This window comes from Nitratireductor sp. PBL-C9 (genome assembly GCF_050877045.1).
Classification (GTDB): Bacteria; Pseudomonadota; Alphaproteobacteria; order Rhizobiales; family Rhizobiaceae; genus Nitratireductor; species Nitratireductor aquimarinus.
In genome coordinates, this window is the sequence record NZ_JBPAXW010000011.1 from 168,010 (window position 1) to 209,610 (window position 41,601).

The 41,601-nt window shown below is 59.4% G+C and carries 58 protein-coding genes and 1 tRNA gene; 39 read left to right on the top strand and 20 right to left on the bottom strand.

Annotated features, from left to right (window positions below; all coding sequences use genetic code 11):
- Window positions 1–136 precede the first annotated feature (136 nt).
- From ACRTG1_RS21705 to ACRTG1_RS21745, 9 genes are all read right to left on the bottom strand, one after another.
- Complete coding sequence (locus ACRTG1_RS21705; RefSeq protein WP_297557639.1) at window positions 137–526, bottom strand: hypothetical protein; 390 nt, start codon at window positions 524–526, stop codon at window positions 137–139.
- Window positions 527–692: 166 nt separating this feature from the next.
- Window positions 693–1,160: a hypothetical protein gene (locus ACRTG1_RS21710; protein ID WP_432517149.1), complete on the bottom strand. Its 468-nt coding sequence runs from the start codon at window positions 1,158–1,160 to the stop codon at window positions 693–695.
- Window positions 1,160–1,348: a hypothetical protein gene (locus tag ACRTG1_RS21715; RefSeq protein ID WP_206549095.1), complete on the bottom strand. Its 189-nt coding sequence runs from the start codon at window positions 1,346–1,348 to the stop codon at window positions 1,160–1,162. The genes ACRTG1_RS21710 and ACRTG1_RS21715 overlap by 1 nt, the downstream gene beginning before the upstream one ends.
- Window positions 1,345–2,463, bottom strand: a complete 1,119-nt coding sequence (locus ACRTG1_RS21720; protein ID WP_432517150.1) for a hypothetical protein — start codon at window positions 2,461–2,463, stop codon at window positions 1,345–1,347. Before ACRTG1_RS21720 ends, ACRTG1_RS21715 begins: the two co-directional genes overlap by 4 nt.
- Entirely contained in the window at window positions 2,463–3,512 is a 1,050-nt protein-coding gene (locus ACRTG1_RS21725) for a PD-(D/E)XK nuclease-like domain-containing protein (RefSeq protein WP_432517152.1), read from the bottom strand. The genes ACRTG1_RS21720 and ACRTG1_RS21725 overlap by 1 nt, the downstream gene beginning before the upstream one ends.
- Before the next feature lie 107 nt (window positions 3,513–3,619).
- Window positions 3,620–3,829, bottom strand: coding sequence for a hypothetical protein (locus ACRTG1_RS21730; protein ID WP_432517153.1), 210 nt, complete (start codon window positions 3,827–3,829; stop codon window positions 3,620–3,622).
- On the bottom strand, window positions 3,829–4,110 hold the full coding sequence (locus ACRTG1_RS21735) for a hypothetical protein (RefSeq protein ID WP_432517154.1): 282 nt from the start codon (window positions 4,108–4,110) through the stop codon (window positions 3,829–3,831). The genes ACRTG1_RS21730 and ACRTG1_RS21735 overlap by 1 nt, the downstream gene beginning before the upstream one ends.
- Complete coding sequence (locus ACRTG1_RS21740; RefSeq protein ID WP_299941153.1) at window positions 4,110–4,460, bottom strand: hypothetical protein; 351 nt, start codon at window positions 4,458–4,460, stop codon at window positions 4,110–4,112. The genes ACRTG1_RS21735 and ACRTG1_RS21740 overlap by 1 nt, the downstream gene beginning before the upstream one ends.
- Before the next feature lie 32 nt (window positions 4,461–4,492).
- Window positions 4,493–5,059 carry a hypothetical protein gene (locus ACRTG1_RS21745; RefSeq protein WP_432517155.1) on the bottom strand — a complete coding sequence of 189 codons (567 nt, stop codon included), beginning with the start codon at window positions 5,057–5,059 and terminating at the stop codon, window positions 4,493–4,495.
- A 195-nt stretch (window positions 5,060–5,254) separates the two neighbouring features.
- Here ACRTG1_RS21745 and ACRTG1_RS21750 point away from each other — a divergent pair, with 195 nt between their 5' ends.
- Entirely contained in the window at window positions 5,255–5,581 is a 327-nt protein-coding gene (locus tag ACRTG1_RS21750) for a helix-turn-helix transcriptional regulator (protein ID WP_432517156.1), read from the top strand.
- Window positions 5,582–6,076: 495 nt separating this feature from the next.
- On the opposite strand, the gene ACRTG1_RS21755 is transcribed toward ACRTG1_RS21750, so the two are convergent.
- From ACRTG1_RS21755 to ACRTG1_RS21770, 4 genes are all read right to left on the bottom strand, one after another.
- Window positions 6,077–6,361, bottom strand: coding sequence for a hypothetical protein (locus ACRTG1_RS21755; protein WP_432517157.1), 285 nt, complete (start codon window positions 6,359–6,361; stop codon window positions 6,077–6,079).
- A gap of 18 nt (window positions 6,362–6,379) precedes the next feature.
- Window positions 6,380–6,709 (bottom strand): hypothetical protein, encoded by a 330-nt coding sequence (locus ACRTG1_RS21760; protein WP_432517159.1) that lies wholly within the window; start codon window positions 6,707–6,709, stop codon window positions 6,380–6,382.
- A 43-nt stretch (window positions 6,710–6,752) separates the two neighbouring features.
- Window positions 6,753–7,241 (bottom strand): hypothetical protein, encoded by a 489-nt coding sequence (locus ACRTG1_RS21765; protein ID WP_432517160.1) that lies wholly within the window; start codon window positions 7,239–7,241, stop codon window positions 6,753–6,755.
- 547 nt (window positions 7,242–7,788) lie between these two features.
- On the bottom strand, window positions 7,789–8,628 hold the full coding sequence (locus tag ACRTG1_RS21770) for a S24 family peptidase (protein ID WP_432517161.1): 840 nt from the start codon (window positions 8,626–8,628) through the stop codon (window positions 7,789–7,791).
- Between the two features lie 81 nt (window positions 8,629–8,709).
- On the opposite strand from ACRTG1_RS21770, the gene ACRTG1_RS21775 reads away from it, so the two are divergent.
- The 16 genes from ACRTG1_RS21775 (at window position 8,710) to ACRTG1_RS21850 (ending at window position 18,400) form a co-directional block, all read left to right on the top strand.
- The gene (locus tag ACRTG1_RS21775) at window positions 8,710–9,276 is read left to right on the top strand and encodes an HNH endonuclease (protein WP_432517162.1); all 567 of its coding nucleotides are present in this window, start codon (window positions 8,710–8,712) and stop codon (window positions 9,274–9,276) included.
- Window positions 9,273–9,911, top strand: a complete 639-nt coding sequence (locus ACRTG1_RS21780) for a hypothetical protein (RefSeq protein ID WP_432517163.1) — start codon at window positions 9,273–9,275, stop codon at window positions 9,909–9,911. The genes ACRTG1_RS21775 and ACRTG1_RS21780 overlap by 4 nt, the downstream gene beginning before the upstream one ends.
- Window positions 9,908–10,075, top strand: coding sequence for a hypothetical protein (locus ACRTG1_RS21785; RefSeq protein ID WP_432517165.1), 168 nt, complete (start codon window positions 9,908–9,910; stop codon window positions 10,073–10,075). Before ACRTG1_RS21780 ends, ACRTG1_RS21785 begins: the two co-directional genes overlap by 4 nt.
- Before the next feature lie 199 nt (window positions 10,076–10,274).
- Entirely contained in the window at window positions 10,275–10,652 is a 378-nt protein-coding gene (locus tag ACRTG1_RS21790) for a hypothetical protein (RefSeq protein WP_287959750.1), read from the top strand.
- On the top strand, window positions 10,649–11,188 hold the full coding sequence (locus ACRTG1_RS21795; protein ID WP_432517167.1) for a hypothetical protein: 540 nt from the start codon (window positions 10,649–10,651) through the stop codon (window positions 11,186–11,188). Before ACRTG1_RS21790 ends, ACRTG1_RS21795 begins: the two co-directional genes overlap by 4 nt.
- A 71-nt stretch (window positions 11,189–11,259) precedes the next feature.
- Window positions 11,260–13,023: a DNA cytosine methyltransferase gene (locus ACRTG1_RS21800; RefSeq protein ID WP_432517169.1), complete on the top strand. Its 1,764-nt coding sequence runs from the start codon at window positions 11,260–11,262 to the stop codon at window positions 13,021–13,023.
- A gap of 88 nt (window positions 13,024–13,111) precedes the next feature.
- The gene (locus ACRTG1_RS21805; protein ID WP_432517171.1) at window positions 13,112–13,684 is read left to right on the top strand and encodes an MT-A70 family methyltransferase; all 573 of its coding nucleotides are present in this window, start codon (window positions 13,112–13,114) and stop codon (window positions 13,682–13,684) included.
- Window positions 13,684–14,256, top strand: a complete 573-nt coding sequence (locus tag ACRTG1_RS21810) for a hypothetical protein (RefSeq protein WP_432517173.1) — start codon at window positions 13,684–13,686, stop codon at window positions 14,254–14,256. The genes ACRTG1_RS21805 and ACRTG1_RS21810 overlap by 1 nt, the downstream gene beginning before the upstream one ends.
- A complete protein-coding gene (locus ACRTG1_RS21815; RefSeq protein WP_432517175.1) occupies window positions 14,253–15,689 on the top strand; it encodes a replicative DNA helicase in 1,437 nt (478 codons plus the stop codon). Before ACRTG1_RS21810 ends, ACRTG1_RS21815 begins: the two co-directional genes overlap by 4 nt.
- Window positions 15,686–15,958, top strand: a complete 273-nt coding sequence (locus ACRTG1_RS21820) for a hypothetical protein (RefSeq protein WP_206549020.1) — start codon at window positions 15,686–15,688, stop codon at window positions 15,956–15,958. The genes ACRTG1_RS21815 and ACRTG1_RS21820 overlap by 4 nt, the downstream gene beginning before the upstream one ends.
- Window positions 15,955–16,284, top strand: a complete 330-nt coding sequence (locus ACRTG1_RS21825) for a hypothetical protein (RefSeq protein ID WP_432517177.1) — start codon at window positions 15,955–15,957, stop codon at window positions 16,282–16,284. The genes ACRTG1_RS21820 and ACRTG1_RS21825 overlap by 4 nt, the downstream gene beginning before the upstream one ends.
- On the top strand, window positions 16,281–16,733 hold the full coding sequence (locus tag ACRTG1_RS21830; RefSeq protein ID WP_432517179.1) for a hypothetical protein: 453 nt from the start codon (window positions 16,281–16,283) through the stop codon (window positions 16,731–16,733). Before ACRTG1_RS21825 ends, ACRTG1_RS21830 begins: the two co-directional genes overlap by 4 nt.
- Window positions 16,730–17,446 carry a hypothetical protein gene (locus tag ACRTG1_RS21835; protein ID WP_432517181.1) on the top strand — a complete coding sequence of 239 codons (717 nt, stop codon included), beginning with the start codon at window positions 16,730–16,732 and terminating at the stop codon, window positions 17,444–17,446. The genes ACRTG1_RS21830 and ACRTG1_RS21835 overlap by 4 nt, the downstream gene beginning before the upstream one ends.
- A 68-nt stretch (window positions 17,447–17,514) precedes the next feature.
- Complete coding sequence (locus ACRTG1_RS21840; RefSeq protein WP_432517182.1) at window positions 17,515–18,030, top strand: DUF305 domain-containing protein; 516 nt, start codon at window positions 17,515–17,517, stop codon at window positions 18,028–18,030.
- Window positions 18,021–18,095, top strand: a tRNA-Met gene (locus ACRTG1_RS21845). The genes ACRTG1_RS21840 and ACRTG1_RS21845 overlap by 10 nt, the downstream gene beginning before the upstream one ends.
- Before the next feature lie 74 nt (window positions 18,096–18,169).
- Complete coding sequence (locus ACRTG1_RS21850) at window positions 18,170–18,400, top strand: hypothetical protein (RefSeq protein ID WP_432517183.1); 231 nt, start codon at window positions 18,170–18,172, stop codon at window positions 18,398–18,400.
- 29 nt (window positions 18,401–18,429) lie between these two features.
- On the opposite strand, the gene ACRTG1_RS21855 is transcribed toward ACRTG1_RS21850, so the two are convergent.
- Both ACRTG1_RS21855 and ACRTG1_RS21860 read right to left on the bottom strand, forming a co-directional pair.
- Window positions 18,430–18,645 (bottom strand): hypothetical protein, encoded by a 216-nt coding sequence (locus ACRTG1_RS21855; protein ID WP_297557579.1) that lies wholly within the window; start codon window positions 18,643–18,645, stop codon window positions 18,430–18,432.
- A gap of 171 nt (window positions 18,646–18,816) precedes the next feature.
- The gene (locus ACRTG1_RS21860) at window positions 18,817–19,056 is read right to left on the bottom strand and encodes a hypothetical protein (RefSeq protein WP_432517185.1); all 240 of its coding nucleotides are present in this window, start codon (window positions 19,054–19,056) and stop codon (window positions 18,817–18,819) included.
- On the opposite strand from ACRTG1_RS21860, the gene ACRTG1_RS21865 reads away from it, so the two are divergent.
- The 16 genes from ACRTG1_RS21865 to ACRTG1_RS21940 all read left to right on the top strand — a co-directional run bounded on the left by ACRTG1_RS21865 (window position 19,049) and on the right by ACRTG1_RS21940 (window position 29,230).
- Window positions 19,049–19,516: a DUF2280 domain-containing protein gene (locus tag ACRTG1_RS21865; protein WP_432517187.1), complete on the top strand. Its 468-nt coding sequence runs from the start codon at window positions 19,049–19,051 to the stop codon at window positions 19,514–19,516. The genes ACRTG1_RS21860 and ACRTG1_RS21865 overlap by 8 nt on opposite strands.
- Window positions 19,513–20,934 carry a PBSX family phage terminase large subunit gene (locus ACRTG1_RS21870; protein ID WP_432517188.1) on the top strand — a complete coding sequence of 474 codons (1,422 nt, stop codon included), beginning with the start codon at window positions 19,513–19,515 and terminating at the stop codon, window positions 20,932–20,934. Before ACRTG1_RS21865 ends, ACRTG1_RS21870 begins: the two co-directional genes overlap by 4 nt.
- Window positions 20,931–22,316 carry a DUF1073 domain-containing protein gene (locus ACRTG1_RS21875; protein WP_432517190.1) on the top strand — a complete coding sequence of 462 codons (1,386 nt, stop codon included), beginning with the start codon at window positions 20,931–20,933 and terminating at the stop codon, window positions 22,314–22,316. Before ACRTG1_RS21870 ends, ACRTG1_RS21875 begins: the two co-directional genes overlap by 4 nt.
- A complete protein-coding gene (locus ACRTG1_RS21880; protein WP_432517225.1) occupies window positions 22,316–23,134 on the top strand; it encodes a phage minor head protein in 819 nt (272 codons plus the stop codon). Before ACRTG1_RS21875 ends, ACRTG1_RS21880 begins: the two co-directional genes overlap by 1 nt.
- 1 nt (window position 23,135) lies before the next feature.
- Window positions 23,136–23,546, top strand: a complete 411-nt coding sequence (locus ACRTG1_RS21885; protein WP_432517191.1) for an HK97-gp10 family putative phage morphogenesis protein — start codon at window positions 23,136–23,138, stop codon at window positions 23,544–23,546.
- Between the two features lie 5 nt (window positions 23,547–23,551).
- Window positions 23,552–24,676, top strand: coding sequence for a DUF2213 domain-containing protein (locus ACRTG1_RS21890; RefSeq protein ID WP_432517192.1), 1,125 nt, complete (start codon window positions 23,552–23,554; stop codon window positions 24,674–24,676).
- Window positions 24,677–24,703: 27 nt separating this feature from the next.
- The gene (locus tag ACRTG1_RS21895) at window positions 24,704–25,207 is read left to right on the top strand and encodes a structural cement protein Gp24 (protein ID WP_432517193.1); all 504 of its coding nucleotides are present in this window, start codon (window positions 24,704–24,706) and stop codon (window positions 25,205–25,207) included.
- Window positions 25,208–25,234: 27 nt separating this feature from the next.
- A complete protein-coding gene (locus ACRTG1_RS21900; RefSeq protein WP_432517195.1) occupies window positions 25,235–26,239 on the top strand; it encodes a major capsid family protein in 1,005 nt (334 codons plus the stop codon).
- A 63-nt stretch (window positions 26,240–26,302) separates the two neighbouring features.
- Window positions 26,303–26,629 carry a hypothetical protein gene (locus ACRTG1_RS21905; RefSeq protein ID WP_432517197.1) on the top strand — a complete coding sequence of 109 codons (327 nt, stop codon included), beginning with the start codon at window positions 26,303–26,305 and terminating at the stop codon, window positions 26,627–26,629.
- A 3-nt stretch (window positions 26,630–26,632) separates the two neighbouring features.
- Entirely contained in the window at window positions 26,633–27,103 is a 471-nt protein-coding gene (locus ACRTG1_RS21910; RefSeq protein ID WP_432517198.1) for a DUF4054 domain-containing protein, read from the top strand.
- On the top strand, window positions 27,100–27,471 hold the full coding sequence (locus tag ACRTG1_RS21915) for a hypothetical protein (protein ID WP_432517199.1): 372 nt from the start codon (window positions 27,100–27,102) through the stop codon (window positions 27,469–27,471). The genes ACRTG1_RS21910 and ACRTG1_RS21915 overlap by 4 nt, the downstream gene beginning before the upstream one ends.
- Window positions 27,461–27,700 carry a hypothetical protein gene (locus tag ACRTG1_RS21920; protein ID WP_206554467.1) on the top strand — a complete coding sequence of 80 codons (240 nt, stop codon included), beginning with the start codon at window positions 27,461–27,463 and terminating at the stop codon, window positions 27,698–27,700. Before ACRTG1_RS21915 ends, ACRTG1_RS21920 begins: the two co-directional genes overlap by 11 nt.
- A complete protein-coding gene (locus ACRTG1_RS21925) occupies window positions 27,690–28,109 on the top strand; it encodes a DUF3168 domain-containing protein (protein WP_432517201.1) in 420 nt (139 codons plus the stop codon). Before ACRTG1_RS21920 ends, ACRTG1_RS21925 begins: the two co-directional genes overlap by 11 nt.
- 70 nt (window positions 28,110–28,179) lie before the next feature.
- Window positions 28,180–28,629 (top strand): phage tail tube protein, encoded by a 450-nt coding sequence (locus tag ACRTG1_RS21930; protein WP_432517203.1) that lies wholly within the window; start codon window positions 28,180–28,182, stop codon window positions 28,627–28,629.
- Window positions 28,629–29,018 carry a gene transfer agent family protein gene (locus ACRTG1_RS21935; RefSeq protein ID WP_432517204.1) on the top strand — a complete coding sequence of 130 codons (390 nt, stop codon included), beginning with the start codon at window positions 28,629–28,631 and terminating at the stop codon, window positions 29,016–29,018. Before ACRTG1_RS21930 ends, ACRTG1_RS21935 begins: the two co-directional genes overlap by 1 nt.
- A 62-nt stretch (window positions 29,019–29,080) precedes the next feature.
- Window positions 29,081–29,230: a hypothetical protein gene (locus tag ACRTG1_RS21940; protein WP_432517206.1), complete on the top strand. Its 150-nt coding sequence runs from the start codon at window positions 29,081–29,083 to the stop codon at window positions 29,228–29,230.
- A 167-nt stretch (window positions 29,231–29,397) separates the two neighbouring features.
- Here the strand turns inward: ACRTG1_RS21940 and ACRTG1_RS21945 are convergent, their stop codons facing one another.
- On the bottom strand, window positions 29,398–29,805 hold the full coding sequence (locus tag ACRTG1_RS21945; protein WP_432517207.1) for a hypothetical protein: 408 nt from the start codon (window positions 29,803–29,805) through the stop codon (window positions 29,398–29,400).
- A gap of 105 nt (window positions 29,806–29,910) precedes the next feature.
- A complete protein-coding gene (locus ACRTG1_RS21950) occupies window positions 29,911–30,186 on the bottom strand; it encodes a hypothetical protein (RefSeq protein ID WP_206554472.1) in 276 nt (91 codons plus the stop codon).
- Between the two features lie 13 nt (window positions 30,187–30,199).
- Here ACRTG1_RS21950 and ACRTG1_RS21955 point away from each other — a divergent pair, with 13 nt between their 5' ends.
- From ACRTG1_RS21955 to ACRTG1_RS21980, 6 genes are all read left to right on the top strand, one after another.
- Window positions 30,200–32,440 (top strand): phage tail length tape measure family protein, encoded by a 2,241-nt coding sequence (locus ACRTG1_RS21955; RefSeq protein ID WP_432517208.1) that lies wholly within the window; start codon window positions 30,200–30,202, stop codon window positions 32,438–32,440.
- Window positions 32,440–33,165 (top strand): hypothetical protein, encoded by a 726-nt coding sequence (locus ACRTG1_RS21960; protein ID WP_432517209.1) that lies wholly within the window; start codon window positions 32,440–32,442, stop codon window positions 33,163–33,165. The genes ACRTG1_RS21955 and ACRTG1_RS21960 overlap by 1 nt, the downstream gene beginning before the upstream one ends.
- A gap of 3 nt (window positions 33,166–33,168) precedes the next feature.
- The gene (locus tag ACRTG1_RS21965) at window positions 33,169–33,738 is read left to right on the top strand and encodes a transcriptional regulator (protein ID WP_432517211.1); all 570 of its coding nucleotides are present in this window, start codon (window positions 33,169–33,171) and stop codon (window positions 33,736–33,738) included.
- 2 nt (window positions 33,739–33,740) lie between these two features.
- Window positions 33,741–34,145: a DUF6950 family protein gene (locus ACRTG1_RS21970; RefSeq protein ID WP_432517212.1), complete on the top strand. Its 405-nt coding sequence runs from the start codon at window positions 33,741–33,743 to the stop codon at window positions 34,143–34,145.
- On the top strand, window positions 34,142–36,325 hold the full coding sequence (locus ACRTG1_RS21975) for a phage tail protein (RefSeq protein ID WP_432517213.1): 2,184 nt from the start codon (window positions 34,142–34,144) through the stop codon (window positions 36,323–36,325). The genes ACRTG1_RS21970 and ACRTG1_RS21975 overlap by 4 nt, the downstream gene beginning before the upstream one ends.
- 75 nt (window positions 36,326–36,400) lie before the next feature.
- Window positions 36,401–38,521 carry a hypothetical protein gene (locus tag ACRTG1_RS21980; RefSeq protein WP_432517215.1) on the top strand — a complete coding sequence of 707 codons (2,121 nt, stop codon included), beginning with the start codon at window positions 36,401–36,403 and terminating at the stop codon, window positions 38,519–38,521.
- Here the strand turns inward: ACRTG1_RS21980 and ACRTG1_RS21985 are convergent.
- The 3 genes from ACRTG1_RS21985 to ACRTG1_RS21995 all read right to left on the bottom strand — a co-directional run bounded on the left by ACRTG1_RS21985 (window position 38,514) and on the right by ACRTG1_RS21995 (window position 41,221).
- On the bottom strand, window positions 38,514–39,947 hold the full coding sequence (locus ACRTG1_RS21985) for a hypothetical protein (protein ID WP_432517217.1): 1,434 nt from the start codon (window positions 39,945–39,947) through the stop codon (window positions 38,514–38,516). The two genes, ACRTG1_RS21980 and ACRTG1_RS21985, sit on opposite strands and share 8 nt — an antisense overlap.
- A gap of 104 nt (window positions 39,948–40,051) precedes the next feature.
- On the bottom strand, window positions 40,052–40,801 hold the full coding sequence (locus tag ACRTG1_RS21990; RefSeq protein WP_432517218.1) for a hypothetical protein: 750 nt from the start codon (window positions 40,799–40,801) through the stop codon (window positions 40,052–40,054).
- Window positions 40,802–41,002: 201 nt separating this feature from the next.
- Window positions 41,003–41,221 (bottom strand): hypothetical protein, encoded by a 219-nt coding sequence (locus tag ACRTG1_RS21995; protein WP_432517220.1) that lies wholly within the window; start codon window positions 41,219–41,221, stop codon window positions 41,003–41,005.
- Between the last annotated feature and the right edge of the window lie 380 nt (window positions 41,222–41,601).

Here is a 41,601-nt window from a genome sequence, read left to right on the forward strand (position 1 = left end):
CTGTCAAATCGGTCATTGTGAGTATCGGGGATAAGCGTAATCGCTCCATCCACCTCAAGGCGTACGGTCAGGCCCATATCTCGGGCCACGCGACCGGCGTTCTCGATCTCGGATCGACGGTGACGGAGAGGCTTTGTCATCTCGCCCTCGCATTCACAATGATCTTGATGGCTGCCTCGGTCTCGCCAGTGACGGTGTATAGCGCGTGGGCGATCCTCAAAGGGTCAATCCCTTGCGCGTCCCAGAACGCCTTTTCGTTCATGTCGTGCTGTTCGCGATGCTCTCCGGGCGTCATGGGGACGGTCCAGCAATCGTCTGGCTTCTGGCCCTTGCCGGTTCGCTTCTTCCGGTACATCGGGTCGCCGTAGCGTATATGGCAGGCCTCACACCGGCCGATCTCGCCAGAGATCACGCTTGGCAAGGTTCTGATCCAAGCCAGGTGGCGCTCGTCCTTGATACGGGCCGTGGCCTTGCTCGACGGATCGAGTGCGAAGGCGGTCGGGGCTTTGACGATCTCGAAGGCCATCAGTTGCCCTCCGATTTCAGAGCGATCTCGATCAGGCGCCGGATGGCTTCGGAGCGGGTAGGAACTCGGTTCTCAAAGCGCCAATCGTCAACGGCTTTGATTTCATCCGCTGTAATCACCAAGTTCATCCTTTCGGTCGGGCTTTCACCCAATCTCGGCCTTGCCATCACGCACCGCCTTTCGGGGAGGGGAGCAATGGCTGCATCGAGCCAGTCTCATACGCCTGAGCGATCCGTGGTTTGACGTGCTCAGACACCGAATGGCCGTCGGGCATCTGGATATGAGCGAGAAATGCATCCTCGAAGCTCTCAATGCCGCTTTCGATGCTTTCGAGCTTCGCCTTGATGCAGAGAAACAAGGCTCGCCACCTGGATCGGCAGGCCTGCTCCCATGCCGACAGTGCGGCGTCGGTCGACCGAGTCTTGCCACGAGCGGTCATGACGAACTCTCTATCGCGCTGATTGGGGAGGGGAAGGTGAAAGACGATCCGGCGGCCGGACATCTCAAAGACGAGCATCGCGCGTGTCTGTTCCTCGAACACGCCGAAGCCGGCGGCCTTGTGCTTCCTAAGGAGGCCGTCGATCTCGCCCTTGGTCTTGCTGACCGAGACGCTTGTGGTTGATGCGTAGGCCATCACCGCGCCCTCCGTTGATGCTCCGCGATCTCCGCTTCAACCAGACGCGCCAGTTCAAGGCACATCACGTCGAGGCGAAGCTCATCGGTGCGTAGGTCGAGCGTCTTTCTGGCAATTGCCCGAGCGCCACGGCTGCCCTTCGGAAATGAGCGCGCAACCTCGGCGAGGGTGTCGGCTGAGATGGTCATGCCGCCAGATCCTTCTCCTCGCACCCGACAACGCCGGCAATCGTCGCCCGGCAGTCATCAAGCTCGATTTCATTCCGGCAGCAGGCACGGGCGTAATTGGTGATCGACTTCGCCTTGGACCGCACATCTTCGCTCAGGCCTTCGACAAAGAGCCCCTTGGACTGATTGACGACGACAACCTCATCCTCACCGATGGCGCCGATGATCGCTTTGGCGAACGTTTTGAGCCAATCCGGATCGACGGAAGCCGGCTCGCTTTCGCTCTCTCCCATGTCATGCGAGCCGGCCTCGTCCGCCGTGGCGGGTGAATTGTCGGCAGCGGAGCGATCTGAATTTGTGGCGACGAGCGCCCCGCTGCCGTCACCGGTGGGGCTTTCTGCCGGTGAACTGTGTTCCTGGTGGATTTCCTGACCGCTGGAGAGCCCTTCGGTCTCGCGTGTCACGTTGGCCATGTCGAAACCTTCGCGCGTCTCCTGCGTGTCCCCAGACGGTTTCTGAGCCTGCAAGCGCGACATAAGCGACGGGGGCGTCACGTCCTTGGCGTTGTCAGGCCCGCGGAACTGATCTGCTTCGTCCCGGTCGTAGACGCCGAGGATCACCTCTGGCGTGTGTCGACGGCCCCACGCTCGGGCGGTGTAGTAGCAGTGCTGCTGATCAGGGTCGGACTTCCAAAGCGGGGAGTTCTTCGGAGTGATGTCCTTGAACTTCGGAGAGCGAACCTCGAGCTCTTCGCCGTCTATTTTCCCATAGGCGATGCAGACCCGTTCCGGACCTTCGCCCTCAAAGCGGAACTTCAAGCGTCCCTCGATGCCGGATCGTGTGTTGATAACAGCCATGATGAGCTGGGCTTCATATGCAATCTGGCCGTTGACCGAATAAGACTTCGAAGCAACAGCGAACGGGCTCATCTCCCATTCGAGAGCCTGAAGCGCCACGGCCATGCATGCCCCGGCGTTGCCGCGCAGGTGCTTCGGCAGTGCAATGTCTGCTTTGCACATGACCTCTGCGAAGCGGACGACCTCGCCAAGCGTCTGTGGGGCGATCTTAGAGCCGTTGCCCGATGCGATTCCGACCTGGTTGATTGAGGTGTTTTGCTGCGAGACGAGCTGGTTCATTATGCGGCCTCCTGCTGGGCGATCTGGTCTTGATGGTCGAGGAAGTCGTCGAGCCGGGATTTGGCCCACGGCTTCATCTGGATATGCCGCTCGCCGCCTGAGAACGGACGCGCGCCCGGCCAGTCATCGGCATCAAGGCAATGACGGATTGTGTTCAGGCACCAACGGATGACGCGCTCGCCACGGTCGATGTCATGGGCTGAGATTTCGACATGTGCCGTGTCCGGAACATCGTCGTTCAGCACATAGACCAGCACGAACGTCTCAAAGGGGATGCCGAGCGAACGGCAGATCATCCGAGTCATTGCTGCCTGGAGGAAATAGCCAGCGTCGAAGATCTGGCGCTCCAGAAAGTCCTCATCAAACTTCGATGCGGTCTTTAGGTCCGCGAACACACCATCTGCGTTCGGCATCGCATCGGGGCGACTACGCAGCCAGATGCCGGTTTCCTCGTCCTTCCAGAACATCGAGCGCTCAACGCGGCCGTTGAGGACACCCATTTGAATGAGCGGGTATGTCGATGCATCCTCGGCAATGCGCTTGATGCGCTCGATCTGCTCAGCGGTGATGACCGTCAGATTGTTCTCGGACGTATGCTCCAGCCACGCCTTGCAGTCGTTCGCGTTACCGCTCCACTTCCGGCGTTCTTTGGGAGGTAGCTCACCATCGTCGGGCCGGTAGTCCGGCCGAACGGCGAACTTCTCCGAGAATACCTCGTCTCCAAGCAGAAGCGCATGCGCGGCTTTGCCGAAGTCGAGCGCTGACGTGGTTTCCTGCGCGATGTGGTTCGGGTTCCACGACCACCGGCCCCAGAATGCCTTGGGAGAGCCACCGTAAGCCGGCAAGAGCCATTTCAGCGCAGATTTCGAGATAGACGGGCCATCCAGAAGGTCGCGCTTCTGGTGATACTGGTCGAGCGTGATGCCGGAATAAACGCCCGGTTCGGTGATCGTCTTGCCGTTCCACTGTCTTTCTTGGGAAAGGCTTCCGACTATCCGCGAGGCAATGTCACCGATGGACTGCATCGCGTCTGTGTCGAGATCGGTCATGGTTCAATCCTCAGTGGGGCGTTTCAAAGAACCCGACGAGCAGGGCGCTGATGACGATCAGAGCCAGAGCGCGGGCCGTGGGGTGTTCGGGGAATGGGAGGAGGGCGCTAAGCATTGGGCTGGCCCCCGGCGTCTGAGAGCGAGGCAAGAAACTGCTCTGCTTCTTCCTCAACCTTCCGGGCGCGCTCGACACGCTCCCACTGCTGCTTTCCGAGGCCAGACTGGTAGCGAACTGCCTCAAGCATGCGGGTGAGGTCGGTGATCGTCCTGAGAGCCGCGCAGAGATGGCGGTCCATTTCTGGAAGGCGGTTGTCCATCAGAAATCCTCCGGGTAGTCGGGCTCGGGCGAGTTCTCCATGAGCCAGCCCTCGATTTCCTCGCGCTCTTCATCCGTGAACTCGAATTCAGCGGCGTCGGGATCGCCCTTGCGCTTGGCGCTGATGATCTCGATCTCATCCGGCTCGGCTGGATGGCCCGGATAGGTGAGCGATCCATAGTGAGCGGGGAGACCAGCGCGGAATTTGTAGTCGATGCAGATATCGACGCTCGGCTCTTCGCCGCGCTCGATGGTCCATTCGGCGTAGAAGGTGATACCCATCAGAGCTTGCACCCGTCCTGAACGCCGTAGCCGTCGTGGCTGAGCTGCTTGTCAGCCGGCTCCGGATCGGCGTGGAACTCGGACACAGCGAACTCGGGGCGCAGGTAGTCGACCAGACCGGCGAGAACGGCGAATTCCGTCTCGGTGATCGACGACCAGAACCGGCCACCACCATGCACTGCGGTGTTGATGGCCTCGGCCGCATTGCCAAGCGCATGACGCTTGCCGCTGCTGTCCCTGGCAAAGCCTTCCATGGCCCGGTTCATGTCCACTCGGCGGACTGGCGCGCCATTGGTGAAGTTCGACAGCGCACGTCCTAAGTCTGCGCCAGTGATCTCTCGGGTGCTCATGATCTCGTGCTCCATGTTCCCGGGGGAGTGGGCTAGGCGGACGGCATCTGCGGCGGATGGGTGATGCTCTTGTCGCGGCGATCCTTGCTCTGGTCGCCGAAGCTCTTGACGTAGAAGGTCTCGGAGAGGAGCCGGTTCACGGTCTCGTGGAGCTCGCCGCGTAGTTTGTCCTTGAGCGCACCGGCCAGATTGATGACGTGCTGCTTCATTTCGCCTTTGAAGTCGGCGGCAACCAACTGGGTCATCATCCACTCAGCACGGGTCACTTCCGCGCCGTAGCCGCTAGATGGCTTGCCTTGGCGATCAACTGTTGTGTTCCAGTATCCGCTGATCTGCTTCTCAAGCTCGGCGCGGATCGTGGTCTTTTCGCCCTTCTGCTGGCCGAAGCTGTCGACCTTGCAGTATTCGCGCTCAAGTCCGTCAGTGATGGCCAATTCGATCTCGCTACGAAGCCTCTTCTCTGCGACGTCCGTCCAGAGCTTCTCAATCCGGGCGTCGAATGCGTGTCTGGCGCGATCAAACAAGTTCTCATTGCTGATCAGGTCATTTGCCACCTGCTGAATGATCGCGTCTTCGATGCGCTTCTTGTCGATTTCCATCGTTCTCTTCCTCTCCATCGTGTCCGGCAGATCGGCGCGGGGTGCGCTTCTTCGTGCTGGAATATCAAATACGTACGAAATGTACGATTGTTGGTCAAGTACGTTTTGTACGATTTTTTTGACTTCGGCTAATGACGCCCGTACAAATGGCCATGCATCGCGATCGCGCGAGCGGCAGGAATTCAGGGAAAATCAATGAACGACGAGACGGAACTCACGCCGGCCGGGCAATGGTATCGAAACCGGGATGAATGGATCAGGCACGTTTTAGGGCGGGATTACCTGACCGCCGATTGCCAGCGGGTCGGCGTCTTCATCGCCATGCACATGAACCGGCGGGATAACCACACGAAGCACCAGCAGACGACAATCGCGAAGGATCTGGGGCTGGGCGTCGCGACGGTGAAGCGGTCAATCAAGAAGCTTCGAGAGGAAGGGTTGATTGACCTCGAAAAGGTGACGCGGGGTCGAAGGAATAGGGCGGTGAACCACTATTTTCTGATCTTCCCGTGGGCGTCCTAAGTATCACCAGTGATCCCTAGACTGGGTGTCACCAGTGATACCCCTAATAACGGTAGAACATAATAACGGTAGTTTGTGATTAGAGGATATAGGGCTCTGGAGAGGGAGTACTATATCTCTAGAGCCTACCTCTCAAACGTAGAAGGGAAGGGCGCTGTGCAGGATCTGTAGCATTCGAGGCCGTGATCCGGTAAAGCTCGCTGCTGTGCTTATGTCCTTCACGCCCTATGAGCTATTGATCTTCTACGTCGGTGCGCTCGGTTGGCCGTATGCGGTTCTCGCGGCGGCTTTCGCTGTATATCTCGGCGGTTGGGTTGTGAGGAAATGGTTCTACCGGATTGTCCTGTTCGCCTTAGCGGCTCTCCTAGTCTACCCGTCATTTGTTTTCTGGGGACTCTGGAGCTTAGCTAGGTGAACCGGCGGCGCGTTGATCTGGGTGCCGCCGCAGCTGGGGCAGGTATCAGGCGGAAGGTTGCGGCATCGCTTTCGCGAAACTTATTCGTCTTCCTCGTCCAGATCTTCAATCTCGATCAGGCCGGCCTCAATCCCCCAGTCCAGTATGATCGCGTTGACGGCTTCGTCACGGCTCATGTCGTTCACTTTCGCGAACTCGTCAGCCAGATCGGCCACTTCTGAAATCAAGGTGACGTCACCGGTTTTGACAAGCTTGCCTTGAAGTCGGCGCGCCGCCCGCCGCATCAGCACCTGGATCTCGATAGGTGTGAAGTCGTGCAGCGTCTTCGCGGTCTTGAGGAGTTCGTCGGCAAGCTTGTCTGTCATGTTGGGCCTTTGGAAGCGCTAGCAGCCCTTGTTCTTACGCACTGCGTTGATGGCGATCACCTCGCCCTTGTGCTGGGCAACGACGCCTTCCTTGTCGGCGCCGCCCAAGCTGCTCACCGGGACGCCGATGAGGAAAACGCCCACAGCATCGCCCTGCGCAGCCTGACGTTGAGATGCTTCGGCTTGCTGGAGTGCGAGCGAGCTGCGCTGATGTTCGGCAGCCAGCTGGCTGCATGAAAGGCCGCTATAGGCGTTGACGGGCATTGTCGATGGCGCAATTGCCTCTGGATTTTTTGCGCACCCGGTCAGCCCGATGGCCGCAGCCGCAATGATGATTTTCCCCCGCATATTTCCCCTCTCAAACGGTGTCATGAAGCTCCTGCGGAGAAAGCTATTTCCCGCAGAGCGCGCGCATTATCTCAAAGGTTTGTTTTGAGCCAACCGACGTGAAGACACCCTGTTTCTTCTCGGTTCGAAATGGTACGTCGGCACCGCCCGCAGCTTCAAATATCTGGATAATCGATCCTGTGTCTTCGGGAGTCGCGACGAGCCTCTTCCCAAAATGAGGAACCTCGCCGACCGTAAATGTGAAATCCACGGTGCCATCCCCGTGGCGGAATGTCGCCTTCGCACTTTGAGTAAACATCATGAAGCGCTCGGGCTGGAAAAACGACACCAGGTCGCCCGACGAGGCGCATGCGAAAGCGATCAGTGCTTTGTCAAATCCGTCACCGGATTCAGGCATCATCGCGAGCGGCAAAACGGTTTTGTCGAAGGTGTCTTGACGGAACTGAAGGCCCCAGCCTTCCTTCATCTCTTCGCTGATGGCTGTAGTTGTGCATGCTGCGAATAGCGCGCCGGCTAAGATAAGCCGCTTCATTGCAATCCCCCGCATGAAGCCCCCTCTATGCCCTCAGTTCGAGTTGTTCCTGTTTGCTCGCCATGTCGGCGGCGCTTGCCTCTTGCAAGACTTCGGATAGGTTATCGCGACGATGATTTGCCGACGTATCCGTGCTCTGCCATACAGCCTTTGAATACGGCGTCAGATGTTACGGCGCGAACGATTAGCCCGCCTCTCGTCTGGCCGAAGTTTCCGGCCGCTTTCCCTTGGCAGATTTGCTTTGCGCGCTCGAATTTAGCATTGCTACCGTTGCCGGTCCGCTCCCAGTCGCCAGATGTAGTGCTGCAGCCGCTAAGGGCTCCCAATACTGCGATAGCTGCAATCTTCCCCCGCATGTGTTCTCTCCCTGGTGATTTCGGCTCCTAGTGGCAGTGCACCCGCCCGCCATTGCTGTTGTCAGCATGGCAGCATTGTCCAGGTGGTGAGCTTTTGCGGCATCCACCTCCATGAGCATTGGCGGCGCTTGTCATGGCTATCAGTACCAGAGCGACAATTGTGATTGTTCTCTTCATGGTTTCCCCCTCCCTTAAACGTCCGTGATAATCCTCCGGACCCTGCCAAAAACGTACAGATCGCCATTCACCGGGATCGACGTGTGATCCGGGTTTGTGGAGTATGGTTGCAGGCGCTCGGGGTTGCGTCGATAGCGTTTGAACGTAGCTGCGCCGTTCCCGTGCGAGAAGATGTAATAGCGTCCATCAATGAGGCGGTCGTCGGCGCGGTTCACGAGGACAATTGCGCCGTCAGGGGCCACTCTGTCCATAGAGTCGCCTTCGACCGTCAGGGCAATCCATTCACCTTTGGGCATGTCAGCAACGCGCACCCATCGCTCGATGTCGTCGGTCGTGATGGCTGTTTGCTCGCGCAGGTGGCCGGCACTGACCATCGATAGGAGGGGCACATCCATATCGCTCCGGTCTTCTTCGGCTTCTTCGTCAAACAGGATCCATCCAGCGCGTGTCCCAAACAGGCGGGCATACTTTTCAGCGGCCTTCCGAGATATCGGACGATTGCCGTTTAGGTTGCTGGTTAAAGTGTTCTGATTGATCTCGCGAAATGCGCGCGCGGCCTCGGCAGGCGTATTGTAGCCCGCGTCGATCATGGCTTGGCGCAATCTGTCCTTCGGCTCTTCCATTCGTACAGAATGGCCGAAATTCATCGTCCAAGGTGTACGATTATGTCTTGATTTGAGATCGTACGTATTGTACGAAATTGACATGGCACAGGAACCTACATCCATTTCGGCCCTCATCGATGGGTGGAAAACGATTGCTGAGTTCGCGACGGAAGTTGGTTGCGGATACGAGGCTGCAAGGCAGATGCGGAAGCGCGAGAGCATCGCGCCAAGGCATTGGGCCGCAGTCATCGAGGCAAGCTCGAAACAAGGCATTGAGGGCGTGACGTATGAGTGGCTGGCGCGCGCCTGCGCTTCGGCGGAGGTCGCAGCATGAGCGACCTCCAGCCCACCACGTTCAAGCTCCGCGCTTTTGCCGAATGGATCGAAGCACAGGGCGGCAGCGTATTTGCGCCCACGAACGAATGGGAAGTGATCAGATACCGCCTTTCCGAGTGGGGCATTGCGGTAGTCCATCGAAACAAGAAGGGTAATCTGACAATCCCCGGCAAAGTACGTGCGGATTACTGCCGATTTCTCGACCAGACCGGGGCAGGGGGCGAACAGGCCATCCAGAAGATGCGCCGGCAGAACGGCGCGGCTCTGCGCAATTCGATCATCGACCGGCTGGAGCGGGAAACTGGCTACGCCTGCTGCTGCTACTGCGGGCAATTCGTCACGCGTGAAAGCTCTACGCTTGAGCATTTCGTTCCGATCTCGAAGGGCGGGCCGAACCACGAATTCAACCTCGGCATCGCCTGCGAGCCCTGCAACCTGGCAGTCGGAAGCAAGCCCGTTGTCGAGAAGCTGGTTATTCGTGATCAGATCCGGGCTGCGGTTCAAGATGTCGCTCCATGGGATGATTTCGACGCGCGCACCATCATGGGAGCTGCCGCATGACCTCCCACCAGACACAAGAACGCCGCGCTTCTCTCCTCCCCAGCGCGGCTAAAGCCGAGGGGGCTACTCAGTCCCCCCAAGACGCCCCCTCGGCACTCATTCGCGAAGATACGGATTTCCCCGGCCCGCACTCTCCCACGGTATCCGGCGGCATACCGGGCACACCAAGCAGCGATGCTTTGCGGGCGCAAAAATCTGGCGGGACCGGAATTACCGTTAGAGGCCGGGACGCCGAAGGCGCTACCCATCACCGCAAATCGCTGCGCGCCGCCAACGAATTCACTGACTCCCTTGGGTGTGGCGGGGCTTCGGCTTCCAGCACGTTCTTTGGGTGCGAGACGGTATCCAAGGGCCAGCCGGCCGGCATCTCGCGTCCTCTCGATGACAGATTGGAAAATCGAACTGTCCAAGACCGGCCGGCGCACAATCATGTCGAAGGCGTCACCGCATGGCATTTGAACCTCAAATGGACCGTGGCTGATACCGACCTGATGCTTGCGGCTGCGCGGCGCGGTCAGACGCCCACGCATATTGCGAGAACCATCCGGCGCGAAACCGGCAAGCCCTGCGCTCCCCATGAGGTTGAGCGCGTTCTGAGAAACGCTGATGTCCCGTTTGCGGAGCAGTCCGCATGACGATCCTCGCCATCATCCTATACGGGCTTGGCGTCATAGGCGCGATTGCTGCCGTAAAGCGGGAAGCGCCCACGGGCTTCCGTGAATGGGCAGTTTGCGTTGGCTGGCCTCTGGCGGTTGCCACCGCCATTGCCATGAGCCCGTTTAAGCGGGGGCGCAAATGACCCCCGCCAATCTTCAAAGAGCTCAAGCTGCACAGACTGAGGTTGCTGCTTCTGGCTGTGCATTCTGGGTTCCTTTCCTTCCTTTTCCGATCAAACCGTTTGGCTGTGCGGCCTCAACGGACGTGACCAATCTAGGCGGAAAGGAAGGGTCATGTCCGAACCAAGACGGTGCGAATCCGCACCGAAACGGGGTGAAACCATGAGTACGAGTGTTGCTGCGTATGAAGCGTTCGAACTCCTGAACGCTGGCACGAAAGATGTTTGGCGCGGTTGGGGCGATACCCAGACTGCGGCACGCGACAGGGCTGCCGAAGAAGCCGGGATCACACCGGCGCAGGCAGAGAGGCTTTGGAAGCACTGGAAGACGATGAAGTCGGTCAACGGCGATGTCTACCGGTGCCTCCGTAACCGATACGGGCACCTTTGCTCGTGGCTCGAAAACAAAGCCGACGCGATGGAGCGCCAGGCGCAGGCAATCGAGGAAATCAATGCGACTGATCACAGCCCTCTGCCGGCTCTGCAAGGCATGGCGCAGGCGCAGCAGTGCGCGGAAGACAGCGAGGAGAAACTGACATGAGCAAGTCGAAGAAGACCGAGCCCGCCACTGTGGGCCACAACTCCGAACGCGAGCAGTTCCAGGAGCAGCAGTTCCTCAATGCCTACCGGCAGATCAAGGAGCACGACTCCGACATGGCCGGCATCAAAGGGGAGATGTCGGGCATCTATGACCGGATCAAGAACCTGGGTTTCACGAAGGCCGATGTGAAGTGGGCGAAGGAACTCGAAGACAAGGACGCCGGCGATATCATCGCCACGATGCAGCGGCGCATCCGCATCGCTCGCATGTTCGGCCACGGTCTCGCCCGCCAGTTCGACATGTTTGATGAGGACCGCACTCCCATTGAAGAGCGCGCTTATGAAGAAGGTTTGGCAGCCGGCAAGCTCCGCAAGGATGCGACGAACCCATATGGCGCCGACAGCAAGGCAGGGCAGGAGTGGCAGCGTGGTCTGAATGACGGGCACGCATTCGCCAACAAGGATCTGTCGCACGTCCTGAACGAGGGCGATCCCGAGTTTCCCGACGAAGAGCCTGCGGCCGTCGCTGCCGAGTAGCCGTTGCGTGCCCTGCGTCGCGGCTTAGACGGCGCACCCCGATTGAGGCGATGAACCTGCCAGGGATCCAGATGCAGAAGATCAGAAAACCGAAAAAGATGCTCGTAGCCGACCTGCTTTGTGGTGCTGGCGGTTCTTCCACGGGAGCATCGCGCGCCTTGGCTGAACTCGGTCTCGACATGGAACTGGTGTGCGTCAATCACTGGCCAACGGCGATCGACACGCATCAACGCAATCATCCCGAAGCACGGCACTTTGTGCAGGACATTGCGACTGTCCGTCCGCACATTCTCGTGCCCGAAGGCTACCTCGACCTGTTGATGGCATCGCCAACCTGTACCCACCACAGCGTGGCTCGCGGTGGCAAGCCAACCAGCGATCAGCAGCGTTCTGATCCTTGGCACATCATTACCTGGCTCACCGAACTCCGTGTGAAGCGGATTATCATCGAGAACGTCTGGGAGTTCACGAGCTGGGGGCCGGTTGATCGCAGAACCGGTCGCCCGATCAAGAGCCGCAAGGGCGAGTACTTTCATGCTTGGATCGAGACGCTGAAAAGGCTTGGCTTCGATCCGGAGTGGCGAAAGCTCAATGCCGCTGATTTCGGAGATGCCACCACGCGTCAGCGCTTCATTCTGATGGCGCGTTCGGATGGGCGAAAGGTCCACTGGCCGATGCCGACGCATCGCAAGCGGACTGAGGTGAAAGGCGAACTTTTCTCCGACGCGAAGCCATGGCGCCCAGCTCGGGAAATCATCGACTGGTCGATCAAGGGCAAGTCGATTTTCAATCGGAAGAAGGCGCTCGCTCCAAAGACCCTAATGCGCATCTATGCAGGTGCGGTGAAGCACAGGTGGCCCGGGCCGTTCATCGTTGTGCTTCGCAATCACATGGCCGCACAGGGGCTCGAAGCGCCACTTCCGACCATCGCAGCGAACGGGCAGCATATCGCGCTTGCGGAGCCGGTTGTCGTCAATATGAAGGGCAAATCGACAGCGACCGGCGTATCAGAACCATTGCCTACGCAGACCGCGCACGCAGGCCATCTCTACTCCGCAGAGCCGCTGCTGCTGTCACAACACAACAGCGGAGCCGCGCGCTCGGCAAGTGATCCGTTGCCAACCATCACCACCGGTGGTGCCGGGACCGAAGTGCGTCCCGGCTGCGCAAGACCAATGCTGGTCACAGTTGCGCATGGAACGGATGCCCGCGACAAAGACCCATACACTCGACGCGCGCACGATATCGAAGATCCGTTGGGCACCGTGCATGGTGATGGCAGTTCATGTGCAGTCGTTGAGCCGTTCGTGTTGTCGCAAGCATCTGGCGGTTCGCCCCGTGCGGTTTCAGACCCCTTGCCAACGTCCACAACGGGCGGGGCTGGCGGCGCGCACGCTCTGATCTCAGCCTACTATGGAGCAAACTCGACCTGCACGAGCGATGCTGATCCGCTGCCGACTGTGACGACAAAGGATCGTTTCGGCGTCGTCGTTCCGGTCACACACAGCCAGGGTGGGAACGGAAGCCGTTCCGTTGATGAGCCCATCCCCACCATCACGACGGCTAAAGGTGGCGAGTTCGCGCTGGCTGAGGCGTTTGATGGCTACGACATCCTTTTCCGAATGTTGGAGCCGCACGAGCTGGCGTCTGCCATGGGGTTCAATACCGAAGACCAGCAGTACGAGTTCGCCGGCACCAAGACCGACAAGATCAAGCAGATCGGGAACGCGGTTTCTGTTGCGAAAATGAAGGCGTGCGTCAGTGCGATCATGGCCGATGCCGCCCCGAAAGAGATCGCGAAATGTGATGCCGAGTTCATGGAGGCGGCGGAATGACCGAGCGCACCCGTTTCCTGATCATCAACTGGTCCATCGCCATTGCGGGCATTTTCATCTTTGGCGCGGCTATGTGGGGAGGGGAGTGATGCGATTGTTCGACTGGCCATTTGGCGACATCAACCCGCATTCCTTCGATCTGATCATGTGTGATCCTGCTTGGACATTCGAACTGCGTTCGGGGAAGGGCGAAGGCAAGTCTGCGCAGGCGCAATACCGCTGCCAGAGCCTCGATGAGATCAAAGCGTTGCCGGTTCTCGACTTGGCTGCACCGGACGCGCTCCTTTGGCTCTGGGCCACCAATCCAATGCTGCCGCAGGCGCTCGAGGTTCTGAATGCCTGGGGCTTCACCTTCAAGACAGCCGGAGCGTGGGGCAAGACGACGGTCAACGGCAAGCTCGCCTTCGGCACCGGCTACATCTTCCGCAGCGCTCACGAACCCATCCTGATCGGAACGCGGGGTGAGCCGAAGACCACCAAGTCCGTCCGGTCGCTGATCATGGGGCAGGCCAGAGAGCACTCCCGCAAACCGGAAGAAGCTTACCGGGCTGCCGAGCAGTTGATGCCCCGCGCGCGCCGGATCGAGCTTTTCAGCCGCACCAACCGGCCCGGCTGGACGGTCTGGGGCGATGAGGCAGGCAAATTCGGGGAGGCTGTGTGATGGCACTCATTCTCGGACTGGATATCGCCACGACGACTGGCTTCGCCTGGTACGACACAGATGCATCTCTGTCAGCTGTCAGGCCCGGATCGTTCAAGATCGACGGTGAATGCTACGAGGCCCGCGCCGGCGAGATGGGCCAGCGCATCATCAAGATGGTCAAGCAAACCCGCCCGGATTTCGTGGTGATTGAGCGTCCGGCCCGCAACGTCATGCAGCATCGGAAGAAGACGACCGACTTCGCCGGCGAGCATGAAGAGATGACGATCAACGCCGGGACGGCACTCCTTCTGAACCAGCTTACCGGTGCGGCCTCAGCCATCGTTCGGGCCTATCAGATCCCGTTCGAGATCGTTGCGCCGGAAACATGGCGCAAGCAGTTCCTTGGATTTGGACGGCGGCCGGGATGGAACCGGAAGGACTGGAAGAAGGCGGCACGGGATCGCTGCCGGCAGCTTCGTATCACCGTCACCAATGACGATCAGGCAGACGCGGTTGGATTGGCGTTCGCTGGACCGTCCTGCCAGACATTCAAGATGGTTCAGGCGAGCCGGACAGGAGCGGCGGCATGACCGATATCCAGAAGCCACTCCCTCACAACATCGAGCTCGAGCAAGAGCTGCTTGGCTGCATCCTGATGAACAATGACTGCTTCGACCTCGTTGCCCGGTCGCTGCAGCCCGAGCATTTCTATGAGCGGGTTCACCAGATCGTTTTCGAGGCCATGGGGAAGATGATCACCATTGGCCGGAAGGTGAACCCCACCACGCTCAAGAGCTATATGCCGGAAGATGCGAAGATTGCCGACGATCTGAACCTCGGGCAGTACCTGGCACGACTGGCGGTAAACGCTGTATCGCCGGTCATGGCGCGGGAATACGCACTGGGCATTCACGATCTTTGGGTGTCACGGGGTTTGATGGCGGATCTTGAAGAAGCCCGTATGGCGCTTGCCAATCGTGAACCTGATGTCGATCCGTTCGCGGTCATTGCTCCAATCGAGGACCGGATCGCCAAGCTGCGCGGCCAGCGCATTGCGACAGGGGAAGCCAGTCAGCACGGGCAGAGCTATCTCGACAGCATCACGAAGGCGCAGCAGCGCGGGGGCGTCTCTGGCGTCCCGATCTGCCTGCAAGAGATATCCGAGGTGATCTCGTCGCCGGTGTTCGAGGCTGGCAACCTTTATGGCCTTCTGGCATCCAGTGGGGAGGGCAAAAGCTCTCTGACGCTCCAGGTCATCGCCCATGCGCTCAGGAAGGGGCATCCGGTCCTGTTCCTGTCATTCGACCAGAATGCCGATCAGTGCATCCGGCAGATGGTGGCACAGGAGTTCTCAATCGAGGCCCGGCGCCAGCTTTTCGGCGACGTGTCGGAAAAGGAAATGAAGAAGGCCGTCGACTTCGCCACCTGGATTGACCGCCAGTCGTTCAAGGTCATCAAATGCACGGATCAGAGCGCGCCGCAGCTCGTCGGGCTGGCTAGGTCTTTCATCCGCACAAATGGCAACGGTAAGGTGCCTCTGGTCGTTGTGGATCACATCCGGGCGATCAAGGCAGAGGACCGCAGGTCCGACGAGGGCACGAAAGCGCTCCAGATCGGCAACATCCTCAAGGGCGGAGCTGAACAGACGCGCGCCGCTTGGCTGATCCTGAACCAGCGCAACACCTCGGGCATGAGGCGAGACAACCCCCGGCCGATCATCGCTGATCTGTTCGGCGGTGAGGGTGCCTTGGCCCCGTTCGATGCGATCTTCTACCTCTACCGCTTCCTGAAGTTCTATCAGCAGGCCAAATCGACGGCCTCGACCGGATCGGACTGGAAGAAAATCGACAAGGTGTTTCCGTCCGCCGTACGCGAGGAAAACGAGGACATCGCAGAGATTGGCGTCATCAAGAGCCGGTTCGGCAACCCACACATCACAAGCCGGCTGATCTTTGAAGCCACGTTCACTCGCTACAAGTCGGAACGGCAGAACGACGCCGATCTTCAAGAGGCAATGCTATGAACTGTTTTGCAACCCGCGCCAAACGCTCTGGCATGGACTGGATCGGTCAATTCCGAGCAGGGGAGCATGGCGCTTGGCAGACGGTCTGCCAAAAGGGCGAGCCCCAGCCTTTCCCAGATGCCCGGTCAGCAAAGATTGCCGCGCAGGCCGCGCTGATCGCCTACATGAATGGCAACTATGTCAGCGCGAGAGCAAAGGCCGAGCACGAATGGCGCGCTGGCACCATTCATCGCGCCGGCAAACGCCCGGTGGAGGTGGTCAAGGCGTGAGCGATCGCACTCCCTGCATCAACCCGCGTTGCCGGCGCACAGGCCCGGCGGATGAGTTTCCCGGAGAAATGATCTGCGGCAAGTGCTTCCGGTCATTGCCGGAGGGCGTGCGCAGAGAACATCGACGGCTGTGGCGCGAGATCAGGAAGTGGGAGCGACGCATCACGCGCACCAGCGATGAGATGAAGATCGTGAAGTTGCACAACATCGTGACGCGTCTCTCATGGCAACTCAGCAGGCATTGGGACAGGGAGATCAAGCCACTGTTCCTTGCACCTGAGAAGCCCGAAGGTCTCGACGCGTTTCTAGAGGAGATGGGCCTGTGACAGCCATCCCAGCTCATATCCAACGCCTTTGCGATGAATTCGGCATCAAAGTCATCGATGGGCATCGTTATCCCGAAGTGGGAGAAACGCGAGCAGTGGTGACGCTGGATCGGATCTACCGCAAATTTGGAGAGGCCCATGTAAGACTGGTGCTGACCACGATCAGGGAAGCCGGCAACAACCTGCTTTTGATGGATGAGAGCGGCTTCTGGATGGTCTCGGACATGGTGAGGCGGTGTCAGGGCATCATCGAGCGGGATGCAAGCGCATGGCTTGAGACATGGGACATGATCCCCGGCGGTGAACTGCAGTTCGTTGCGCAGGAGCTGAGGAGCGTTGTCCCGACGCGCTTCGCCTTGGGCGGGATGGTCTATGAGCGCCTGTTCCGCCGCTTCGGCCCGAACTCTGATCAACTCGACATGCTGGATGACCGCCGGAGGATGACATGAACATCGAAGAGATCGCAGAGCGCCTTATCAGGGCGGCGGAGATCGAGAGCGTCGGCAACCGCGTGGGACCGGCCCCGCTACGCGCCCAGCAGCTCCCCTACGTCCATTCCGACGACGACATGAGGAATTGGGGTCACAGGCGAGGGGAGCGCCGCAGCCGCGATCCTCTGGCCAATGCCTGCCGCCTTCTCCGTGAGGACGAGGACGCCCATGCGCTCTATCGGCGGGAGTTCTTCGAGAAGACCGAATACACGGCGCGAGACATCTCGGAGGCCGAGGAAGCGCAGGGTTGGTATGCGCTGGTCGACAACGAGGCCAACAGGGCCGCGCTCGCTGCTTGGGTGCGCTGCATGGCTGACCACAAGCGGCTGTTCTTCAAGGACTGGTGCGCCGGTCAGGACATCACGCCGAAGACGGGAAGGGCGCGGAAAAATCGCGCTCTTTCGTCAATTCTTGCACGTCTGGCTCGCAGGAGTGTGCAGAATTGCAATAACTCCGAAAATGAGGGGTTCCCTGTTCCCCCAGAAAACGGGCATATTATGCCCAACATCGAAGACGAGCGCGCTGAGGAAAGAGGCGTCACGTCATGGGCCTCAGACGAGGCGTTCACCAGCTACTTCTCAAACGATCCGGCGGACTTCTCTTGGTCTGATCGGCGCAACGAGCGCCGGCGGCAGAGGGAAGCCAAGAAGCGGAAGCAGGAGGCGGCTTAGACCAAACTTGGAACAATCGAACGGCTCACGACTTGCCCCCACATTCGTGGAGAGATGTGGAGGAGAGAATGAGCTATGTCCGCTTCGGCGCAATGATCGCCACCTCGACGCTCGTCATGTTCGGGCTCATGTACCTCAACACGTATGCTGTCGATCATATCTGGTTCAGCCAAACACGTGCTTGGATGGCCCTCCTGATGGGGGCAACCATGGCCGTGGTGATGCTCTCGTTCATGTGGGCGATGTACAGCAGCCGAACTGCAAACATCGGTATTTTGGCAGCCGGCGCTGTCGCGTTTGCCTTGTCGCTCTGGCTGGTGCGGAGTCAGGAGACGGTCGATGACGTCTCCTACATGAAGGCGATGATCCCGCATCACTCCATCGCCATTCTGACGAGTGAGAGGGCGCACATCAAAGACCCGCGCGTTCGCGAACTGGCCGATGAGATCATCGAGGCACAGGTGCGCGAGATCGGTGAGATGAAGGCGTTGATCGCTGATCTTGAGAAGAACCCTGTGCCGGATGGTGCGCCCGATCTGCCGCCGCGGTCAACAGACGAGGGATTGGCTTCAACAGCACCGTAGAGCAGTGGTAGCTCGCTAGGCTCATAACCTGGAGGTCGCGCGTTCGATCCGCGCCGGTGCAACCACCGATCACAACTTGGAACCAGGCACTCCGCGATACGTTTTCAGTGCAGCACACCAACCACCACAGGAGGTGATGATGCGCACTCGAACGTATATGACAGGGATGCTCGCGCTTCCGATCAACGCCATGCTCTTCGGAGCGGGTGCCGTGCTGGTTCTCTCAGTCCCGGCGCTGTTCTCGATGGCTGAATATCTGCTGCCGGCTGTGATCGTGACAAGTATCGCATTGACCGTTCCGCTGGCGTGGTGGCTCGCCCCCATGCTGAGGTCTCGCAATCACTATCCCGAGTTCAATCGGAAATGGTAGCTGGCGACCTCTGGCGGGAGTGGTAGGGGTCAGTAGGTGTCTCGTTCCCGCTCCCGTGAGCCCTGCAGCCACAGGGCATAGAAGATCAGCGGCGCGGATATGATTGTGATCAGGATGGATCGCACGAGTGTCGCAGCCATCGTGTGATGGTCTTCGAAAAGCATGACGGTGATCGCCGCCGCAACGTGTGCCAGAGCGGCGATCAGAAAGCCGAGGACAAGTGCCCTCCATGCAAGCAACAGCATGAGTTTATGTCCGGTTGTTTATTGGTCTCGCGCAAACGGACCTAATAAACGGCGAACAAATGGCCGCACGCTGCGACAAATGCTCACGGTGGTGATCGTTGCTTCAGAAGAGAATGGATCAGAACGCCCCGGCCATGCGCTGGGGCTTCTCGTATGTGGAGAGGTGGGAAGCTACTTATGCAACACTTCAAACTGGAGCTGATCAAGCTCCTCATGAGGAACTAGCCTATCCTCCCTTGCGCACTTCCTAGCCTCCGCAATGAAATCTGCATCAACCGGATCATCCCCCATGAGGTTAACCTCGATAGGGTAGGAGGCCAGCACCTTTCCGGTGCGGTTTTTCACTTCAACTTTTCGATGCACTGCAGCATCCCTCTCACTTAGACCGGACCTAGACGCAGCGATGGCCAAAGCAAAACTCTCCGATGAGGTGAAAACCTTCATCGTCCAAGCCCTCGCATGCTTCGACAGTCCATCTGCTGTTGCGGGTTCGGTCAAGAAAGAATTCCAAATTGAGGTGAGCCGCCAACTGGTGGAAAGCCACGATCCGAACAAAAAGGCGTCGGTCGGCCTAGCCACCAAGTGGCGTATCCTATTTGAGGAAACCCGCAAGGCTTTCCTCGAGGATATGGCGGAGATTGCTATAAGCCATCGGGCGGTTCGACTGCGAGCGCTGCAACGCATGGCCGAGAAGGCTGAGGAGCGGGGCAAATTGCCGCTGGCAGCATCTTTGTTGGAGCAGGCGGCCAAGGAAGTCGGTGAGGCCTACACAAATCGACATAAGCACGAGCACACCGGTCGGGACGGCGGTCCGATCCAGACCGAAACCAAGACCTGGCGCGAGGTGCTGAGGGAAGAGGGTGGCGAGTGAATGTGCATGTCGCTCTCACAAACCCGGCCCTTTATGATTTCTGGGAGCAGGTATTCCTAGGGCAGGCCGACACCGCCGTTCTTCATGGTGGCCGGTCCAGCTCCAAGACCAGAGACACGGCCTGTCAGCTCGTCCGGCTGGTTGATCATATCCCGGTTCGGATGCGCGTGATGTGTGTCCGGCGCTATCAGAACCGCATTCAGGAATCGGTCTACACCGAGTTGAAATGGGCGATCAGCCACCTCGGATTGAATGACGCATTCGACATCCAGAAGACGACGATCATCCACCGGGCGACCGGTTCGGAGTTCATCTTCTACGGGATCGAGCGCAACATTGATGAGATCAAAGGCACCTCTGATATCGACATCCTCTGGGTCGAAGAGGCGGAAAAGCTCACCGAGGAACAGTGGGTGATCATCGGCCCCACTATCCGAAAGGAAGACAGCCTCGCGATCCTGCTCTTCAACCCGAAGCTGGTCACGGACTACGTCTGGAAGAACTTCGTCGTAAAATCGCCCCCTCACTGCGTGGTGCGTAGGATCAACTATACGGAGAACCCGTTCCTTTCGAAGAAGGCCCTTCGCGACATCGCGACGATGAAGGAAGACGATCCGGAGATGTTCGAGCACGTCTATCTGGGCGTGCCTCTGGGTGATGGCGAGCTCTCGATCTTCAAACGTCGCTGGCTGGATGCCTGTGTCGATGCGCACAAGGTTCTTGGCCTCGATCTAGTTGGCCGGAACGTCATCGGTTTCGATCCGGCAGATGACGGCGAAGACAAGTGCGCCACGGCCGACAAGATCAATGGCGTGTTCGAAGATGCCGAGGATTGGGCGTCCGGCAAGGACGAACTGGTCCAGAACGCCAAGAAGGTGTGGGCGAAGGCGAAGCACCGTAACGCGCTGGTCTCATACGACACCATTGGCGTGGGTGCCTTTGTCGGCGGCTACATCGATGAGCAAAACGAGGTCAACGGCGCCGATGTGCAGCACTTCGCCTTTCATGCAGGCGGTGGCGTCATGGATGGTGACAGGCCGAGCGATCCACAGAACAGCAACAGCCCGCTGAACAAAGACGAATATCTGAACCTTAAGGCGCAGGCGTGGGCGAACACGGCCCGCAAGGCGATGCTGACGTTCAATGCGGTCACGCGTGGCCAGTCGGTCAAGCCAGAGGATGTCTTGTCGTTCTCGTCCGAAATGGGGGAGGCGAAGCTGGACGCCCTGTTTACCGAGCTTTGCGTGCCCTGGTGGGTGGAGAGCGAAGGAAAGAAGCGCGTCGTGCCCAAGATCAAGCTCAAGAAAGAATTGGGCGTGAAGTCTCACAACCTCGCCGACGCTGTGATTGCGGCAGACAACGTGAATATCGTTCAGATCGGCTACACCCTCGCACAAATGCGGAAGGCATTCACATGACTGACAAGCCCCGCATCAGGGTAGACCAGAAGGGCGCGATCAAGGCGGTCGATGGCGTTGTATTTGCCGACGGCATGGCGAACGTCATCACCGGTCTGGGCCACGCAAACATGAAGTCTGCGGCCACGCGCTATGTGCCGGAGTTCGATGGACACGAGCGCGACAACGCCTATCGGGCATCAACCTGGTATCGCAAGATCGTCAACATCCCTGCTGCCGACGCTGTGCGCGAATGGCGCGCATGGCAGGCGGAGAAGGAACAGATCGAGGCTATCGAGGCCGAGGAACAGCGCCTTGGTGTGCGTCAGGTCGTCTATCAGGCGCTCCTTACGGCCCGTCATGCCGGTGGTGCCGTCATTCTGGTGGGCGGCTTGCCCGGGCAGACCATGCAGCCGCTCAATATTGACCGTATCGGGCGGGGCGCTATCCGCTATCTGACGGTCCTCGGGCGCGATGACATCACGCCGGGGCAGATCATCCGCGACCCCATGTCGGATTGGTTCGGCCAGCCAGAGAAATGGACGCTGACAACCGACGGAACATCCTTGGATATCCATCCATCCCGCGTGGTGTTCGTCAACGGCCGCACAGTGCCAGGGGCAGTGCGAAGGACCGGCGAAGTGTGGGGCGACAGTATCTGGGTGCAGATGGCGGACTCCATCCGCGCAGCTGACAACTCGGCCGGCGTGATCGACGCTCTGCTGCATGAAGCCAAGATCGACATTGTGCGCATCAAGGACATGGTGTCCCAGATGGCGTCGGGCGCCTCGGAGCAGGACTACATCAAGCGCTGGACCATGGTTGCCGCGCTCAAGAGCATCAGCAACGTCTTGATGCTGGATGGCGAAGACGAATGGAGCCAGAAGCAGGTCAGCTGGTCGGGCCTGCCAGATATTGCCCGGACGCTCATCATCATCATGGCGGGTGCCGCAGACATTCCGGTGACGCGCCTTCTCATGGAGCAGCAGAAGGGCCTCTCTGGCAACGACAACGGGTCGCTGCGCCATTACTACGACAGCATCCGCACAATTCAGGAGCTGGAGTATACCCCGGCTCTGCGCCCACTGGACGAAATGGTGATCCGCTCGGCGCTCGGCCAGCGCGATCCTGCGATCTGGTACAGCTGGCGGCCCCTGTGGACGCTGGATGAGAAGGATCAGGCCGAAGTGGATAAGCTGGAGGCCGAGGCCGCAGAGATCTATGGCCGGTCTGGTCTGGTGCCGCAGGATGCCCTTGGCGAGATGGTGCAGAACCGTCTGATCGAGAGCGAAAGCTGGCCCGGAGCCGACACCGCCTATGATGCAGCCAAGGAAGCGCTGGAGCTGCCGGAGGTTGGTGAGGATGAAGACGATCCTTCTGCGATAGCGCCTGAGGAAGCTTGATGCGCATCGATCTAGCCGCGCAGGCCCGCGCTGCCGGTGTGAGGCGGGATCGCATCGAAATGCGCGAGATCACGCCCACGCAGGCGCAGCAAAGCGATCTGGCGCGGCTCTACGTCGCTGTTGTGCGTGTCTGGGCCATTAGGGCGCGTGAGCGCGTCTTGCCCGCCTACAAGCGCTCTCTGTCCGAACAGCGGGCATCCGATAGCCTGACCATCGATAGGGCAGGTGAGGTGGAAGTCGAGATCGAGGCAGTTGAAGGTGAGGCGGTTCGCTCGATCTTCACCTTCCGGGGGCTGTTTCAGGCATGGGCCGACGCAATGCAGCGTTGGCACATGGGCAAGGTGATCAGCCAGTTGCGCTATGCGGCTGACGTTGACCTGTCCACGCAGATTCATGCCGGCGACGTGCAGGAGACCATGGAAGACATTCTCGCGCGGAATGTCGCGCTGGTCCGCAACGTGAGCGATCAGACGCGGGGCCGCATCGCAGACATCGTTTTCCGGGGCTTGCAGAGCCGGACACCAGCCCGCGAGGTCGCCAAGGAGATCAACGCGGCGCTGCAGCTGGGTCGGAAACGGTCACTGCGTATCGCCATGGACCAGACGCAAAAGCTGTCTGCATCGCTCGACCGCGACCGGCAATTGCAGCTTGGCATGAAGAAATTCGAGTGGGTTCACAGCGGCAAGATCCATTACCGCCCTGAGCATCTGGCCCGCAACGGGAAGGTGATCCCGTGGAACAGTGAGATCGGCAAGAAAGACCCGCCAGGCTTCCAGCCCTTCTGCGGCTGCAAGGCCAAGGGGGTGCTGGAGCTTTAGAATGGCGAAGATCACCGGGGCCGACAAACACGCCAAGCGCCTCAAGAACATGGCGAAGTCGTCAAAGCAGATTGTCGCCGCGCTCTATGCCGCTGGGCAAGAGATTGAGATCGACGCCGAACACTCCATCACGGAAGGCTCCATCAGTGGGGCAGGGCACGTGCCTTCACGGCCCGGTCAGCCGCCGAACCGGGACACGGGCGATCTCGATAAGAACATCGAGACGACTGTGGAGGCGCAAAACCCTCCGACGGTTCATGTGACCAGCCATATGCCCTACAGCGCCGCTCTCGAATACGGCACGAGCAAGATGGCCGCTCGCCCGTTCATGCGGCCGGCCACTGAGAAGAACCGCAAGAAGGTCGGCCAGAAGGTCACCAACGCGGTGCGCATCGCTGTCCGAAAGGGATAGACACCATGAAATTCTTAGACACTGCGTCTGTCGCGGGAACGCGGCGGACCGCTGACGGCTATCTTGTGGCAGAGGTTCGCACCGCCCGCACTGGCATTCAGGATTATGCCGGATGGGAGGTCGGGAAGCCGGAAAAGCAGGTTGTGCGCGTTTACCGCCCTGCGGAACAGGTCTTTGCCAAGGACAGCCTCGCCTCCTATGCGCATCGCCCGGTGACGAACGATCATCCTGATGAGGCGGTCAGCGCAGAGAACTGGAAGGATTTCGCGGTCGGCCAGATCGGTGATGAGGTGGCCCGAGACGGCGAGTTCGTGCGCATCCCGCTGATCGTCATGGATGCAGCGGCCATCAAGGACGTTGAGGCAGGAAAGCGCGAGCTTTCGGCTGGCTATACCTGCGATCTCGCCTTTGAGCCCGGCACCACACCAGACGGCCAGTCTTACGACGCCATCCAGAAGAACATCAAGATCAACCACGTGGCTATCGTCTCTAGCGGCCGCGCTGGTTCTCAGGCGCGCATTGGAGACGATGCCGCCAACAGTTGGGGCGTTCGCCCTGCACCGGGCCACGCGCCCATCACCCCGAGCAAAAAGGAAGACACAATGTCTGACGCTCTCAAGACGGTGGTTCTGGGCGACAAAGCCGTCCAGGTCGCCGTCGCTGACGTAGTCGCCATTGAGAAGTTCAAGGCGGACAGCGCGAAGGCTCTGGCCGACGCGGAGGCCGCCCATACCGAAGCCATCACGGCCAAGGATACCGAGATCGGAACGCTCAAGGCGGATCTCAAGAAGGCGCAGGATGCCGCCCTCAAGCCCGAGGATGTGTCCAAGCTCGTTGCAGATCGTGTCGCGCTGGAAAGCACCGTGAAGGCGATTTCTGCCGACATCACGACCGACGGCAAGACCGATGCGGATCTCCGCAAGGAAGCGGTCGCCAAGGCCCTCGGTGATGAGATGGTCAAGGATGCATCGGACGCCGAAATCTCCGGCATGTTCAAGGCCGTGGCGAAGGACACGGCCGCCGGCGATCAGGTCCGCGACACCCTCACCAACCTCAAGCCCGTCAACGACGCCAACAAGGCCCAGCAGTCCTACGTGGACCGCATGACCGGTCGCGGCGGCTCGAAGTAACCAGCGGCAAGAAAGGAGAACCACACCATGGCTCTTATGCCCGCTCCCAAGACCAAGCCCGTGGCCGGCCTGCCGGGCCAGTTCCAGAATATGGAAGAGTGGAACGCCTTCACCGCGTTCGCTTCCGATACCGCAACCAAGGCCATCGGCTTCGGCCATCCCGTTTCCATTGCCGGCCAGTCCGGTGAGGGCACGGCGACCGTCAAGGCCCTCGCAACTGGCGAAGTGTTCGCAGGCATCACCCGCGAAAACATCACGACCGGCAATCGCGATGACCAGACCGTCTATGCCGACAACGATGTGATCGGCGTGGCGGATGAAGGCGTGATCTTCGTTCTGGCTGGTGGCGATGTCACCAAGGGCCAGAAGGCATTCTTCAATCCGGCGGACAACAAGTTCTATGGCGCGTCGGCCACCGGCTATCTGCCGCTCCCGAACTGCGAGTTCGACCAGGGTGGCGCTGCCGATCAGGCTGTCCCGCTCCGCCTCCGCATTGTTCCGGGCGGCACCGCCGTCACGGCTGCGACCTAACCAGTCCCTGAAAGGAGACATTCTGCGATGAACATGCAGATCACTGATGCACAGGGGCTGGCCTTCCTCCGCCAGCAGACCCATGTGCTTTCCAATCGGGCCTTTGAGCAGGAATACGACCTGATCAACTGGCGCGAGCTTGTGCCGATCAACACCGACTATCCCGAGTGGGCGTCCGGCGTTGATTTCCAGATCGGGGACATGACCGGCGCCGCACAGTGGCAGTCTGGCTACTCCAAGGACGTGCCTCTGGCTGACGTTCGCCTGATCTCCGTCGGCATCGACTTCGCCATGTACGCGGTCGGCTACCGCTATAACGTCGAGGAAGTCGGCAAGGCTCAGTTCGCTGGCTATCCGCTCACCGCCCGCAAGGCCATCGCTGCCCGACAGGCAGCGGACATCTTCTGCGCTGAAACTGCGCTCTATGGTGGCGGTCATCCGGGTTGGTCCGGCCTCACCAACATGACCGGCGTCACCCCGACTGCCTCGCCCGACAATGGCACCGGCTCGGCCCGCAATTGGGTTGATGCCAATGGCGTCGGTCAGAAAACCGCAGAGCAGATCGTTGCGGAACTGAACCGCCTGCTGATGGGGCCTGCCTCGGCAACCGGTATCATGACCAGCCTGATCGGCAACACGATCCTGCTGCCGCCGCTGGCCTACCAGTACATCGCCACCACGCCCTATGGTGTCACGTCGCCCGACAAGACGATCCTCCAGTACTTCGAGGCGAACAACATCTACACCAGCCGCACGGGCCAGCCGGTCGTGGTGCGTGAGCAGCCGTTCCTTGCAGGCGCGGCAACGCTGGACACGCCCAATCTGGCGGGGCAGGGTCGTGCGGTCGGCTATCGCAACAGCCCGGATGCGCTGGAGCTCCCGATGCCGATGACCTATCGCTTCCTCGATGTGCATCAGGATGGACCGCTCCAGTGGGCAATTCCTGGCATCGGTCGCGTTGGTCAGCTCGTCCAGATCCGCGACACGATCCGCTACGTAGATGGTGTGTCTCCGGCTCCGCCGGCGGCCTAATCGGCAGAACAACAACGGGCCTCGGCAATCGCGCCGGGGCCTTTTTCATGGATGGAGCGACACATGCAGCGCATCAAGAACCTCACCAACAGCCCGCATGACGTGCTGAACGCCAAGGGCAAGAAGGTCCGTCTTCCTGCGCGCGGCGAGATCGACGTTGATATTCACCCGCTGCATTTGCCGTTGTATCGCGCGCTCGGCTATTTCGAGATCACGGAAGGCAAGGCGGCCACGGCTGCTACTGCCCAGCCCGTAGGTGGCGCGGGGGCGGGCGACGATGATTTGGCCAAGCTGCGGGCAGACTATCAGGAGGTCGTCGGCAAGCGCGCCTATCACGGATGGGGTGCGGAGGAACTGCAGAAGCGTATTGATGCAGCGCTAGAGGCTTGAGCCATGGCATGCACTCCGATCACGCCGGCGCGCTTCAAAGAGATGAAGCCGCAGTTCGCGGCGGTCGATGACGCAATCATTGACGGCTACATCGCTCTCGGCGGGCTGTGGGTGGATGGCTCGTGGCCGGATCGGCTCTGTGAGGCGGCGCAGTCGGCAATTGTCTGCCATCTGATGACACTGGATGGCCTTGGTTCGGACGCAGAGAGCCAGGGACAGGCTTCCGGCTCCGCGCAATACCAAAGCGTGAAATCCGGCGAACTGACGCTCACTCGCTTCCAGAAGACGGCGGGCGCCATGTCTCACATGGACTGGCTCTTCCAGACCAAGTGCGGCGCGTTCTTCGCCCAGCTTCTGAGTATGGCCAAGGGCGGGCCACGGATCGCCATGGGCGGCGTCGGCGGGTGCCATAGCGGGTACGCAAAAGACTGGCCCCTTGGCACTGGCGGTTATCGCGATGGGCCGCTGTCATGAGCCTGCTCGACACAGACGCCATCAAGAACATCATGGGCGCGGCCTTCACCCCGATCTTCGGCACAGGCGAGCTTATCCGCGTCAACATGGTCTGGCAGTCTGGGGTCGGCCTGCCGGTAGAGGACGCCCCTGTCGCCATCTCGGTGCAAACAGATCGCTGTGATGAGGCCATGCGACAGTCACCCGGCTATACCGCCGAGGATAGCAAGCTGATCATCCTTCAGGCGGGCATCACCGGTCGCGAGCCAAACACCGACGATGTGATCGTGGCGCGCGGGCAGCGCTGGAAGGTCAAAAGCGTGCGGTCTGATCCGGCTCAGAGCCATTGGATCATCCACGCGACGAAGGAGGTAACGGATGGCACGTAAACCCAAGGCTGCACCCGCGCCGCACAAGGCAAGGTGGTTTCGCGTTACCGGGCCGCGCTTCGATTGGAGGCCTACGCCGCGCACCATGATCTCGTTCCCTCATGGCACCATCGGCTACCGCCCGCAGGCATGCATTGACGCAGGTCTGGCGGCGGGTGTGATCGAAGTCATCGAGAAGCCGGAAGGCGCTCGTGTCGGGAAAGACGGGCAGGTGAGCTTTGGCGACTGACCTTTCCCGCCCCCTCAAAGCGGCGATTGTCGATCATCTGGCCGCTGATGCCGGTGTGACGGCCCTTGTGCCCGCCGCGCGCATCTACGCCATGACACCGCCTGCCACCCCGCAGTGGCCTTTCATTCGCTACGGGAGCCCCATCAGCACCGCATGGGAAGCTACCTGCTGGTCGGGCAGCTCCACCCGTGTCACGCTCCACGCTTTCGCGGAGACCACAAGCACCTACGCCGGAGAAGACAGGGCGCTGGATATTGCTGCGGCCATTGTCGAGGCCATGGCTGCCTTCCAGCCGGCCAACATGGGCATCGTGGAATGCGAATGGATCGGAACACAATGTGTCAGGGATAGCGACGAGGCCGCGCAATGGCATGCCTTTGCTGAGTTCCTGATCACCGTCGAACAGTAATCCCTCAACATCAACCACCGTGAACGCTGGCCCCGTGGTCCGGCGCGTTTTCACATGGAAAGGACAGATCATGGCACAGGCCAAGACTATTCGTTTCGCCGGCCAGCTTCTCATGCTGGGCGATGGAGCGACACCGACTGAAGTGTTCGCCGCACCCTGTGGCTTCACCTCCCTCAACCTAACGGTCAATATCGAGACCAACAGCACCAACGTGCCGGACTGTCTCGATCCCGATCTGCCGGCATGGCTGGAATCGGATGAGGTATCCAAGCAGATGACCGTCGGCGGCTCTGGCGTGATCGACCGGGATGCCATTCAGGTCTGGCGCGCTTGGCTGATGGACGGTGGCGAGAAGAACGTGCGCTGGATGACGGCTGGAACCGCTGCTGAGGGCGGCGGGCATTGGGAGGCTCCGGGCATTCTCTCCACCTATGAAGAGACGGGCGAGCGCGGGCAGCGCTGGCAGCTCAACATCGGCATCACGCTCAATGGCGCTCCGACTTGGGTGGATGCCGTCTGATGGGCAATCTCAAGGCAGAGGTGGTGCTCGAATGGGGCGACGGCGAATATGCCTTCGCCCTCAAGGGCGCCCAGATCGAGGAACTTGAGCAGGTGTGCGGTAAGGTCGGTTTCGGCGTGATCTTCCAGCGCGTCATGCTCGGCACCTGGTTCTGGGCAGACATCTATCAGACCGTGCGCCTCGGCCTTATTGGCGGAGGTATGGGGGCGGTCGAGGCCAAGCGTCTCACCGACACCTATATCGGGAGGGAAAAGCCCAATGTCCCGCTGGCGGCAGGCCCCAATAACCCGGAGAGCGTTGCCCGCGCAGTTCTGGGTGCCGCAATGCATGGGTTCGAGGATATCCCGTCGGGGGAAGCAGTGGCCGGGGAGACTCGGCCGACCGAATAGATTTCGCCGGCTATCGGGCATCGTTTCTGGAATGCGGGGTAGATCCGCGAGCGATTGAAACGATGTCCCTTTATGAGATCGTCTCGATGATCCGGGCGATGGAAAAGCGCAGCAAGAAGACCGGCGACGGCGAGACAATGAGCGATGTAGACTTCGACGCGCTCAAAGATGCTGTGCGGGCGATGAACCTGCCGGATGTGAGGTTGGATTGATGACGAAAGATGATTTTGCAGAAGTCGAATTTCATGCTCTCCCACCGGGTGAGGGGATAGGAGCCTGGTGCAATGGGAAGTATTTGGGACTGGTGATCTCTGAAGGTAAAGGCGTACTCGTTCACCTCCATTACAAAACAGTCCGCGCAGCGGGGCGGCGAAGTCGATCAGCCTCCACCTCCTGCCTTCAAAGCGGTGTAGAGCATAGTGAGGGCAGCACTGGCGGCTTGGGCGACGGTGGCCTTCCCGACATCTGACGCGGCTTGCTTTGTCCATGTCGCGAGCGTCTTCCCTATTGCCTCATCGGGGCGCAATGGGTTTGGCTTCTGCATGACATCCCAGGAGGCGGGCGTTAGCTGGAGATAGAACTGCTCATCCTGATGCAAGAATCCGCCTCTAACCAGATAGTTGGAGGTGCCATCAAAAAGATCAACAATCTCGTCGGTGAGACGGTCTTCTTGAATGAACGCATCCGCATCGTTTGGCAGTTCCGAGGGGTGAACATCGTACAGGCGGCCGAGAATCGTCCCGACCATCTCCTTAAACTCTCGAATATTCTGTGGTTCTTCGCCCATGTTCCCCTCCCTTTGGTCGCACCCGCATCAAATCAGGAGCGCAACCGGGAGTCGAGATGGGGAGGGGCTTAGGTCGCCCTTTTCATCACCGGTACTTTGGGAAGGTCATAGATAGCCAAGCTCCCGGCAGTTGCGCGCTATTCTCTTGCGGCGGTCATCCTGCACCCCGTTGGCGACACTTTCACAGAAGAAGCGAACTTGATCGACTTGATGAGGCTCGGCCTTCGCCAGTGCGAAAATCTCTTCCCTGGCTTGATCTGCGCGCTCGGCGGCCTGCTGAACTTGTCTATTCGCGCTGAACCCGCCCCACAGGGCATATCCACCGCCCGCGATCACAACGACGCACGCCGCTGAAATCAGCGCTTTCAACCAGTTCTCCATAAGGCTCCCTCCGATGGCTATTACCGCTGACAAAGTCGTAACCATACTTGAGGCGAAGACGGAAGCCTACGACGCGAAGATCTCCAACTCTGCGAAGCAGTTCGAAGCGAAGATCGCGCAGATTTCTGCAGCAGCAGAGCGAGCCGGAAAGGCTACGTCTCTGATCGGAGTTCATCCGGCCTTCGATAAGTTCGGTAAGCAGCTTGGGCAGGGTGCTGATGGCCTTCATCGCATAGGCACTGAGGGGCGTATGGCGCAGATGCAGATGCGCAACCTCGCGTTCCAGTTCCAGGATATCGGGACGATGCTCGCCGCCGGCCAGTCGCCTTTTATGCTTCTGGCGCAGCAGTTGCCGCAGGTGACGATGTACGGCGGCTCCATGAATGGGGTGATGGGCGCGCTGCGTGGAACGATCGCAAGCTTGTTCTCGCCTCTGGGGCTGGCAACCACCGCGTTTGTCCTCTTGGGGAGTACGGCAATCTCGTATTTCACCAGCGCAAAAGACTCTGCGGAGGGCGTCAACGAGTTCCTTGAGGCACAGCGGAAGCGGATCGATGACCTCATCGAGGGGTATGAGCGTGCGGGTGAGGCGGCCCAGAGATACCGCAAGGATGCGGGTGCCCGACCTGCCGAGGAAGTTCAGTTCGAGGTCGGTCAAGAACGGTCCGCCTTGGTTGACCGCTACAATGCTTCGATCACAGCCCTGCGCGACAACATTCGACAGCTTCAGGAATACGTTCTTGTCTATGCAAGGGGGACGGAATTCGAACAGACCGCTTTGCAGCAGGCTAAGGCGTTGGAAGAAATACAGAGCGCCGCAGATGCCGCTGAGCCCGATCTCGACGCCATCATTCTGCAGCTGAAGCAGTTCATCGCAAACGATCCCTACGATGTCTTGGAAGGCATCGCCAAGGCCATGCTCGATGCCGCTACGCAGGCTCGTGACTATGGCGCGGCAATCGGTGAGATCGATGCTTCAACGCCGCACATCAATGCTGCCGAGGAAGCGTTCCGACGCCTTCGCTCGGCTGTAGACGAGATTGACAGCAGCAAAGCACGCGGGGAGATAGAAGACCTCGTCAGTAAGTTCGAAGAAGGTGAGATCAGTGTTGAGGACTTGAGAGGGGCGCTGGAGCTCATCTCTGGCTTCGCCCCCGACCTCTCTGCGGCGATCTCGAACATCAACCAACTCGCAGATGCCGCCGACACAGCAAGGTTGGCCGTCTCCGGTATTGACCCGAATATCAATCCCGCGCGTTTCGGATATTCGGAACTCCCTCAGAACGCACCTACGCCAACGGCGCGACCCAATGATTTCACTGTGCAGGAGATATTGGATGACCAGCAGCGTGCTGCTGCAAGGGCCGCGCGAGGTCGCCGTGGGGGTGCTGGAAGGCGGGAGAATTCCTATGAACGTCTCACCCAGCAAATCCAGGCTAGGGCAAATGCGCTGCGCGCTGAAACAGAGGCGCAAGCTGAACTCAATCCTCTGGTCAGTGATTACGGATATGCAGCGGAAAAGGCCCGCATCGAAGCTCAGTTACTGACTGCTGCTGAGAACGCCAAAGTATCGATCACCCCTGAGTTGCAGGCGGCTATTGAAGAAACCTCAGTGAAATATGCGTCTGCTTCTGCAGCTGCCAAGCGACTGGCTGAGGAACAAAAGAATGCCCAGCAAGCGGCCGAAGAACTGCAGGAACTCGGTAAAGACGTGCTTGGCGGCTTTATCGATGACCTCCGCAATGGTGTGAGCGCATCAGAGGCGTTGGCAAATGCGCTTCAGAAGGTAGCCGACAAGCTGCTGGATATGGCGCTGAACAACCTTTTATCCGGGCTCCTAGGTGGAGCAATTGGCGGCGGTGGCTTGCTTGGCGGTGCGATCATTCCGGGCATCCTCCATAGCGGCGGCGTTGCCGGGCGGGATGGCTACGGCCATGGACGAACCGTTTCACCGTCTGTTTTTACTGGGGCTAAGCGTTATCACCAGGGCGGCATTGCAGGACTGCGCCCCGGGGAGGTCCCCGCAATCTTGCAAAAGGGCGAAGTTGTCATCCCGAATGGACAATCCATCAGCCCCCGGGCAACTTCATCTAACGTTACTTCCATCAGCATGCCGATCACAATCGATGCGCGGGACGCAAATGCGCCGGCGCTTGCCCGTGTGAATGAGCAGCTGAAGGAAATGCAGCGCAGCCTGCCCAAGCAGATCGACAACCGCATCAGCACCCGTGACGTTCGTGGAACGAGGCCCTAATGGTTAGACTGCTTTCATGGCCGAACGGTTTGCGCACGAACATGCGTGAGCCGCTTTCCGGCCCGCGCACGATCGGTGCATCGCAGACGCAATCCATCAGCGGGTTTCTCCAGACCACGGCGAGCCCGTTCGGGCTTTGGCGTTGGCGTTTTGGCTTCCCAGGCAATCTGCGGGGGCGGTTGTTCCGGCGTTACCGTGGCCTCGTCACGGCCCTGCATGGCGGGGCCAATGCGGTTGCCGTGCCGTTTTGCGACTGGGATGGGCTGACGCGCTCGGAAATGGGCGTTTCCGCATCGGCGCAAGAATGGCGTGACGGGCAGCCGTGGTCGAACGGGCAGCCATGGAGCAATGGCCATAACTGGGGCTCGACCCCGCCCGTGGTGGCGGTATCGGCTGCGATGTCGAAGGGCGGCACGGTTGTCTCCCTCGATAGCGCGTTCTGGGGCCACGGCCTCGACATTGGCGACATGTTCGGGTTCTTCCCGTTCCATCTCGGGAAATACATGGTCACCGAAGTTCTTGCGCCCGGTCAGTATCGCGTCTGGCCGCCGCTGCGGAAAGACATCTCGCCTGATGACTTTGCCACCCTTCGCCCCGTGATCGCGATGCGTCTGGAAGGCGAGGAAGCAGCGACGGCCGCCCGTGATGCCGCATTCGGCATCAACCTCTCCATGACGCTCGTCGAAGTGCTCGATTACGACGTGCGCAGATATTTCGCGGATTGATTAATGGCAGAGTTCACGCAAGCGGATATGGACTGGCTGTCCGGTCCTCATGTCACGCGCGCCTGGTTCGGCGAGTTCGATCTCCCGACCGGTATTCGTTACCTGCACAATGGTGTGGGTGAGGTCGAGGTCGAGGGGCAGACCTATGTGGGGGTGACTGATCCTGTCGGCGGCCTGCTGGCCGGTATTTCCGCCGTCGAGGATCCGCGCTTCGGGCAGGCGGCCAAGGTCGACATCATCCTGAGCGGCGTCAATGTCGAGTTCTTCAAGAGCGTGAAGCGGGATGCGCGGGCCATCGAAGGCAGATCGGCCACGCTGCGCTTCGGGGCGTTCGATCCGGAGACGGGGCAGATCAAGCTCTTCAAGAGCATGTTCCCCGGCAAGATGTCTGCGCCGACGCTGCACCGGCAGGGCGTGGGCACCCGCTATGTGGGGCTGACGGTCGAGTCCTTCTGGGAGGCGCAGAACTTTCCCTTTGGCGGGAAATGGAACGATGCCGACCAGCGCCGGCGCTATCCCGGCGACAAGGGGCTCCAGTTCGTCGGCGTGAAGGTGGCCGAGAAATGGAACTGACCATGAGCCGCGCAAACCGCCTGCGGGCTTTCCTGACGCGCTTTGAGGGCGCTCCGGTGGTCTGGGGCGAAAGTGACTGTTCTGCCGCTCCTGCACTGTGGTGGTCGGAAGAAACGGGCAGAAAAATCGATCTGCCGCGATACGCTTCGAGAGATGAAGCGCACGCAATCATCGAGCGCATGGGCGGGCTCCTGGCGGTATGGGATGACATCGCCGCGCAGGTGGGCGGCATGGAGCGCATCGGCGAGCCGGAAATCGGCGATGTGGGCATTATCGAGACGCGCCTTCACGGCCAGATCGGCGGCATTATCGGCGCCGGCCGCATCCTCATCATTCGCAAGGACAATGGCAGCTGGCACCCCTTCGGGCCGGTGCGCCAGTTTCTGAGGGTCTACGAGACACCATGAAGCTCTGGAAATTCCTTCTCAGCGCCGGTGGATCCTATCTGGCGATGACGGCGCACGCCTTCGCGGACCCGATCAGCATCGGCTTCTTTCTGTTCGCCGGCCCGCTTGGCGCTGCCTTCTCGTTCGGTGCGCTGGTGACGGCCGCGCAGATCGGTCTCTACGCCATCGGTATCGGCGCTTCGCTTCTGGTTTCGTCGGCCCTGTCCAAGAGCCAGAAGATTGATCCGGGCCAATACAAGAACACGTTTGAAAACTCGCCTGAAGGATCGGAGATCAACGCCATTGGCCGCTGCCGCCTCGGCGGTGTCCGGACCTTCGGCAACACGAGGAACCGGGACAGGTATCGCCTGACCTGCCATGCCAAGGGGCCGATGGTCGCCATCGAGGAATACCTCCTTGGCGGTCGTGAAGTTGTGGTGGATAGCGACACGGGCTATGTGTCGTCTCCGCCGTTTGCTAAGTCTGGCGACTCCTGGGTGACGTTCAAGACGAAGACGGGGACCGGGGCCGAAACGGCGTGGCCTGAACTGGTCAGTGCTTTCCCGACCACGTGGTCTTCTGCGCACCGCGTTCGTGGCATCGCGCAGTCTCTGGTCAAATACGTCTCCCCCGGCATCTACACCGAAAAGTTCGGGCAACTCTACAATCAGGGTGAACCGGAAAGCGCAGTTACCGCCCGGTGGAATGTCGTCTATGACCCGCGAGAGGCAGGGGCGGACAAATACAACGATGCCACATGGGTGTGGTCGATGAACGGGCCGCTCTGCGCTGCCCGCATCATGCTTTCCTATCCTGATATGACGGTCGACAGCTTCGACTGGGATTTCATCGGGGCTGAAGCTGACAAGGCCGACACGATGGTTCCCACGCTGACCGGAACGGAACCGCGTTCGCAATGCTCTGGCGTTTGGCTTTCTGAGGCCAAGCGCGGGGACACCATGAAGCAGGTGCTGGAAAGCCTCGGGTGTGAGGTGACGCTGAGCGATGCGGGGCTGGTGCGTATCGGGCTCATCGATGACGCCCCCACCGCCGACATGACGCTGACCGACGATCACATCACCAGCTATTCGTGGCGGTCAGGCCCAGAAGCTGCCGAGCGCCCGAACATCTGCCGCATCTCCTACTACTCGCCCGAGCGTGGGTATGAGATGGGCGAGATCGACATGACCGGCATAGCGTGGGCGCGCGTGCAGGATGAGATCGATCGGTATGGCGAGAAGATTCACGATATCGAACTTCCGTTCTGCCCGTCGGCCAGCCAGGCGCAGCGCATTGCGCGCCGTCTCTTCCTGCAGGCGCGCGGCGACACCGGTGTTGTGCAGACCAACATGGCGGGGCTTGCACTGTGGGGCAGGGACTACGCCAACATCACGCTCTCCGACATCGAGGAGACCCCGGTCTGCAAGATCGCCCCGCCTCGCGTTGATGATGAACGCGGGCAGGTGGATATTCCGTTCACGGTCTGGCCGCAGGAGCTGATTGACAGCCCTTGGAACCCGGCCACGATGGAAGCCGCAGCACCGGAGCAGCTTCCGAACCTGCAATATGAAAGCGATCTGGACACGCCCAGCGTGGCGTCCACGGCTGTGGTGCAGTATCCGGGCGGTGCGTATGAGACCCGCATGCGCTTCTCCAGTGTTGCGGGCGGCAGCACCGCAGAGGCGAATTACAGGACCTATACAGGCGGGCTTCCCGATACCTGGCAGGGCATGACCGAATACAGCGCCAACGGCCAGTTCGCCTACGCGGCTGCGAACACCATTGGCAAGGAAGCCGAATTCCGTGTCCGCTGGTTCAACGGAGACGGCGAGGCGTCCTACTTCTCGGATGTCGTGAACGTGCCGGACATGCAGATCGACAATTCTGTGCCGGCCGAGCCTTATCTCGATGTGCAGGTCACGAACAACGGCGTGGGTGATTACACCTTCGAGGTGGTGGCGTATTCGACGGCGATGAATGCCGTGCGTTTTGTGCTCGCTTCCAGTCATGCCGAGATCACACCCGGCTATGACGGCGATACCCGACCGGGGCTTGGTTACACCGCCGATGGGACAATTTCGAACGGGCCGGCAGCGATCAACGTGACGATCACGGCCACGGTCTACACCTCGAACGGCACCCCGAGCCCGGTTGCGACCTTCACCTATGTGATCCCGCAGGATCCGAACACCAACCCGTAATTCCTGATCCCTGACCCAGCCACCGCGGCCTGCGCGCCTCGGACGGCGAAGCCTATCCAAAAATCGGAGACTCCCATGAACGTCTGGACCAAGCGTGGCTATGACATCTTTAATCCCGTGGACGCCGCAGGCAATCCGCGCAAGGTCATCAATGGCGAAGTGCAGGTTTGGGCGACCGAGGTTGAGCGCCTGTTCAAGGCGGGCTCGTTCAATTCGGTTGATGCCGTCGGACTCTATGCTGACCGATCGACCTATGACGGTGAAGCCGAAGGCTTTGTCTATCTCAGCATCGATGGCGATGGTGCCGGATCCAGTTCCACAGTCGCCTTCATCAAGGAGAGTACTGCAAGTGGCGACTGGTCGCCTCCCGTTCCGTTCCAGGGCGACAAGGGCTGGTCTCCGCTCTTCCGCGTCGTTAACGATGGCGCGCGGCGGTTGCTGGAGGTCTTTGACTGGATCGGCGGTGACGGCGAGAAACCGGCCCTGATCGGGTATATCGGCGCGGCTGGCCTCACTGCGAACATTGCTGAAGCTGTCGATATCCGTGGTCCGCAGGGGGTGTCTGGTTCCGGGCTGTCGTGGAGCTTCGAAGCCGGAACCGCAGACGAAGATCCCGGCGCCGGCAAGCTGCGAGCCAATGCGGCCGACCTCTCGGCGGCAACTGAGCTGTTCGTCTCCAAGGTCTCTGCTGGCGGCGATTCTGTCGCATCGTTCCTTGCAGGGCTGACGAACAGCACAAGCACGCATAAGGGCTATCTGATCCTCACCGAGCCGTCGAGCGGGGCGCAGGTCACCTATGATGTGACCGGAACAACGGACGCCGCCGGCTATGTGAAGATTGCAGTGTCGGGGCATTCGGGGGCAGCGGCGTTGACCAATGCTGCGCTGCTGTCTGTTGTGTTCTCCCGTACGGGCAATGCTGGTGACCTGAATGGGGTCAATCCGGGAACCGCCGGACTTGCTGTGCTTGAAGCGGAGACAAAGGAAGCCGCGAGAGACGCGCTTAGTATCGAGGATTTCGATACCAAAGCGGAAGCTTCTGCGAGTAGCTTCGATATCGCGCCTGACTGGGTTTCTACAGCCGGCGCCAGTTCTGTGGCTGATGGTGACGGGGCGCTCTACAAGAAGTCGGGGGCTGAGCCGACAGGAACAACGTACACCACGTACATGCAGGGTTCTAATCTACGTGCCGATGGAAGCGCCATCGGTAACATGACCGCTGGTGGCGGCCTTTCTGCCGCGTTTGACGACGTTTTGAACGAAGTGATGGCTAACACCGCGCGCGGGCCTAGCACCATCTCGCGCTATGTTGGCAGAACTCTTAGCGCCCCTACGCGGGTCTTTAATGTCCTCGTTTATCCATCCAGTGATGAAGGATTTCTTCAGTCTGCGAACGCAACTGTGACGCTTGATTTGTATGCAACGACTGGCGCGGCTCCCGGCTCGACAACTGATGGCACGCTGCTTGGCTCGGCCAGCTTCACAGACCAAACGGGTGGCCCCCCGCGCTATATTCCCGTCTCTGGTGCGAACATTGATACTGAGTGGGATCATGTTTGGGTCACGGTCACAGGCGATGGATCAAACAATGTCGGCATCGCCGAATTGCAGATCTATGAAGCGACCAGTGTGGATACCGCCACAACGCCTGACAAACTGAGTATGGTGACGACCGGCGAGGGCACGGTCTGGTTCGATGGCAAATTTCCCTCGCATGGTCATTCGGTGGCGTTCGGGCGGACTGGCGATACCGCAGAGCTGATCACTACACTCTTTGTTGGCGAGGCTACCGCCAACAGTCTGCGTCAAGTCGTCTACAGCCTGCCTGTCGTCGTGGAAACGGGCGACCTTTTGGAGGTGACGGCGGAAGCCGAATTTTCGTCTAATGAAGGTGGGGCAGGTGCCAATATCGGCGTTTGGTCACAGTTGATTTTGGTCTCTGGTCCTGCGACCACCGTTGCGGGCACCGGTTATGAAATCACAGAAGCAAACGGGCGCAATATCACTCCAAACATGCACCATGATACGCATGTTCATGCGGGCTCGATTGTTGCCCCGGCATCTGGCCTCTATTACGTGAATCTGATTGCATGGGCCGCGAGTGCTTTGGCGATGACCGATGTTGATGTGGAACAGGATTACGGTCACCTGAGCGTAAAGCGTACGCGCGGTCCAATCGCATCACTTATCAGTTAAGCAAGTCCACGATCTCTGTGACTTGGGTGAGCGCCTTGCCTCGGTTGATTGAGTCTAGAACCTTTTGCGGCTCTTCAAACTCAAGGCCTTCTCCCTGGAACTTTTCATTGTTGGCAAGCCATGTCATTGCGATCTCCGATATCCGGCCATTCAGTTCATCGTTCTGGTACGCAGATGTCTCGGCGAGATAGCGAAGAGCAACGATATGCTGCATGTGGTAGAAGTTCTTCCCGTTCGCTTTTGAGAAGTTGGTTGGGTATCCGCAAATCAGCTCCTTGTCGTCCAGTGAGATTTGGGCAACTTCACGCCCGTCAATCTCGCCGGACACAATGGTTTGCCACTCTCCTGATGCATCGGGGGATGCTCGGGATGGTGAATAGCCTCCGTCACGGATCATCACAGAGAACGCAGCGTCTGAAGTCAGGTAAGTGTCGAAAAGCGAACTGCATGTCAGCGACATGGTAATCTTGCCATTGTCAGCGTTGACTGCATTGACCCTTACGTCAAAGCCGGAATAACGGTTCTCGAGATCGAGAACAGGCTCGATTTCGTAGCTTTTCAGCCTGGCGTCTTTGGGTTTGTAGACCGCTGTGAATTCCTGCCCTGCTTCTTCCGGTGTTACTACGAGACGGTGTGGGGACGTGTCTGAATAGCGCGTTATGAAGCGCTCCTGATCGTACCAAGCATCGTGATTGTCCGCGAAGAACTCCAGGTTCTGTTCGACATAGCTGGCGACCTGCGCATCGTTCATCAAGATTGCGTAATCATTGAGATGGAGCAGTGAATGGAGCCATCCATTCAGGATGATCTCCGGGTTGGAGCGAAAGAGCGGAAGCTCCAACTGGGCTACGCCCAGATCAACCCCACCTTGGTCATGTGGGAAAAAGAGGGCATCTCGAACCTTGCCTAGCATTTCGGCAGTTTCGTCCGACTGCAGCTCTTGGTGAAGGCGCAGGAAACCCGCGAGTACTTCGCTCTGGCTGATTGCGCTGTAGACGAGGTCAGGCCCGCGCATTCGGTTCAGAGGGTAATGGTTCGGATAGTAGAATGCAGTACCCCCATTGGGCAGTTCGACGCCTACCTTGCCGACAATCTCTTTCCAGTTCTGTTGGAAATCCTCGTCGTCAGCGGAGTTGAACACGTAGCGTCCGAACACCATGGGGTGAAAGACGTATTTCTTGTCATCCTCAAGTTGCCAGTATTGCGCGAATGGAACGCCCTCCACGAGGATCGTCTTTTGTCCATTCCCGTACATTTCGAAATCAAAGCCGGTTTCGCCTACATCGAAAATCCTACTCGCAAAGTTCATTTGCTCTTCGGTCGGTTGGAACGGAGCAATTGGTTTGCAGTTATCTCGGTCGCACATTTCAGATGCCATTGCGCTTGTCGAAATGAGAGACGCGGCGATGAGCGAAGTGATCTTCATGTGTAGCCTTCGAGAGATTGAGGGGCGATGTGCCTTCCACCTAGACGCTTTCTCGATCTGCATCAATGTGTGAAAGGGGAAGCGCTCTGACGGGAAAGTGCGTTCTAATTCACGTCTCGAGGCTTGCAGCGCTGGAACATACGGCGTCGCTCTTTAAGTGCTTCGCGGCGCGCCTTGTTGACCTTTGCTCGACGTTTGGATGGGGTTGTTTGTGGCGCAGGTTTTTCTTGGGCTTGCTGTGTGTGTGGTGCCTCACGATGGCTTTCCTCATCAGCATCCAGATCGAGATGATCAGGGATGTGCAAGTGCTCAACAGTTTGCTGCTCCAACAGAACGCGTTGCTGTTCCAGCACATCAAGTGCGTCCTTGTAGAAGTCCCCGGATGCTTGGCTGTCCAGTTTCTGGAGTTCTAGGCTCTCGCGTGCCAGGTCGTTGTTCTGTCGCTGAAGATCAGTCTGAACGTGTGCGTAGTACAGTGCGACCAGTGACAATAGTGCGGTCAATGTTGTCAGGCCGACCGAGAGGTATTCGGCCATGAGTTTGCCCATTGCCGGATTGATCTCTGTTGCTTCGGTGACGGCCTGCTGAGGCGTTAGCGTGCCTTGCTTCGTGCGCTTGACGATACCATAGAGCTGTTCGAGAACTGCGCTTGTGATTGGTGGCCCAGCTACCAGTTCAAGCTTGCCTACCCTCGCATTGAACGTCCCATCGACCAATCGAGCAAGCTTGCCGCATTTCGGGCAGGTCATTCGATTGCCGGAGAGAGTGACGCCCAAGCTGTTTTCGATATGTATTCCGCCTAGACCTTCGAATATGTGGCCGCAATGCGTACAGTAACCCGGAATGGCCGCCATCTGAATCCCCCATTTGGTGGCGGAGTATTTATGAAACGGTATCTCGCATCAATCTCAGAAGAGCAAATGCTTGGGTCGATATCCGGTGCCTGTGGGAGGGCATTCGCGCATTGGCCCATCACAAGAATGGTACTGCGGTGGACAAGCGTGACGACTGTCAGCGTCCTTTGCTCACAATGCCCTTCTAATGCGACCATTCGGTCAGTAGGCGGTTACCTCGGTGCCATTTCGAAAAGCTGCAACAATCTTCATTGTTTCCTGATCGACAACGTGTGCCCAATTGGGTGCCAGATCATCCGCGGTATTCGCGCGAGCAAACTCCACGGCCTCGCGCAGATTGCTTAGATCTGCTAGGAAATCGTCCCAGCCACCAGAAGGTTGGGCCGCATCTCCTGCAAACACAAGATAACGTTTCGACATTTGGTCCTCCCCAAAAGAACCACTAACCCCAATATGTTGGTTGGCTATTCGTCTGGGTCGTCCCGCCCAATTACTCTTGATAGAAACGCTACGACTGCCGCTGAAATCAGCAGATAGGCGATGAATAACACCGGATAGACGAAGTATCCCGCTTCCATAGCCAACCCTCCCTTTGTGATTCTGCAACAGTTATGGGTCGGGTTGAAAATGGCGCGATCACGCTATTCTGGGCTTCGTTTCTGTGGCTTTGACGCAGGGATTGAGGGTGCCGTGCGCGCCCTTTAGATGCCTCTTCGAGTGAGCTGCCCGAATGTGTGGGAGGGGGAGCCGACGAGCGAGGGCGTTCTAATTCACGTCTCCAAGCTAAGGGCTTCAAGGGC

What these genes read in the sequence shown, in the direction of transcription:
- ACRTG1_RS21740 (WP_299941153.1), bottom strand. Translation starts at nt 4,460, where the DNA reads ATGAGCACCCGAGAGATCACTGGCGCAGACTTAGGACGTGCGCTGTCG.
- ACRTG1_RS21890 (WP_432517192.1), top strand. Translation starts at nt 23,552, where the DNA reads ATGAAATTCTTAGACACTGCGTCTGTCGCGGGAACGCGGCGGACCGCT.
- ACRTG1_RS21745 (WP_432517155.1), bottom strand. Translation starts at nt 5,059, where the DNA reads ATGGAAATCGACAAGAAGCGCATCGAAGACGCGATCATTCAGCAGGTG.
- ACRTG1_RS21910 (WP_432517198.1), top strand. Translation starts at nt 26,633, where the DNA reads ATGGCATGCACTCCGATCACGCCGGCGCGCTTCAAAGAGATGAAGCCG.
- ACRTG1_RS21970 (WP_432517212.1), top strand. Translation starts at nt 33,741, where the DNA reads ATGAGCCGCGCAAACCGCCTGCGGGCTTTCCTGACGCGCTTTGAGGGC.
- ACRTG1_RS21810 (WP_432517173.1), top strand. Translation starts at nt 13,684, where the DNA reads ATGGCACTCATTCTCGGACTGGATATCGCCACGACGACTGGCTTCGCC.
- ACRTG1_RS21980 (WP_432517215.1), top strand. Translation starts at nt 36,401, where the DNA reads ATGAACGTCTGGACCAAGCGTGGCTATGACATCTTTAATCCCGTGGAC.
- ACRTG1_RS21795 (WP_432517167.1), top strand. Translation starts at nt 10,649, where the DNA reads ATGAGCAAGTCGAAGAAGACCGAGCCCGCCACTGTGGGCCACAACTCC.
- ACRTG1_RS21820 (WP_206549020.1), top strand. Translation starts at nt 15,686, where the DNA reads ATGAACTGTTTTGCAACCCGCGCCAAACGCTCTGGCATGGACTGGATC.
- ACRTG1_RS21730 (WP_432517153.1), bottom strand. Translation starts at nt 3,829, where the DNA reads ATGGACAACCGCCTTCCAGAAATGGACCGCCATCTCTGCGCGGCTCTC.
- ACRTG1_RS21770 (WP_432517161.1), bottom strand. Translation starts at nt 8,628, where the DNA reads ATGACTGCGGCCCAATGCCTTGGCGCGATGCTCTCGCGCTTCCGCATC.
- ACRTG1_RS21950 (WP_206554472.1), bottom strand. Translation starts at nt 30,186, where the DNA reads ATGGAGAACTGGTTGAAAGCGCTGATTTCAGCGGCGTGCGTCGTTGTG.
- ACRTG1_RS21990 (WP_432517218.1), bottom strand. Translation starts at nt 40,801, where the DNA reads ATGGCGGCCATTCCGGGTTACTGTACGCATTGCGGCCACATATTCGAA.
- ACRTG1_RS21985 (WP_432517217.1), bottom strand. Translation starts at nt 39,947, where the DNA reads ATGAAGATCACTTCGCTCATCGCCGCGTCTCTCATTTCGACAAGCGCA.
- ACRTG1_RS21940 (WP_432517206.1), top strand. Translation starts at nt 29,081, where the DNA reads ATGTCCCTTTATGAGATCGTCTCGATGATCCGGGCGATGGAAAAGCGC.
- ACRTG1_RS21705 (WP_297557639.1), bottom strand. Translation starts at nt 526, where the DNA reads ATGGCCTTCGAGATCGTCAAAGCCCCGACCGCCTTCGCACTCGATCCG.
- ACRTG1_RS21935 (WP_432517204.1), top strand. Translation starts at nt 28,629, where the DNA reads ATGGGCAATCTCAAGGCAGAGGTGGTGCTCGAATGGGGCGACGGCGAA.
- ACRTG1_RS21835 (WP_432517181.1), top strand. Translation starts at nt 16,730, where the DNA reads ATGAACATCGAAGAGATCGCAGAGCGCCTTATCAGGGCGGCGGAGATC.
- ACRTG1_RS21955 (WP_432517208.1), top strand. Translation starts at nt 30,200, where the DNA reads ATGGCTATTACCGCTGACAAAGTCGTAACCATACTTGAGGCGAAGACG.
- ACRTG1_RS21765 (WP_432517160.1), bottom strand. Translation starts at nt 7,241, where the DNA reads ATGAAGCGGCTTATCTTAGCCGGCGCGCTATTCGCAGCATGCACAACT.
- ACRTG1_RS21840 (WP_432517182.1), top strand. Translation starts at nt 17,515, where the DNA reads ATGAGCTATGTCCGCTTCGGCGCAATGATCGCCACCTCGACGCTCGTC.
- ACRTG1_RS21965 (WP_432517211.1), top strand. Translation starts at nt 33,169, where the DNA reads ATGGCAGAGTTCACGCAAGCGGATATGGACTGGCTGTCCGGTCCTCAT.
- ACRTG1_RS21930 (WP_432517203.1), top strand. Translation starts at nt 28,180, where the DNA reads ATGGCACAGGCCAAGACTATTCGTTTCGCCGGCCAGCTTCTCATGCTG.
- ACRTG1_RS21790 (WP_287959750.1), top strand. Translation starts at nt 10,275, where the DNA reads ATGAGTACGAGTGTTGCTGCGTATGAAGCGTTCGAACTCCTGAACGCT.
- ACRTG1_RS21960 (WP_432517209.1), top strand. Translation starts at nt 32,440, where the DNA reads ATGGTTAGACTGCTTTCATGGCCGAACGGTTTGCGCACGAACATGCGT.
- ACRTG1_RS21800 (WP_432517169.1), top strand. Translation starts at nt 11,260, where the DNA reads ATGCAGAAGATCAGAAAACCGAAAAAGATGCTCGTAGCCGACCTGCTT.
- ACRTG1_RS21755 (WP_432517157.1), bottom strand. Translation starts at nt 6,361, where the DNA reads ATGACAGACAAGCTTGCCGACGAACTCCTCAAGACCGCGAAGACGCTG.
- ACRTG1_RS21720 (WP_432517150.1), bottom strand. Translation starts at nt 2,463, where the DNA reads ATGAACCAGCTCGTCTCGCAGCAAAACACCTCAATCAACCAGGTCGGA.
- ACRTG1_RS21895 (WP_432517193.1), top strand. Translation starts at nt 24,704, where the DNA reads ATGGCTCTTATGCCCGCTCCCAAGACCAAGCCCGTGGCCGGCCTGCCG.
- ACRTG1_RS21805 (WP_432517171.1), top strand. Translation starts at nt 13,112, where the DNA reads ATGCGATTGTTCGACTGGCCATTTGGCGACATCAACCCGCATTCCTTC.
- ACRTG1_RS21905 (WP_432517197.1), top strand. Translation starts at nt 26,303, where the DNA reads ATGCAGCGCATCAAGAACCTCACCAACAGCCCGCATGACGTGCTGAAC.
- ACRTG1_RS21715 (WP_206549095.1), bottom strand. Translation starts at nt 1,348, where the DNA reads ATGACCATCTCAGCCGACACCCTCGCCGAGGTTGCGCGCTCATTTCCG.
- ACRTG1_RS21775 (WP_432517162.1), top strand. Translation starts at nt 8,710, where the DNA reads ATGAGCGACCTCCAGCCCACCACGTTCAAGCTCCGCGCTTTTGCCGAA.
- ACRTG1_RS21785 (WP_432517165.1), top strand. Translation starts at nt 9,908, where the DNA reads ATGACGATCCTCGCCATCATCCTATACGGGCTTGGCGTCATAGGCGCG.
- ACRTG1_RS21735 (WP_432517154.1), bottom strand. Translation starts at nt 4,110, where the DNA reads ATGGGTATCACCTTCTACGCCGAATGGACCATCGAGCGCGGCGAAGAG.
- ACRTG1_RS21750 (WP_432517156.1), top strand. Translation starts at nt 5,255, where the DNA reads ATGAACGACGAGACGGAACTCACGCCGGCCGGGCAATGGTATCGAAAC.
- ACRTG1_RS21725 (WP_432517152.1), bottom strand. Translation starts at nt 3,512, where the DNA reads ATGACCGATCTCGACACAGACGCGATGCAGTCCATCGGTGACATTGCC.
- ACRTG1_RS21995 (WP_432517220.1), bottom strand. Translation starts at nt 41,221, where the DNA reads ATGTCGAAACGTTATCTTGTGTTTGCAGGAGATGCGGCCCAACCTTCT.
- ACRTG1_RS21900 (WP_432517195.1), top strand. Translation starts at nt 25,235, where the DNA reads ATGAACATGCAGATCACTGATGCACAGGGGCTGGCCTTCCTCCGCCAG.
- ACRTG1_RS21875 (WP_432517190.1), top strand. Translation starts at nt 20,931, where the DNA reads ATGACTGACAAGCCCCGCATCAGGGTAGACCAGAAGGGCGCGATCAAG.
- ACRTG1_RS21710 (WP_432517149.1), bottom strand. Translation starts at nt 1,160, where the DNA reads ATGGCCTACGCATCAACCACAAGCGTCTCGGTCAGCAAGACCAAGGGC.
- ACRTG1_RS21975 (WP_432517213.1), top strand. Translation starts at nt 34,142, where the DNA reads ATGAAGCTCTGGAAATTCCTTCTCAGCGCCGGTGGATCCTATCTGGCG.
- ACRTG1_RS21880 (WP_432517225.1), top strand. Translation starts at nt 22,316, where the DNA reads ATGCGCATCGATCTAGCCGCGCAGGCCCGCGCTGCCGGTGTGAGGCGG.
- ACRTG1_RS21865 (WP_432517187.1), top strand. Translation starts at nt 19,049, where the DNA reads ATGGCCAAAGCAAAACTCTCCGATGAGGTGAAAACCTTCATCGTCCAA.
- ACRTG1_RS21855 (WP_297557579.1), bottom strand. Translation starts at nt 18,645, where the DNA reads ATGCTGTTGCTTGCATGGAGGGCACTTGTCCTCGGCTTTCTGATCGCC.
- ACRTG1_RS21945 (WP_432517207.1), bottom strand. Translation starts at nt 29,805, where the DNA reads ATGGGCGAAGAACCACAGAATATTCGAGAGTTTAAGGAGATGGTCGGG.
- ACRTG1_RS21920 (WP_206554467.1), top strand. Translation starts at nt 27,461, where the DNA reads ATGGCACGTAAACCCAAGGCTGCACCCGCGCCGCACAAGGCAAGGTGG.
- ACRTG1_RS21815 (WP_432517175.1), top strand. Translation starts at nt 14,253, where the DNA reads ATGACCGATATCCAGAAGCCACTCCCTCACAACATCGAGCTCGAGCAA.
- ACRTG1_RS21915 (WP_432517199.1), top strand. Translation starts at nt 27,100, where the DNA reads ATGAGCCTGCTCGACACAGACGCCATCAAGAACATCATGGGCGCGGCC.
- ACRTG1_RS21850 (WP_432517183.1), top strand. Translation starts at nt 18,170, where the DNA reads ATGCGCACTCGAACGTATATGACAGGGATGCTCGCGCTTCCGATCAAC.
- ACRTG1_RS21760 (WP_432517159.1), bottom strand. Translation starts at nt 6,709, where the DNA reads ATGCGGGGGAAAATCATCATTGCGGCTGCGGCCATCGGGCTGACCGGG.
- ACRTG1_RS21885 (WP_432517191.1), top strand. Translation starts at nt 23,136, where the DNA reads ATGGCGAAGATCACCGGGGCCGACAAACACGCCAAGCGCCTCAAGAAC.
- ACRTG1_RS21780 (WP_432517163.1), top strand. Translation starts at nt 9,273, where the DNA reads ATGACCTCCCACCAGACACAAGAACGCCGCGCTTCTCTCCTCCCCAGC.